This window comes from Nonomuraea sp. NPDC005501 (assembly GCF_040605905.1).
Lineage (GTDB): Bacteria > Actinomycetota > Actinomycetes > Streptosporangiales > Streptosporangiaceae > Nonomuraea.
Map to the genome: position 1 here is coordinate 10,253 of NZ_JBEXDT010000045.1, position 55,716 is coordinate 65,968.

Here is a 55,716-nt window from a genome sequence, read left to right on the forward strand (position 1 = left end):
ACGCCGGACCGCCCGTCACTTGCGGCTGGGAACACGGGGCCGCTCCCAGGGCCGGACCGCCCGTCACTTGCGGCTGGGAACACGGGGCCGCTCCCAGGGCCGGACCGCCCGTCACTTGCGGCTGGGAACACGGGGCCGCTCCCAGGCCCGGACCGCCCGTCACTTGCGGCTCCGAACATGGGGCCGTTGTCGGGGCCGGGCAGCCGGTCGCTCTCGGCGAGCAGGAAGCGGTGGCGGCCGCCGAGCGCCGCGAGAACCCGTTGCGTGGGTACGGCCGCGCTCGCGCCGTCCGGGCCCGGATGGTCGGCGATCACGACGGTCACCTCCACGCCGAGCTCCCGTCCCACCGCGTCCGCCGCCGCCAGCAGCGCCGTCGCGCCCAGGCTCCCGTCGTGTAGGACGGCCACCGTCCGGTGCGCCCCGACGGCCTGCCGCACGGCGTCCCGCAGTCGTTCCCCCAGCTCCCGCGGATCGGCCGCGCCCCGTTCCGACACGCCGAGCCGTTTCCCCACGTCCCGCGCGTCCGCCGGGCGTCCCCCGGTCGCGTCGTACGGGCCGCCCGGGGCGTCGGAGGCGGCGGTGTCCGCCCAGGGAGACGCCGGATACAGTCCCAGCGCCAGCGACGGGCGCGACAGGTACAAGGCGAGCGCGTCCGCGTCGATCCGTCGCGGGGCCTCGTCGTGGCGGCCGCCGTCCGAGTCCAGCGGGCCGTACCCGGGCGAGCCGGGGACCGGCCGGCTCATGCCGTACCCCCGGCCGAACCGCGGGCCCCGCGGTCCTCCGCGCCCCGCAGCCACAGCTCCACCGCGCTGGCCGTCGCGATCTCGAACGTGTCCCTGCACCGCGTCCGCCAGTCCGGCCGCAGCAGCCCACGCTCCACGGCCAGCGACGGCTCCACCCGCGCCAGCCGCCAGTAGCGGGCGTACGACTGCGAGCCGCGCTGCCGGTAGGGCGGCAGCACCGCCCCGATCCCGTCCGGGAGCAGGTCGGCGACCAGCCGTTTCCTGCGCAGGTACTCGTTCTCGTACGCCCCCGAGTAGCGGGCCGCCTGCGGCAGGTGGAAGGCGTACTCGGCGAAGGCGGGGTCGTAGTACGGCGCGGCCTCGGGCAGCTCGGTGGCGGGCACCATGACGTCGTACGGGAACGTCCGGTGGATCATCAGCGCCTCCGCCCACGACGCGCCCGCCTCGGCGGCGACCCTCGCCGACTCCCGCCGGTAGTCGTCCTCCCACGCGCACGCCTGCGCGTGGACGTCCTCCGACAGCAGCGCGGAGCCGTGCTCCTGCAGCCGGCGCGGCCAGGCGGTCGGCCAGTAGAGCGCGGAGGAGACCCTGCGGTTGAGCCGCCCGGCCAGCAGCGCCGTCAGCTCCCGCACGGGCGGCCCGCCACCCGCGGAGGCGTCCCGCAGGTAGGCGGTCAGGTCACCGAACGAGCCGGGGCGGAGCAGCCGCGCCGCCATGTAGCCGGGCGCCTCCAGCAGCTGGTCGGCGCCGCTGCCGTGGAGGAGTACCTGCGCTCCGGCCTCCGCGGCCAGCTCGGCCATGCCGCGGTGCAGCCGGGGGAAGCCGTCGAAGCGCGGGCCGTGCGCGCACCAGTCCGGCTCCGGCCAGCGCCGGGGGGCCGGGTCCACCCGCAGGTGCGGGCAGCGCAGCCCCAGGAACTCCAGCAGCCGGTCCACCACGACCTTGGGGCGGCGGCCACGGTCGTCGGGGATGTCCATGGTGACGGTCAGCAGGCGCCGGTCGGTACGGCGGCAGACCCGGGCGGTGACGGCGAGGAGGGCGGCGGAGTCGAGCCCGCCCGAGGTGGCGACGGCGACGTGCTCCCGGTCGCCGATGGCCCGTTCGACCGCGGCTTCGAGCCGGTCGCGCAGCTCGTCCGGGCGGGCGTGGCCGCGCGGCCGGGGCGGAGCGTGCCTGACCCGTTCCAGCCCCGCCCACGGCGAGGCCGGGAACAGGTCGGTGCTCAGCCCCGGCCAGGTGAACCAGGTGGCCAGCGCGGCCAGGGAGTAGGCGCCCCCGGAGGCGGGTGGGCCACCGGCACGCCCGGAGCCGGTCTCGCCGCCGGGGGCCGACGGGGCCGCGGTGCCTTCGGAGCCGGCCTCCCGGTAGACAGGGTGGGTGACGAAGGGGGCGAGCCGGTCGGAGGTGGCGGCGTAACGGAAGGAGGGGGCGGGAGCGGGTTCCGGGGCGGCGGTCTGCTGCGGAGGGGAGGTCTGCTCCGGGGCGGTGGTGGAGGCGCGCTCCGGGATGGAGGAGCGTTGCTGGGCGGGGATGTGCCCGGGGATGGCGTCAGGGTGCGGGGGGCTGGTCACGTGCGCCTCTTTCGAAGGTGGAAGGCGAGCTGGCGCCCCACCACCCGGGCGAGCCGGATCCGGTTGGCGGGGCGGGTGATGCCGTGGCCCTCGCCGGAGAGCACCAGGCAGTGGTGGGGGTGGCCGTGCCCGGCGAGCGCGGCGGCCATGGCGGTGGCGTGCGTCGAGGGGACCAGCGGGTCGTCCCCGCCGTGCACGAGCAGCACCGGCGTGTGGCAGGCGGCGGCGTGGGTGAGGGGCGAGCGGGCGCGCAGCAGCTCGGCGTCCTCGTCGGGGTCGCCGATACGGTGCAGGAAGTGCGCGCGCTCGTGGTGTGACGACTCCCGCACATGCCGGACGAACGCCACCAGGTCGGTGGGCGCGCACACGGCCACGGCCAGGGCGAACGCCTTCGGCCGGGCGGTCGCGGCCATGAGCGCCGCGTACCCGCCGTACGACTGCCCCATGACGGCCACCCGGTCCGGGTCGGTGTGCCCCTCGGCGACCGCCCACCGCAGCGCGTCCTCCAGGTCGTCCTGCATCGCGCCGCCCCACTCCCCGCGGCCCAGGTCCAGGAAGCGGGTGCCGTACCCCTCGGAGCCGCGGAAGTTGACGCGCAGGGACGCGTAGCCGCGCTCGGCCAGCCACTGCGCCTCGGGGGACAGGCCCCACGAGTCGCGCGACCACGGGCCGCCGTGCACGAGCAGCACGGTCGGGTACGGCGGTGCGGCTCCGCCGGTCGGGGTGACCAGGTAGCCGTCGAGCGTCAGGCCGTCGCGCGCCGGGATGGCGACCGTGAGCGTGGGCGCGACCCTGACACCGGACGTCACCCGCCTGGCCGCGCCGGGACCGAGCCGGGCCGCCGCGGAGAGGAGGTGGGTCGCCGCGCGGCGTGCCGGGCCGGGAGCACCCCGCTCCACGGGGACCGGGAGGGCGGTGTTCGCGGCGCGGTCCCAGAGGAGGTGGCGGGGCGGGGTCTCGCCGTCGTCGATCCGTACCAGCCAGGTGGTGTTGTCCCGGGTCAGGCCGGCGAGCTGGAGCTCGCCCGGGTGACGCGCGCCGAGACCGTCCAGGTCGGCGGCCAGGCCCGGGGCGAGCGCCCGGTGCTCCTGGCGGGCCCCGGACACCAGCGCGAGCTGGGGGAGCCGCGTCACCGGGTGCAGGACGACGTCCAGGTCGTGCTCGCCGTCGTCCAGCACGGTGCGCACCTTCCCGGTACGGAGGTCCAGCAGCCGCACGCCGAGGAAGCCGCCGCGGCAGGGTCCGGACAGGTAGAGACCGTGGCCGTCCGCCGTGACGTCGACCGGGTGGGTGACCAGCGAGCCGGGCGGCCCGGACCGCCACACCTCCCGCCGGCCGTCCGCCCCCGCCGCCATCAGGCTCTCCTCCGTCCGGGCCGGCGCGTGCACGACGAGGGAGCCGTCGGTGGCGCGGGTGGTGGCGGCGCACAGCCGGTCGCCGGGGTCGCTGAACAGGCGGCCCGTTCCGGCGTCCACCGGCACGCGACGGGCCGGGACGGAGGGCGCCGCCAGGAGGTGCCACGCCCGCCGCCCCTCCACGTCGGCGCCCCCCAGCAGCAGGCTCCGCAGCCGCGGCTGGTCGCGGTCCACGACGTGGATCTGCGCGAGACCCTCCGGCGTGACGTCCGTGGTGCGGCCCGTGGCCTCGTCGTACACGATGGCCCGTTGAGGATCGCCGCCCACGACCGCCAGGACCGCGCCGCCCTCGGGCCACCAGGCGTGGTCCACGATCGGGGCGCGGCCGAGCGGGAGCCTGCGCACGCCCTCCTCGGGCCGCCAGACGAACAGCCCCGGCTCTCGCTCGCTCTGCCAGCTCACCGCCCGGCCGTCGGGCGACAGGGCGAGGTGGACCGCCGGCTCCGCGCCGAACCACCTGCGTTCCGCGCCGCGCATGCTAGCGGGCGGCCACCGGCTCGGCGCCGGCCTCCAGCGCACCCGCCACCCACCGCTCCACGTTGCGCACCACGATGGGCAGCCGCGGATGGAGCCGCTCCAGGTCGAGCCGGTCCATGGGCCGGATCAGTCCCAGCTCCTCGACCAGCAGCGGCCCCTCGGGCAGCACGTCGAGCACGTAGCGCCGGAAGGCGTCCGAGTAGCTCTGCTTGTACTCCGGCAGCAGCGGCCGCAGCGCGGCGGGCAGCAGCCGCAGGTGCAGCGCCTTGTACCACTGGTACGGGTACGGCCCCTCGGCCCGGAACCGGGAGGCGGGAGGCAGCCCGAAGGCGTACCTGACGAACCCCTCGTCGACGAACGGGGAGCGCTGCCGGATGGGCGCGCCGAGCGGATGCGCGTCGTACGCCCACGGGAAGATCGAGTCGTACAGGCTGGCCGTCGCCCAGTCGCCGCCCGCCGCCCGGAACGACTCGAACCTGTCGGCCAGCCAGCTCGCGGTCCAGTTCCCGACCGACTCCTCATAGGCGGCGGTCAGCACCGAGGGGCGCCCGCTCTCGACCACCTCGTGCAGCGCGGTCGCCACGTACAACTGGAAGGACGTCTGCGGGGGCAGCCGCCGCGCCACCAGCGCCGCCGCCTCGCCCGCCACCTCCACCAGGGAGTCGCCCCGGCCGAACGCCGCCAGGTAACGGCGCAGGTCACGCCACCGGCGTCCGCGCGCCAGAGGGGCGGACAGGTGGTTCCAGGCGCCGAGCACCTCGTCGCCGCCCTGGCCGCTGAGCAGGACGGTCGCCCCGACGGCGGCGGCGTGGTCCACGGTGGCCTGGTGCAGCCGTGTGTAGTAGTCGTGCCGCGGGCCCAGCGGCGACCACGCCGGCTCGGGCAGCTCCCGCCACTCGGCGGGCAGGACGTGCAGGTCGCAGGAGATGCCGAGGGCCTGGAGCTGCCGATGGACCATGCCGGCGGTGGCCCTGCCGAACTGGTCGCGCAGGTTCCACACGACCGCGCTGAGCCGGCGTCCCTCCCGCTCGGCCTGCCGCAGGGCGTGCACGAAGACCGCCCACGAGTCCATGCCGCCCGACAGCAGCACCACGGCGGACTCCGCGTCGCCCAGGCATCGCGCGACGGCCGCCCCGAACTCGTCCTCCAGCGCCGACTCGTCGGACGAGCCGAGCGGAGGCAGGGCGAGGGGCGGGCGGTGCCGTACCACGCCCTCCCACGGGCACTCGGGCGGGAACTCCGCCTCGAACGGCAGACCGTGCAGCAGCAGCGCCAGCCGCTCCAGCGAGAACCTCTTCCCGGGCCCGGCCAGGCGCAGCGGGTCACGGTCGAGCGCAACGTCCCCGGTACGTGAGCCGTCCCCGGTGCGTGAGCCGTCCCCGGTACGTGAGAAGAGGGGCTCGGACAGGATGTCCGAAACCCCTCCAGAGGTGCTGAGTTCTGATCGCAAGGAGTGGTTACCGCTTCTTGTTCAGCATCTTCCGGGACGCCCGGAACGTGGCCCAGAACTCGGAGACGGCCCGGACGTTACGGCGGACGGCCGTCTCGCTCGGCTGTACGGCGTTGGCGACGAGGAGATTGCCCCCACACCGGCGAACGCCACCACAGCTGTCACGAGGTAAGTCGCTGTGCCCCATCTCGTACCTCCAATCGGGTGCGAATTCCGGCACGATTCTTGGAAATTGCGGTAACGGCGTCAACGATGAACACGTGTCCGCATTGAGCGGACTGATCATGTGGGCCGGCGGTGCGTATGGTGGCGAAGATGCTTTGTGCGCCTTCGCCGGGGAGGAATCGCCGTTGCCCGTGTCATCGCCGTCGCCCGTGTTGCTGCACGACATCCTCGCCCGGCGAGCGGCCGTCCATCCGGCGGCGCCGGCCTTCACCGTCGACGGGGTGGGCACGCTCGATTATCTGAGCTGGCACTCGGGCGCACGGCGCGTCGCGGCGGGGCTGGCCGCCGGCGGCGTGCGGCCGGGGGAGCGGGTGGTGCTCGCCTTCGAGGACCGCGACTGGCTCTCCTTCGCCTGCTGCTTCATGGGCGTGCTGGCGGCCGGCGGGGTGGCCGTCCCGGTACGCGCTCCCGTCCCCGAGGCGCAGCTGCCGGCGATCGCCGCCCGGGTGGACGCGGCCGCCCTCGTCACCGGGGACGGGCCGGGCGGACACCAGTCGAAGGAGGTGCTCGGGGGCCGCCGGCTGCGAGCCGGTGAGCTGCCGGCCAGTGAGCTGCTGGCCGGTGAGCTGGCGGCCGGTGGGTTGCCGGCCGCGGGACCGGCCGCGCCGCGTCCGGCCGCGCCGGGTCCGCCGGCGAACGCCGGTGAGGCGGTCCGCACGGGCGAGGACCCCGCCGCGGTGATCCTCACCTCGGGCACCACCGGCGCGGCCAAGGCCGTGCTCAGCGTCCACGCCTCACTCACCGACGACTGGCCGCCGGACGAGGACGTCGCGCCCCCGCAGGTCAACGCCCTGTTCACCGCCGTCGCGATCGGCACGAACGCGGCGCAGTCCGTGCTGAAGAGCTGCCTGCTGAACGGCGTGCACGTCGTCCTCGGCCAGCCGTTCGCGCCCGAGCGGCTGGCCGCGCTGATCGAGCAGCACCGGGTGACCGCGCTCAGCCTGGTGCCGACCACGGCGCGGCTCGCGGTGGCCGCGCTGCGGGGGCAGGGCTGCGCGCCGTCCCGGGTCCGTTCGGTGGTGTCGTCGTCGGCCCCGCTCGACCAGCCCACCGTCGCGGGCCTCGCCGAGGTGTTCCCGGCGGCGGAGATCTTCAATGTGTACACGGTGGCCGAGGGCGGCGCCGGGCTGCAGCACCGTTGCCTGCCGGACCGGCCGCCCGCGCTCGGCGAGCTGGGCCCGGACGCGCGCCTGGTGGACCGCGCGGGCCGGGACGTCGCTCCGGGGGAGGTGGGAGAGCTGTGGCTGCGCCACACCGGCCCGGCACTGGGCTACCTCGACCAGGAACGAGAACCCGGCCGGCAACGAGAACCCGGCCAGGGGAGGGAACCCGACCGGGAAGGGGAGGCGGACGGGCAGGTCGAGCCGGTGGGGGGCGGCTCCGGCGCGGGTACGCGGTATCTGGCGGACGGCTGGATCGCGACCGGTGACCTGTGCCGGCGGGACGAGCGGGGGACGGTGTACTTCGTGGAGCGCGCCGACGACGTGATCGTCTCCGGCGGCCTCAACGTCGCCTCGGCCACGGTCGAGGCGGCGCTGCGGACCCACGCGGCCGTCGCCGAGGTGGCCGTGTTCGGGGTGCCGCATGCGGCGCTCGGCCGGGCCGTCGCCGCCGCGGTCGTGCTGTCGGGCCCGGCCACCCCGGCGGATCTGCGCGACCACTGCGCCCGGCGGCTGCCGCGCGAGCACGTGCCGGCCGACATCGTCGTCGTCGCCGAGCTGCCCGTCACCCCGAACGGCAAGGTGCGCAAACGACTGCTCGCCGAGCAGTACACCGCCACCTACCTGACGGAGCAGCACCCCGGCACACCCCTGCCCCGCGGGCGCGCGGGCGCGGAGCGAGGTGCGGCCGGGGGTGCGGACCCGGACCAGGGGGCGGGTGCGGACGTGACGGCCTCCGCGCCTCCCGCGGCGGCCGACGAGCTGGAGGAAGCCGTCCTCGCCGCCTACCGTGACGCCCTCGGCGTGGATCGGATCCGGCGCGACAGCCACTTCCTCCGGCTGGGCGGCCATTCCCTCCTGGCGGCCCGGCTCGCCGCCGACCTGGAGCGCCGTACCGGGCGGCAGGTCCCGCCCGCGCTGATCCTGCGCTTCCCGCGCGCCGGCGACCTGTCCGACGCTCTCAGACTGGCCGACCCTCTCGGGCAGGCGGGCGACGCCCCGGCAGCGGAGGCCGGCGCGTCACGCGGGAGTGGCGCCGTACGCGGCGTCGTCGGAGATGTCGATCCTTGAGCGGTCCGGCAGCGCCAGGGTGGCCGCGAGCCCGATCACCGCCCCGACCACCATGAAGATGGAGATCGCCTGCCAGCCGTGGTCGTGCAGCAGCCACGTGGCGATCAGCGGGGCGGGGCCGCCCGCGACGACCGAGGCCAGCTGGTAGCCGAGCCCGGCGCCGCCGTACCTGAGGCCGGTCGGGAAGTTCTCGGCGATGAGTGACGCCTGCGGGCCGTACTCCATCGCGTGCTGCAACTGCGCGACGATGATCGTGAGCAGGATGACGATCGGGATGGCGGTGTTCAGCAGCGCGTAGTACGGGAACGCGATGATCGCGAGCAGGATCGCGCCGAGCGCGTAGAGCCGCCGGCGCCCGACCCGGTCGCTGAGATGGCCGAAGTACGGGATCGCGGCCAGCTCGACGACCGCCGCGCACGTGACGGCGGCGAACGCGAACGTCTCGGACATCCCGATGTGGGGCGCGGTGATGTAGGTGATGACGAACGTCGTGAAGAGGTAGAACGGCATCTGCTCCGAGACGCGCAGCAGCGCGCTGAGCACGACCTCCTTCGGGTGCCGCTTGAGCACCTCGACGACGGGCAGCTTGGCCACCCGCCGCGTCTGCAGGAGCCGGCTGAACAGCGGGGTCTCCATCACGCGCAGCCGCACCCACAGCCCGATGGCCACCAGTACCAGGCTCGCCAGGAACGGCACGCGCCAGCCCCAGTCCTTGAACGCGTCGCCCGCGACGGCGGCCAGCAGCGACATCGCGCCGGTGCCGAGGATGAGGCCGATCGGCACGCCGATCTGCGGCCAGCTCGCCATCAGGCCGCGCCTGCGCTGGTCGCCCCACTCCATGGACAGCAGCACCGACCCGCTCCACTCGCCGCCCACCGCGATGCCCTGCAGGATGCGCAGGACGACGAGCAGGATGGGCGCGGCCACGCCGATGCTGGCGGTGCTCGGCAGCACGCCGATGAGCGCGCTCGACACGCCCATCATCACGAGTGTCACGATCAGCGTGGCCTTGCGGCCGATCCGGTCGCCCCAGTGCCCGAAGATGGCGGCGCCGACCGGGCGGGCCGCGAAGCCCACCGCGTACGTGGCGAACGCCGACAGGGTGCCCGCGTAGGGGGTGGACTTGGGGAAGAAGACCCCGGCGAAGACCGTGGCGGCCGCCGTGCCGTACAGGAAGAAGTCGTACCACTCGATGGCGGTGCCGACGACGCTGGCCGTGGCGGCCTTCCTGATCTGGGATCGCTGCTCTTCCGCTGACAGTCTGCTCTCGGCCATCACCGCGCCTCCTCAGGCCGGTCCGTCCGATCCCGTACCCCGACTGGAGAAGATCATTATGGCTTTTGTCAGATCGTTACGATATGTCGGTTTCAGCTCACCCGTCGCCGAGCAGCCGGGTCACCCGGATCTCCACGACCGCCCGGAGGGGGTTGGGCCGGGGCGGTCGTCACTTCTGGGCGTTCAGCAGCTCGTTCAGGTGCTTGCGGATGACGGGCGCGCCGGACTGCGCCACCTCCTTGGCCGTCGTCGACGAGCCTTCCTGGAGCTCCTTCTTGCCCAGCCGCAGGGCCGCGCGGTGGCCTGCGATCATCGCGGTGACCCAGGCGCGGTCGAAGGCGGGTCCGGACAGGGCGGACACGCGCTCCAGCATGGCCCTGTCCCGCTGGGTCGCGCGGGTGGGCAGCGTCACGTCCAGCCGTCGCGCGGCCTCCCGCACTGCCGCGTCCAGCTCGGTGTGGTCGGCGACGAGTGTGGCCCCGATCGAGCGGACCGCGTCGGACACTCCCTTGGCCTGGGCGACCTTCCCGGCGGCGATCTCGGCGAGGTTGCCCTGGTGGGCCGCCCGCAGATACGCCGTGTCCTGCTGGGAGACCGCCGTCCCCCGTGCGGTGGCGGCCGGCACCGGCGACCCGCCCAGCACCACCACCGCGGCGACCGTGGCGACTCCGGCGAACGTGACACGTAGCGACATCACTACCCCCGTACATGAGCGTGGACGGCTGTCCGTCCTCCACCTCGTTTCCCGGCAGATGCGGTCGCATGTTGGCGAAAACGCAGAAAGTAGCAGAAAGCGAACAATCGATTACTTTGTGCTACATAGTGGTGTACGTTTGAAGCGGGGAGAGCCCGGCCATGCTGAGCGTAGAGGCGGCGCGGGGGCCGCCGAAGGGGAGATCATGGCGCTGACGACACTGACGCAGGACACGCTGGCGAGCCTGCCCGGGGAGGTCGCGGTCCCCTCCTACGACCGTTCGGGGCTCACCGCCGGCATCGTGCACTTCGGGGTGGGCGGGTTCCACCGCGCGCACCAGGCGATGTACCTCGACCGGCTGATGAACGACGGCAAGGCGCGCGACTGGGCCGTCTGCGGCGTCGGGGTCCTGCCCGGCGACGCGCGGATGCGCGACGCGCTCGCCGCCCAGGACGGCCTCTACACCCTCGTGCTGAAGCACCCGGACGGGACGCGCGAGGCCCGCGTCATCGGCTCGATCGTCGACTACCTCTTCGCCCCCGACGACCCGCGGGCGGTCATCGAGAGGATGGCCGATCCGGCCGTGCGCATCGTGTCGCTCACCGTCACCGAGGGCGGCTACAACATCGACCCCGTCACCGGCGAGTTCGACCCGCGGACACCCGCGATCCGGGCGGACGCGGCGCCCGGCGCGGTCCCGGCCACCGTGTTCGGGCTCGTCACCGAGGCGCTGCGGCTCAGGCGCGAGCGCGGGATCCCGCCGTTCACGATCATGTCGTGCGACAACATCCAGGGCAACGGTGACGTGGCGCACCGCACGTTCACGGCGTTCGCCCGCCTCGCCGACCCCGCCCTCGCGGCCTGGATCGAGACCGAGGTCGCCTTCCCCAACTCCATGGTGGACCGCATCACGCCCGTCACCACGGACGAGGAGCGCGAGTCCGTGGCGCGGCTGTCCGGCGTCCGCGACGCCTGGCCGGTGGTCTGCGAGCCGTTCACCCAGTGGGTGCTGGAGGACCGCTTCACCGCGGGCCGGCCGCCCTTCGAGGAGGCGGGGGTGCAGGTCGTCGCCGACGTGGAGCCGTACGAGCTGATGAAGCTGCGCCTGCTCAACGCCGGGCACCAGGCGCTGTGCTACTTCGGCCACCTCAGCGGGCACCGCTACGTCCACGAGGCCGCCCGCGACCCCGCGATCGCCGCGTTCGTCCGCGGCTACATGGACGCCGAGGCAACGCCGACGCTGCGCCCCGTGCCCGGCGTCGATCTGGACGCCTACAAGAGCACCCTCATCGAGCGCTTCTCCAACCCCGAGGTGCGCGACACGATCGCGCGCCTGTGCGCCGAGTCGTCGGACCGGATACCGAAGTGGCTGCTGCCCGTCGTGCGCGAGCAGCTCGCGCGGGGCGGCGAGGTCACCCGCTCGGCCGCCGTGGTGGCCGCCTGGGCGCGCTACGCCGAGGGCGTGGACGAGCGGGGCGAGCCGATCACCGTCGTCGACCGGCTGAGCGACGAGCTGACGGCCATCGCGAGGTCGCAGCGCGAACGGCCCGCGGCCTTCATCGAGAACCGCGCGCTCTTCGGCGACCTGGCCGACGACAAGCGGTTCGCGGAGCCGTACCTGCGCGCTCTGGAATCGCTGCACACCCGGGGGGCCCACGTGACGGTGGAGGAGCTCGCCCGCCACGGCGAGCGCCGGTGACGCGCCGCCCCCGGCGAGATCACAACGGCTGACGCGATCAGAACGGCTGACGCGATCACAACGGCTGAGCGGTCGGCGGCGGCGCGTGCCGGGCGTACTGCTCGCGGATGAGCGGGCGATGGTCGGGCGGCGGCTCGGCCGTGACGGAGCGCGGCCAGTGCGGGCGCTCCCCCATGAGCGCCCAGGCGGCCTGGGCCGCGGCCCCGTCGGCGACGTACTCGCCCGGCCGCGGCACGACCACGGGCGGCTCGAACGTCTGGGCGGCGATCCGCTGCACGGCGGTGTTCTGCGCGGCCCCGCCGATCAGCAGCACCCGGTCCGCCTTCACCCCCTGCGCGCGGATGGCGTCGAGGCCGTCGGCCAGGCCGCACAGCATGCCCTCGAAGGCCGCGCGGGCGAGGGCCGGCCGGGTCGCCGACGCGAGCGTCAGGCCGAAGAGCGTGGCCGTGGCGTCGGGCAGGTTCGGCGTGCGCTCCCCCTCGAAGTACGGCTGGAGCACCAGGCCGCCGGCGCCGGGAGGGGCGTCGAGGGCCAGCAGCCCCAGCTCGTCGTGGCCGACGTCGAGCAGGCGCGCCACGGCGTCCAGCACGCGGGCCGCGTTCAGGGTCGCGATCAGCGGCAGGAACTGGCCGGTGGCGTCCGCGAACCCGGCGACGGTCCCCGTCTCGTCGCACGCCGGGCGGTCCGTCACCGCGAAGACGGTGCCGCTCGTCCCGATCGAGACGACGACGTCGCCGCGGGCCGCGTCGAGGCCGAGCGCCGCCGCGGCGTTGTCGCCCGCGCCGGGGCCGATGACGATCGGGGTCCCCGCGGCCGTCCCCGCCCGCTCGCCGGGCCCGAGGACCCGGGGCACGATCACCGCCCGGCCCAGCGCCCGTTCGAGGAGCTCCTGGTCGTACTCGCCGGTGAAGGGGTTCCAGTACGCCGTGCCGCTCGCCTCGGAGCGGTCGGTGACCAGCTCGCCGAGCTCCGGCCCGAGCGGGCTGGACGCGGCCGGGCCGAACCCGCGCAACCGCCAGGTCAGCCAGTCGTGCGGCAGCGCGACGGCGGCGACCTCGGCGGCGTTGCCCGGCTCGTGGTCGCGCAGCCAGCGCAGCTTGGCGGCGGTGAAGGAGGCCACGGGCACGCTTCCCGCCCTCCTGGCGTAGGGTCCGGCGCCCACCTCCCCGACGAGGTCGCGGGCGGCGGCGGCCGAGCGCGTGTCGTTCCAGAGCAGCGCCGGCCGGATGACGCGGCCGGCGGAGTCGAGCGGGATGAGGCCGTGCTGCTGGCCCGCGACCGAGATGGCCGCGACCTCGTCGAGCCCGCCCGCGCGGGAGAACGCCGCCCGCATCGCCTCCCACCAGCGCACGGGGTCCACCTCCGTGCCGGGCGGATGACCCGCCCTGCCGGAGCGGACCAGAGCCCCGGAGCCGGCGTCCCGGAGTACGACCTTGCAGTTCTGGGTCGACGAGTCGACGCCCGCGACGAGTGTCATGGCAGCCCCACTCGCTGAGCCTACGAGCCGGTAACCAGCCAGAACCCACCAGAAAAGCAAAGATCTCATATGAAATGCGAGAAAATCTCACATATGCGTTTACATCAGCATTTATTACGGATAAACCGGCCTCATTGCCCTTACCTGTCGCATGACCGTGGGGGAGGGGACAGTGGACCGGAACCCGCTCGAACCGAGCAGGCGTGACATCCTGCGGGGCGCGCTGGCCGCGGGCGCCGCGGTCACCCTGGGCGGGAGCCTCAGCTCCTGCGGATCCCACGCCGACGCGCCGCACGTCGCGACCGCCGCCGGGGACGAGTGGCGCCAGTTCAAGGGCGCCACCCTGAACTTCATCTCGGAGAACACCGCTCCCACCGCCGCCATCGCGGCCGACACGCGGCCCTTCACCGACCTGACGGGCATCACCGTCAACATCGTCACGCTGGAGCTGACCGCGCTCGTCCAGCGGGTCGCCCTGGACCTGGCCTCCGGGCACGCCCAGTACCAGGTCATCTACGCCGACCCGTACCAGGTGCTGGCGCCGTACCAGCGCGGGCTGGTGGACCTGCGCACCATGCAGGCGGACCCGAACCTGCCCGACCTGCCCGGCGGCGTGGCGGACTTCATCCCCGCCCAGCTCGACGCCGCCGGCCGGTTCGTCGACCCGCAGGCGATCTACACGCTGCCCTACGACGCGCCGACGATGATCTGGCAGTACCGCCGCGACGTGTTCGACAAGTACCACGACCGCATGGCCAACGACCTCGGCTTCGACCCGACGCCGGGCGGCGATCGGACCTGGGAGGAGTACTACAGGATGGCGCGGTGGTTCAACAAGAACGCCACCGCGGACGTCAAGTACGGCACCGGCCACCAGGCCCGCCAGCACGACTCCCTGATGAACGACTTCAGCAACGTCCTGTGGTCCTACGGCGGCGCCTACTTCGACAACGGCAAGCAGGTGGGGCGACTCGGCTCGCGCGACCCCGGTCCCTGCCGGCTCGACTCCGAGGCCGCCATCGCCGGCGCCCGGTTCTACCAGCGGCTGCTCGCCATCGCCGACCCCGCGTCCACGACCTGGGACTGGGACGGCGTCGGCGCAGCGTTCCGCGCCGGGCGGCTGGCGATGTGCCCCAACTGGCACGAGTTCGCGGCCAGCAACGAGCAGGTGCTGCCCGGCAAGGTCGGCTACGCGCCGCTGCCCAAGGGGCCGGCCGGCACCGCCAACATGTACGGGGGCACGGGGGTGGCCATCAGCGGCAACACGCTGCCCAACGAGCGCGGGGCCGCCTGGTTGTTCATCGCCTGGGCCACCTCGCCCCGGACACAGCTCGCCAACCTCAAGAGCAAGGCGGGCGGCGGCACCCCCACCCGGACCTCGGTGTACGAGCTGCCGGAGGTGCGCGCGGCCGAGCACCGGCCCTCGCCGATGCCGAACATGCTCACCGCCGCCGCCGTCCGGCAGGCCTGGGAGCCCGACAAGATCGGCCTGCGCCCGAAGATCCCGATGTGGAACGAGTGCAACACCGCGATCTTCACCCAGCTGTCCCGGATGCTCACCGGCGGGTCGTCGCCGGAGGAGGCGATGCGCTCCATCAAGGCGCGGGTGGACCAGATCGTGGCCCGAGGGTGGGTGGCGTAGATGACGCACGCAGCGGATCACTCGCCGGTGCTGGAGCGCTCCCGGCCGGACACCGCCGCGCCCCGGGAGCCGCGTATCGGCTTCGAGGGCAGGATGATGGCGCCCGGCCTGCTCCTGCTGGCCGCCCTGTCGATCGTGCCGTTCATCGCGCTGATCGCCATGAGCTTCGCCCACGTCCGGCTGCTCGGCGGGGTGCGGCTCGACCTGATCGGGCTGCGCAACTGGGCGCGCTTCTTCACCGACGCCGACATGTGGATGTCGTGGCTGCGGACGATCGTCTACTTCGTCCTGACCGTCGGGCTGGAGATGGTCCTCGGCGTGGCCGTCGCGCTGTGCCTGTTCCGGGTGCTGCGCGGCCGCAACGTCCTGCTCGGCCTGCTGCTGCTGCCGATGTTCGTCGCCCCGTCGATCGTCGGCCTGCTGGGCCGCTACCTCACCGACTCGACCTTCGGCCTCTACGCGTGGGTGCTGCGCTCGGTCGGCTACACCGGCGACATCCTCGGCAGCCCCATCAGCGCCTTCGCCGCCGTCGTGCTGATGGACGTGTGGGAGTGGACGCCGCTGATCGCCCTGATCACCCTGGCCGGCCTGTCCAGCGTGCCGCAGTCGGTGCGGGAGGCCGCCGCCGTGGACGGCGCGCCGGGCTGGATGACGCTGCGGTACATCGTCTTCCCGGCGATCGCGAACGTGCTGCTCGTCGCGCTGCTCATCCGCTCCATGGACGCGATCCGGTACTTCGACATCATCTGGGTCACCACCAACGGCGGCCCCGCCGACGCCACCAAGATCGTCCCTGTCCGGCTGTACGAGACCGCGTTCCGCTTCTTCGACCTCGGCTACGCCGCCGCCATCGGGCTGGCGATGCTGGCCTTCTCGATCTTCATCGCCCGTACCTTCGTCCGGCTGCTGGACGTCAGGGGGTTGACCCGATGAGCGCCACACATGTCGAGCGGCGCACCGCGCCGGTGACGGCCGCCCCGCGGGGGACGCCGCAGTCGCCGCTGGAAGAGACCGGCAGGCGCACCCGCTGGGTGGTCGGGCTGGTCGTCGTCGTGGCCATGCTCTGGACGCTGGTGCCGCTGGTGTGGATGCTGATGTCCTCGTTCAAGAACCGCACGGACGTCACCTCGGGCACGCCGCAGGTGCTGTTCCAGCCGACCCTGGACAACTACCGGGGCCTGTTCTCCGGGCCGAACAACCTCGTGCCCTACATCTGGCACAGCGTGCTCGCCGCCGGCATCTCCGCGGTGCTCGCCGTCTGCCTGGGGGCGCTGGCCGGGTACGGCCTGGCCAGGACCCAGATGCGCGGGAAGAAGCACCTGGCGTTCTGGATCATCTCGACCCGCATGGCGCCCATCGCGGCGGTCGTGGTGCCGCTGTTCCTCATCTTCCGCGGCCTCGGCCTCATCGACACGATCCCGGGGCTGGTGCTGGCGTACCTGACGTTCAACCTGCCGTTCGCCATCTGGCTGATGAGCGCGTTCTTCGCCGAGGTGCCGCCGTCGCTGGAGGAGTCGGCGCTGGTCGCGGGCTGCACCCGCTGGCAGGCCTTCTGGACGGTCATCCTCCCGCTGACGAAGGCCGGGCTCGTCACCACCTTCATCCTGTGCCTGGTCTTCGCCTGGAACGACTACGCCTTCGCCGTGGTCTTCTCCGGGCCGAGCTCGCAGACCCTGCCGATCGCCGCCTCGCAGCTCGTCACCCAGACGGGCGTCGACTGGGGGCAGCTCACCGCGATCGGCACGATCGTGGTCGTGCCCATGATGCTCGCCGGCCTCGCCGTCCGGCGCTGGCTGGTCACCGGGCTGACCCTCGGCGCCGTCACGGGGGAGTAGGAGGGGTCATGCGCGCAGCCGTGCTGCACGGGGTCGGCAAGATCGTCATGGAGGAGCGGCCCCGGCCCGAGCCGGGCCCCCGCCAGGTGCTCGTCCAGGTCACCTCGGTCGGCACCTGCGGCTCCGACGTGCACTACTACGAGCACGGGCGGATCGGCGACTTCGTCGTGCAGTCCCCGCTGGTGCTCGGCCACGAGCCGGCCGGGATCGTCGTGCAGAGCGGGCCGAGGGCAGGCCGCCACCACCCGGGGCAGCGCGTCTCGCTGGAGCCGGGGGTGCCCGACTTCACCTGCGCCCAGTGCCGGGCGGGCCGCTACAACCTCTGCCCGCGGATGCGCTTCTTCGGCACCCCGCCGATCGACGGCGCCTTCTGCGAGTACGTCGTCACGCACGAGGAGTTCGCCCACCCCGTCCCCGACACCGTCTCCGACGACGCGGCCGCGCTGATCGAGCCGCTGTCGGTGGGCGTGTGGGCCTGCCTCAAGGCACGGGTCGGGCCGGGCACCCGCGTGCTCGTCACCGGCGCCGGCCCCATCGGGCTGCTCTGCCTCCAGGCCGCGTGCGCCTTCGGCGCCACGCAGATCATGGTCACCGACGTCAACCCCGCCCGGCTCGGGCGCGCCCGCGAGCTGGGCGCCACCGCGATCCTCGACGTGCGCACCGAGAGCCTGACCGACGCCCTCTTCGAGCCGGACGCGCTGCTCGAATGCTCCGGCCGGCCGGCCGCGACCGCGCAGGCCGTCCGCACGATGGCGCGGGCCGGGCGCGTCGTGCTCATCGGCATGGGCGGCGACGAGATCCCGCTCCCGCTGACGTACGTGCAGACGCGCGAGCTGGAGGTGACCGGCACCTTCCGGTACGCCAACACCTGGCCGCGGGCCGTCGCGCTGGCCGCCGCGGGCCGTGTCGAGCTGGACGCCCTGGTCTCCGGCCACTACGGCCTGGACCGGGTCGAGGAGGCGCTCACGGCCGGCACGCGCGACCCCGAGCTGGTCAAGGCAGTGGTACGGCCGCAGGAGTGAGGACATGGCCAGGGCTCGGGCCACGACCGCCGGTCTCGAGGAGCGGAGGCGGGCGGTGCTCGCCCGCGTCGCGGAAAGGGGCGAGATGGGCATCGCCGAGCTGGCCGGCGAGTTCGGGGTCAGCGTGATGACCATGCACCGTGACCTGGACGCCCTGGCCGGCGGCGCGCTGCTGCGCAAGTCCCGCGGCCGCGCGGCGGCCGTCGCGGCCGTCACGATGGAGGTCGCGCCCGAGCTGCGCAGGCGGACGCGGCCGGCGGAGAAGGAGGCGCTGGCCGAGGTCGCCCTGTGGGAGCTGCCGCCCCGCGGCGTGCTCCTCATGGACGACTCGACCACCCTGTTCCCGCTGGCCCGGCGCCTCGACGAGCGCGGCGGCTACACGGTGGTGACCAACTCCGTCAGCGTCGCCCGCATCGTCGCGGCCACCGAGCACAGCCAGGCGATCCTGCTCGGCGGTGACTACGACGGCGCCTTCGACTCGACGACCGGGCCCGAGGTGTCCCGCGCCCTGCAGCGCATCCACGCCGACGTCGCCCTCATGTCGGCGGTGGCGATCACGCACGGCCGCCTCTACCACCCGGTCCAGAAGTACGCCGCCGTCAAGGAGGCCATGCTCGACGCGGCCCGGCGGCACCTGCTGCTCGTCGACTCCTCCAAGTTCGGGCGGCACGCCGCCTTCAGCCACCGCGACGCGAGCGCGTACGACACGGTGATCACCGACAGCGGCGTGCCGCGCGAGGAGGAGAGGATCCTGCGCGAGCTGTCCGCCCGCCTCCTCCTCGTCGACGTCGAGCTCCGCCGCCCCGCCACCCTGACCGAACCCCTACCTGTGAGTCACTGAGGAGATACCGATGGCCAAAGTTCTCTACGACGAGGCGACCCGCGTGTACCCGGGCACCGAGCGGCCCGCGGTGGACGCCCTGGACCTCGACATCATGGACGGCGAGTTCCTGGTCCTCGTCGGCCCGTCCGGTTGCGGGAAGTCCACGTCGCTGCGCATGCTCGCCGGGCTCGAACGGGTCGACGGCGGCCACATCAGCATCGGCGAGCGGGACGTCACGCACCTGCCGCCACGCGACCGGGACATCGCGATGGTGTTCCAGAACTACGCGCTCTATCCGCACATGTCGGTGGCCGACAACATGGGCTTCGCCCTGAGGGTGATGAAGACCCCGAAGGAGGAGCGCGACCGGCGGGTCCACGAGGCGGCCCGGCTGCTGGACCTGGAGGAGTTCCTCGACCGCAAGCCCAAGGCGCTGTCCGGCGGTCAGCGGCAGCGCGTGGCCATGGGCCGGGCGATCGTGCGCGAGCCGAAGGTGTTCCTCATGGACGAGCCGCTGTCGAACCTGGACGCCAAGCTGCGCGTGCAGACCCGTACCCAGATCGCGGCCCTGCAGCGCCGGCTCGGGGTGACGACGGTGTACGTGACCCACGACCAGGTCGAGGCCATGACGATGGGCGACCGGGTGGCCGTGCTCAAGGACGGCATCCTGCAGCAGGTGGACACGCCGCTGCGGCTCTACCAGCACCCGGCCAACGTCTTCGTCGCCGGCTTCATCGGCTCGCCGTCGATGAACCTGGCCGAGTTCCGCGTGGAGGGCGAGGAGGCGGTGCTGGGCGCGCAGCGGATCCGGCTGAGCCGCGAGACGCTCCAGGCGCTGCGCAAGGAGGGCGGCGACCGCGTCATCCTGGGCTTCCGGCCGGAGGCGGTCGAGGTGGCCGGCGACGGCGGGACGGACCCGTCGACCTTCCCGATCACCGTCACCGTGGTCGAGGAGCTCGGCTCGGACGCCTTCCTCTACGGCGAGTACGCCGACGCCCGCGAACCGGCGCTGGCCGGCCAGACGGTCATCGCCCGGGTCGACCCGAACGCGCCGCCGGCCAAGGGGGACCGCGTCAACCTCCGAATCGTGCCGGGCAAGGAGCGGCTGTTCTCGGTGGTCTCGGGCCGCTGCCTGCCCTCCTGAGCGGGCATCGGCCGGGGGCTCACCGACAGCGTCTTCCTCGACGACTCCACGGACCGGGCGGCCGCTCGCCCTATCCGATTCTAGATCGCGATACTAGAATCGAATTCTGGGCGACGAGCCGGTCGAAGGAGTGTCGTATGGGCGGGATCGCGGAAGGCCGCGTGGTGATCGTCACGGGGGCCGCGCGGGGGATCGGGCGCGGCCACGCGCTGGAGTTCGCGCGCCAGGGGGCCAAGGTCGTCGTCAACGACCTCGGCGCCGAGGTGGACGGCACGGGCTCGTCCCCGGGCCCGGCCGGAGAGGTCGTGGAGGAGATCAGGGCGATGGGCGGCGAGGCCGTCGCCGACGGCGCGGACGTCTCCGACTTCGAGGGCGCGCGGCGGCTGGTCACGTCGGCGGTCGAGCGGTTCGGCGACCTGCACGTCCTGGTCAACAACGCCGGCATCCTGCGGGACCGCATGCTGGTCAACATGACGGCCGAGGAGTGGGACGCGGTGATCCGGGTGCACCTGCGCGGGACGTTCGCGCCGCTGCGGCACGCCTCCGCGTACTGGCGGGCCCGGAGCAAGGCCGGCGCGCGGGTGGAGGCCGCCGTGATCAACACGACGTCGTCCTCCGGCATCTACGGCAACCCGGGACAGGGCAACTACGGCGCGGCCAAGGCGGGCATCGCGGCGCTGACGATCATCGCGTCGCAGGAGCTCGCCCGCTACGGCGTGACCGTCAACGCGGTGGCCCCGGCGGCGCTGACGCGGATGACCGAAGGGCTCGGCGGCCCCCGGCGGGCCGTCGAGGGTCCGTTCGACCCGGCGGACCCGGACAATGTCGCGCCGCTGGTGGTCTGGCTGGGCAGCGCGCGTGCGCGGGAGGTCACCGGGCGGGTGTTCAACGTGCTCGGCGGGCGGATCAGCGTGGCCGAGGGCTGGCACGCGGGGCCGGGCGTGGACAAGGGTGCCCGGTGGGACCCGGCCGAGCTGGACGACGTCATTCCCGCCCTGGTCGCCAAGGCCGCGCCCAACGCGCGGACCGACGGCCGCGTCCCGGCCGGCCCGCGGGGCGGTGAGGGCTGACATGCCGATCGACCACAGCCTGGTCGGCGTCGAGAGCGGGCCGTACGAGCGCTCGTGGACGTCCCGCGACACCCTCCTGTACGCCCTGGGCGTCGGCGCGGGCACCGGCGAGCTGCCCTTCACCACCGAGAACTCGGCCGGGATCCCGCAGCGGGTGCTGCCGACGTTCGCGGTGCTGGCCGCCCAGGCGCCGGTCGCGCGCAGGCTGGGCGACTTCCACCCGGCCATGCTGGTCCACGCCGAGCAGGCGTTCGAGCTGCACCGCGAGCTGCCGGCCGAGGGGACGGTGGCCGTCACCTCGAAGGTGACCGGCGTCTACGACAAGGGCTCGGGCGCGCTGGTCACCAGCGAGGCCCGCGCCGTCGATCCCGGCGGCGAGCCGCTGGTCACCAGCCGCAGCGCGGTGTTCATCCGGGGCGAGGGCGGGTTCGGCGGCGACCGGGGGCCACGCGAGGAGTGGACGGCTCCCGGCCGGGCGCCGGACCACCGGGTGACCTGCGCGACGCGGCCCGACCAGGCCCTGCTCTACCGCCTGTCGGGAGACCGCAACCCGCTGCACTCCGATCCCGCGTTCGCGGCCAGGGCCGGCTTCCCCCGGCCGATCCTGCACGGCCTGTGCACGTACGGGATCACCGGGCGCGCCCTGCTGCACGCGGTCGCCGGCTCCGACCCCGCCAGGTTCGCCGGCATGTCGGGACGGTTCAGCAGCCCGGTCTTCCCGGGCGAGTCGCTGACCGTGTCGATCTGGCAGGACGGTGACGAGGTGCTGTTCCGGACGGCCAAGGACGACGGGACCGTGGTGCTCGACCGGGGCAGGATGGCGCTGCAGCCGGGCTGACCCCGCCTCAGGCCTCCGGACCGGGAGCGGGGGCGGGGGCGGTGAGCGGGTCGAAGCGGCGGATCAGCGCGACGGCGGCCTCGACCACGTCCCTGGCCTCGTCCTCGCTGTCGCAGGTGGCCACCTCTCGGGCGGCCTCGCCGATCACGCTGGTCAGCACCGAGACCGTGAGGCGGCCCATCGGGGTGTCGCCCGCGCCGAGCAGGACGGCGTTCTGCCGGACCCACTCCCGGCCGCGGGTGCGGCGGATCAGCTCGAAGCCGGGCGGCCCGTCGCCGTCCATGAACAGCATGGCGAGGTCGCGCCGCGCCCACGACCCTTCGAGGAACGCGCGGGCGCCGGTGATGAACAGCTCGACGGGGTCGCGGACGCCCGCCTTCTTCGCCGCGGCCACGCTGGAGGCGGCGGCCTCCTCGTGGGCGGCCTGGTGCTCCTCGAACAGCGCGAGGAAGAGCTCGGTCTTGCCGCCGAAGTGGTGGTAGAGGCTGCCCACGCTGGAGCCGGCGCGAGCGACCACGTCGGAGACGTTGGCGTCGGCGAAGCCGTGCTCGGAGAAGACCTCGCGGGCCGCCTGGAGCATGCTCCTGCGGGTCTGGGCGGTGCGGCTCCACTCCCACGACCCGCCCTTGCCCGTGGACCTGCGCGCCATGGTGGCTCCTTCGCGTGCGGGGACTCCCATGGTACTCCACACAGTTCTAGAATTACATTCTAAAAGCGGGGTTGACACCACCGATGCGCGGGACCAGTCTGGAATCGATTCCTAGAGGATGATTCTAGAAAAGGTTGGGGCATGGACTTCTCGCTCAGCACCGAGGAACGGCAGATCCGCGACACCATCCGCTCCTTCATCGAGAGGGAGGTCATGCCGCTGGAGCCGGAGGTCCTGCGCAACGAGCGCGCCGGCCGGCCGGGTCTCGACCCCTCCGTCCTGCGCGAGCTGCGGCTGAAGGCCAAGCGGATGGGCTTCTGGGGCATCAACACCCCCGAGGAGTACGGCGGAGCCGCCCTGGGCCCGGTCATGTCCGCGATCATCGCGATGGAGACCGGCCGCACCTTCGTGCCGTTCAGCTTCGGCGGCTCGGCCGACAACATCCTCTACGCCGGGAACGAGGAGCAGAGGCGGCGCTACCTGATCCCGACGATCGAGGGCGAGCGCCGTTCCTGCTTCGCCATCACCGAGCCCGGCGCCGGGTCCGACGCCCGCAACATCCGCACCCGCGCGGTCCGGGACGGCGGCGACTGGGTGATCAACGGCGAGAAGACGTTCATCACCGGCGGCAGCGAGGCCGACTTCGTGATGGTGTTCGCCGTGACCGACCCGGACAAGGGGGCGGACGGCGGCGTCACCTGCTTCCTCGTCGACCGCGACATGGGATGGAAGTCCGAGCCCATCCCCACCATGGGGCAGTGGGGGCCGGCCGCCCTGGTCTTCGAGAACGTCCGGGTGCCGGAGGCGAACGTCCTCGGCGAGGTCGGCAAGGGCTTCGAGCTGGCCATGCAGTGGATCGGCCAGGGGCGCTACCTCATCCCCGCCGGCGCCATCGGCGCGGCCGAGCGGATGCTCCAGATGGCGATCGACTACGCCAGGATCCGCACGTCCATGGGCCACCCCATCGCCGACTACCAGGCGATCCAGTGGATGATCGCCGACTCGCAGGTGGAGATCGAGGCCGCCAAGTGGCTCACCCTCTATGCCGCCTGGCGGGTGCGGGAGGGCCTGGACGCCCGGCACGCCTCGTCCATCGCCAAGCTGAACGGGGCCGTCATGGCCAACCAGGTCGTCGATCGCGTCCTGCAGATCCACGGCGGGATGGGGTACACCAAGGAGCTGCCCGTGGAGCGGTGGTACCGGGAGCTGCGCCTGCTGCGCATCTTCGAGGGCACCGACGAGATCCAGCGCCGCACCATCGCCCGTAACCTGATCAAGGGTCACGCGCGGCTCGCCACGATCGGGGAGTGAGATGGCGGTCGCACAACTGTTCAACCCGCGTTCGATCGCCCTGGTGGGGGCGACCGACAAGTCGGGCTGGTCGATCAGCACGCTGCTGAACCTGCGCACGCACGGGTTCACCGGCGAGGTGTACCTGGTCAACCCGCGAGGCGGCGTCGTCCACGGCGAGCCGGCCCACCGGAGCCTGTCCGAGGTGCCCGGCCCGGTCGACCTCGCCTACGTGATGGTGCCGACCACGGCCGTCCTGCCCGTGCTGCGCGAGGGGGCCGCGGCGGGCGTCACCAGCTACGTCGTCCTGACCGCGGGCTTCGGGGAGGCGGGGGAGGAGGGCGCCCGGATGGAGGCGGAGATCGCCGCCTTCGCCCGGGACAACGGCCTGACCGTCCTCGGCCCGAACGGCAACGGCTTCATCAACGCCGCCGCCGGCATCACCCCGTACGGGCTGCCCATCCCGTCGCCGCTGCTGCGCGGCTCCGTGGGCGTGGTGCTGCAGAGCGGCGCGCTGGCCAGCTCCGTCCTCGGCTTCGCCCAGGCCCGCAACGTCGGCGTCAGCCTGCTCACCTCGATGGGCAACGAGTCGGCGCTGACCGTCACGGACGTCGTCGACTACCTCGTGGACGACCCGGCCACCAGGGCCATCGCGCTGTTCCTGGAGTCGGTGCGCGACCCCGGCGAGTTCTCGCGGGTGGCCCGGCGGGCGCTGCTGGCGGGCAAGCCGATCGTCGCGCTGAAGATCGGCCGCAGCGGGCTGGCCTCGCGCACCGCCCAGGCCCACACCGGCGCGCTGGTCGGCGACGACAACGTGATCGACGCCGCCTTCCGCGGGCTCGGCGTCATCCGGGTGCGCTCGCTGGAGGACCTCATCATCACCGCGGGGCTGCTCGCCGAGGTGGGCCCGCTGCCGGGGCCGAGGCTCGGCGTCGTCACGCCGTCGGGCGGCGCGTCGGAGATCATCGCGGACCGGGCGGAGGACGAGGGGCTGGAGCTGCCGCCGTTCGCGCCCGAGACGGCCGCCCGGCTGGAGCGGATCGTCCCGGCCTTCGGCACCGTGCAGAACCCGCTCGACGTCACCGGGTACGTGCTCGTCGACCGGACCCTGCTCGCCCGCGCCCTGGAGGCGGTGACCGCCGACCCGGGCATCGACGCCGTCGTGCTGCTGTCCGAGCCGCCCCGCCTCGCCCCGGCCCACCCCGCGCCCGTCCTCGCCGCGTACGCGGCCAGCGCCAAGCAGATCGCGGGCTCTCCGCTGCCCGTCGTGGTGATGGGCAACGCCCTGGTCGACGTCACCGAGTTCGGCCGGGCCGTCCAGGAGGAGACCGGCTTCCCGCACGTCGTGGGCGGGATCGAGCACGGCATGCAGGCCATCGGCGCGGCCGTGCGATGGTCGGAGGCGCGCCGCGCCGCGCTGGCCGCCCCGGTCGCGGAGCGGCCCGTGTCCGGTGACGGCGTGTCCGGGGACACCGTGGCCGAGGCCGCCGTCTTCGGGGGCGCCGTGCCCGCGGAGGCGGCGAGCGCGAGCGGCGTGTGGGCCGAGCACCGCGCCGCGGCCCTGCTCTCCGCCGCGGGCATCCCCGTGGTGCCCTCCGAGCAGGCGTACGAGGAGGAGGCCGCGGTCGCGGCGGCCGGCCGGTTCGGCTACCCGGTGGTGCTGAAGGCGTCGGCGGAGGGGCTCGGGCACAAGAGCGACATCGGCGGGGTCCGGCTCGGCCTGACCGGCCCGGAGGAGGTCCGCTCCGCCTACCGGGAGATCGTCGCCGCGGTGCGGACCGCCCCTGGCGCGGGGCACGCCGGTGGTGCCGTGGGCGTGCTCGTGCAGCCGCAGCGGCGCGGGGGCGTGGAGCTGCTCGTCGGCGTGGTGCGGGACCCCGGCTGGGGCCTCACGCTGGCCGTCGGGCTGGGCGGCGTGTGGGTGGAGGTGCTGCGCGACACCGCGCTGCGGCTGCTGCCGGTGGACGCCCGTGAGGTGCGCCGGGCCCTGGGGGAGCTGCGGGGGGTCCGGCTGCTGGAGGGCGCCCGCGGCGCGGAGCCGGCCGACCTCGACGCGGTCGCGGCCGTGGTGGCCCGCGTGGCCGCGTACGCGCAGGCCCTCGGACCCCGCCTCGAAGCCCTGGAGATCAACCCGCTGCTGGTCGCCGGCTCGCGGGTGGAGGCCCTGGACGCCCTGGTGACCTGGCGCGAGTGAAACGCGGCGGCTCCGCGCCGACCGGCCGGGAACGGCGGCCCCGCCGCCGTCCCCGGCCGGCTCGCGTGAGGGTCCGGCTGTCGCCGCGGCCGGACCCTCGCGCGGACGCCGCCGTCACGGCAGCCGGTTGGCCAGCACCAGGGTCGCGGCCGAGGCGAACATGCCGCCGTTGCCGAGCACCACGCTCACCTCGGCGCCGGGCACCTGCGCCGCGGCCTCTCCGCGCAGCTGACGCACCGACTCCTGGATGGCGAACATGCCGTACATCCCGGTATGGGTGTAGGACAGCCCGCCGCCGTTGGTGTTGAGCGGCAGCCGCCCGCCCGGCGACGTGTGGCCCTCGGCGATGAACGCGCCCGCCTCGCCGCGCTTGAGGAAGCCGAGGTCCTCCAGGCCGTAGATGGGGACGTGGGCGAACGCGTCGTAGATCATGAGGTGGTCGACGTCGCCGTGGGAGACGCCCGCCTCGGCGAACGCCGCCTCCCCCGACAGGCGGAAGCCCTTGGAGGTGGTGAGGTCCTCCATCTGGGAGACGATCGGCGAATCGGCCGACTCTCCGGAGCCGAGCAGGTGGACCGGCCGCCTGCGGGCGCGCTCCTCGGAGGTGACGACCAGCGCGCCGCCCCCGTCGGTGACCAGGCAGCACTCCAGCAGGTGGAACGGGTAGGCGACCAGCCGCGAGGCGAGCACGTCCTCGACCGTGACCAGGTCGCGGTACATGGCGCGCGGGTTGAGGTGCGCCCACCGCCGCTGCGCGACGGCGACCTCGGCGAGCTGCTCGTGCGTGAGCCCGGTCTCCTTCATGTACCGCAGCGCGGTCAGCGTGAACGCCGTGGACGGGCCGGACACGCCGTACGGCAGCTCGAACTGGCCCATCAGCGAGTCCCGGCCCAGCGCCGGGTATCCGGCGCCCACCCGGGAGCGGCCCGACTCGCCGTGCGTGATCAGCACCGTGTGGCACTGGCCGGCCCGGATGGCCGCGGCGGCGTGCCGTACGTGGAAGAGGAACGACGACCCGCCCACGCCCGTGCCGTCGAGCCAGGCCGGGGTGATGCCGAGGGCGTGGGCGATCTGCACGGGGCCCGGCACGCCGACGGTGGCGACGCCGTCGATGTCGTCCTTGGTCATGCCGGCGTCGGCGAGGGCGTTGCGCGCGGCCTCCAGGTGGAGCGCCAGGGTGGAGTGGGCGGGCAGCCTGCCGACCTCGTCGGTCTCGGCCGCCCCCGCGATCACGATGTTCATCGGGCGGCTCCGGCCGGCTGGAACAGCGGGACCGCCATGTCGCCGCGCTGCTCGAACACCACGCGCAGCTCCATGTCGAGGGGCAGGTTCTCCGGAGTGATCTCCACGCCGACGATGTTGGTCATCATCCTGACGCCCTCCTCCAGCTCGACGAGGGCGATGGCGTACGGCCCGTCGTCCTCGAAGCCGGGCGCCGGCCGGTGGTTGATCACGTAGGACACCAGCGTGGCCCGGCCGCCGGTGGTCACCCATGCGACGTCACCGGAGCCGCAGTGCGGGCAGGCCGGCCGTGGATAGAAGTAGTGCCGCGAGCAGCCGCGGCAGCGCTGGACCCGCAGCTCGCCCCTGGCCGTTCCGTCCCAGAACGGCTGGGTCTCCGGCGTCGGCTTGGGGACGGGTTTGCGTGAGGCGGTCATCGTGCTCCTGCTCGTGAGAGAAATGCCAGAAGCAGATTCTAGAACGTACATCTAAAATTGGCGAGGGCTCACAGCCCCTTGACGGGAGGCGTGCGGCGACGGACCATTCGTGGAAATGAATTCTAGAGCTTGCTTCTAGAACTCATGGGCGAGGGGACATCCCACCAGAAAGGCGTGTTCATGGGCCTGTTCTCCGTACGCGAGCTCGACGAGTACCCCACCGGCGCCCGCCGCATGAAGATCCTCACCATGGCGGTCCTGGCCGTCCTCATCGGTTCCTACGAGGCGCAGATCGCTCCGGTGGTCCCGCTGCTGCTGAAGGACCTCGACATGTCGCTCGCCACGTACGGGGCCGTGTCCGGCGCCGCGGCCGTCTCCGGGGCCGTCGCGTCCGCCCTGGGCGGCAGACTGACCGACCGGGTCGGCCGCGTGCGGCTGCTGGTGCCGCTCATGTTGGTGACCGCCCTCTGCTGCTTCGCGATGACGCTGGTGCACAGCCCGCGCGACCTGCTGATCGCCAGGATCGCGCTGGCCTTCGTCGACGGCGTCGCCATGGCGAGCACGGCGCCGCTGGTCCGCGACTTCTCCCCCCGCCTGGGCCGGGCGCAGGCGTTCGGCTTCTGGTCCTGGGGTCCCGTCGGGGCGAACCTGCTCGCCTCGGCCGTGGCGGGCTGGACGCTGCCCGTCTTCGGCGACTCCTGGCGCTCGCAGTTCGTCATCATGGGCTGCTTCTCGCTGGTGATCTCGCTGGTGATCGCCTTGAACATCGCCGACCTCTCGCCCGAGCTGCGCGCCCGCATCCAGCACTCCGAGCACGACGCCGCCCACGTCGTCGACCTCAGCCGGCCGTCCCGGGTGCGGTCGCTGTTCGCGGACCGCGCCATCTGGGCCCACGTCGTCGGCATCTCGCTGTGGCTGGTGCTGTTCCTCACGCTCACCCTGTTCGGCCAGGTCATGCTGGTCGACTCCCTGGGCATGAGCGCCGCCCAGGCGTCCACGGTCATGGCCGCCTTCTGGAGCCTCAACCTCCTCACGCTGATCGTCTTCGGGCGCGTCTCCGACCGCACCCGGACGCGCAAGCCGTTCGCGCTCGGCGGGACGGTCGCGGCGGTCCTCGTCACCGCCTACCTGGCCCACGTCCTCGGCGGCGGCGACGTGCCGACCGGCACGCTGATGATCGCCGGGGCGCTGCTCGGCGGCTCGCTCGGCGTGGCCTACGCGCCCTGGATGGCCAACTACTCCGAGGACGCGGAGGACGTGGACCCCAGGCTCCAGGGGACCGCGTGGGGGCTGTTCGGCTTCCTCACCAAGGCCATCGCGGTCGTCGGCCTGCTGGTCATCCCGCGCGTGGTCGAGGCGACGAGCTGGCAGACGTGGCTGCTGGTCTGCCTTGGCTGTCTCGTCCTGTTCATCCCGGCCGTCTTCTTCTTCAACGGCCCCTGGCGCCGCCCCGCCACCGGCGTGGCCGGCGTGACCTCCGTACCCGTCGAGGCCGACTGACCGGCGCCGCACCGGCCGGCCCCGCGCCGGCCGGTGCCGGCCAGTGCGGCCCAAGCCCGGACCAAGTGGGCTCCAAGCCTGCCTTCCTACCGTGAGAGGAGCGAGACGCCCGGAAGGGACGGTGACCCCCGATACCCCCCGGACGTCGACCGTGCTCCCTCCGCGCCACCGGATCCCCGGGGCGCGACCGTTACGGAGGAAGGAATCGGAATGATGTCGAACCACGCACGCATGGGGGTGGCCGCCGTGCTGACGGCCGCGGGGCTCCTGGGGCTCTCCGCTCCGGCGCACGCCGCGAACGGCCTCGCCGCGGACACCGGAGAGGTGACGGGTACGGTGTCGAACCTCTCCTCGGCGCGTGCCCAGGGCAAGGGGTACGTGCTGGCCAAATGCCCCTCGACCATGCCGTACATCAAGGGCACCAGCGCCACCACCAAGACCGGGAACCAGGAGGACCTGTCGTACGGCCACTACGACGAGTTCTGGCAGTCCGTCCCGGACGGCAGCGCGCAGGCGGCGAAGGTCAACTTCCACAACTCGCAGACGTACGCCGAGGAGAGCAAGTTCGGGCCCGTGGTGGTCACGGTCACGCTGACGCTGACGTGCTCGAACGTGAAGCCCGCCGGGCTGCCGAGGCCGCAGTTCAAGCAGAGCGTCCACGTCAACGGCCACTCGTACGGCAACCTGCAGATCACCTGCCCGGCCAACTACCCGACGGCCCTGGAGGCCGTCGAGAATCACTCGTACTGGTTCACCTCCTACGGGACCACCGTGTCGGGCGGCATGGGCGCGGCGACCTGGTACAACACCGACGAGCTGGTGTTCGGGACGGCCGACCTGACGGTGGCCTGCGGCCCCTGACCCGGACGGCTTCGCGCCCCGCCCGGATGTGCCCGGGACGTTCCAGAGGCATGTCGGGTCTACGTAAGCGCTTGCAAATACTTGCATGATCCGCCGTATAGTTTGCGCATGACGCGACGACTGGCAGACGTGGCCAAGAAGGTCGGGGTGAGCGAGGCGACCGTGAGCCGCGTGCTCAACGGCAAGCCCGGGGTGTCCGGCGCCACCCGGGAGGCCGTGCTGACCGCGCTCGACGTGCTCGGCTACGAGCGGCCCACCCAGTTGCGCGGCGACCGGGCTCGCCTGGTGGGGCTGGTGCTGCCGGAGCTGCAGAACCCGATCTTCCCGGCCTTCGCCGAGGTCGTGGGCGGGGCGCTGGCCCAGCAGGGGTTCACCTCCGTGCTCTGCACCAGGACGGTCGGCGGCGTCTCCGAGGCCGACTACGTCGACCTGCTGCTCCAGCAGCAGGTCAGCGGCGTGGTCTTCGCCGGCGGCCTGTACGCCCAGGCCGACGCCTCGCACGGGCACTACGAGCTGCTGCACGAGCGCAAGCTGCCCACGGTCCTGGTGAACGCGGCCGTGGAGCGGCTGGACTTCCCGCAGGTGTCCTGCGACGACGTGGTGGCCGCCGAGATCGCCCTGGCCCACCTGCGGGCGCTCGGCCACGAGCGCGTCGGCCTGCTCCTGGGCCCGAAGGACCACGTCCCGTCGCGACGCAAGCTGGACACCTTCCAGGCGGGCGGCGGCGACCCGGCGCTGGTGGAGCACACGATGTTCTCGCTGGAGGGCGGCCACGCGGCGGCCGCCCGGCTGGTGGCGCGCGGCGTGACCGGCGTGATCTGCGCCAGCGACCTGCTGGCGCTGGGCGCGGTCCGGGCGGTGCGGCGCGCCGGGATGTCCGTGCCCGCCGACGTCTCGGTGATCGGCTTCGACGACTCGGCGCTGATGAACTGCACCGACCCGCCGCTCACCACCGTGCGCCAGCCGATCGACGCCATGGGACGGGCGGCCGTGGACCTGCTGGTCGCGCAGATCGACAAGGCCGTGGTGCCCGCCGACGAGCTGCTGTACGAGCCGGAGCTGGTGGTCCGGGCGTCCACGGCCCGCGTACGTGCGTGATGGAGTCGTTATCTTGCAATAGTCCGTCGAGATATTGCAGTGCACGGTCGGCGATCCTATGGTGTGGGCACCTCGCACCAGAAGGGTCGAACCCATGCAGACATTCACCGGGCAGAAATCGGCAGCACTCTTACTGGCCACCGCGCTCACCCTCTCGGTCGCGGCGTGCGGCGGCGGAGAGCCCGCCGAGCCCGGCCCCGGCGGCGCCGCGCCGGTGACGATCACGGTCGCCTGCCAGCCCGCGAAGTCCGCGCCCAAGGAGCGCGCCGCCTGGGACGACGACATCGCCGCGTTCATGAAGGCGCACCCGGGCGTGACGGTCAGGAGCACCGACCAGCAGCCGTGCTTCGACCCCAAGACGTTCGGGCCGAAGCTGGCGGGCGGCCAGATGGAGACCGCCTTCGTGGTGCCGGTGACCAACTACGCCGACGTCATCGGCAAGGGCCAGGCGCTGGACGTCTCCCCGTACACGGGCCTGATCAGGAACTGGAACGACCTGCGCGCCGACGTCCGCGAGCTGGTGACCAAGGACGGCAAGGTGTACGGCGTCCCCAACGTCCACTACAGCGTCGGCCTCGTCTACAACCGCAAGCTGTTCACCCAGGCCGGGCTGGACCCGGACAAGCCGCCCGCCACCTGGGCCGAGATCCGCGAGGCCGCCAAGAAGATCGCCGGCCTGGGCCCCGGCTACGTCGGCTACGGCGAGTACTCCGGCGGCAACACCGGCGGCTGGCACTTCACCCAGGCCCTCTACGGCCGCGGCGGCGCCGTCCTCACCGACGACGGGAAGAAGGCCGCGTTCAACTCGCCCGAGGGCCGCGCCGTCCTGCAGACCCTGCACGACATGCGCTGGACCGACGACAGCATGGGCAGCCGGCTGCTGGTCGGCTGGGAGTCGCTGATGATGGCGATGGGCAGCGGCAAGGTCGGCATGATGCTCGGCGCCCCCGACGTGGTCACCGACGTCGTCAACAAGTTCAAGGGCAACGTCGCCGACTACGGCATCACCGGCTTCCCCGAGGCCAAGGCGTCGCTCAGCGGCGGCGAGGCGTTCATGATCAACCCCAAGGCCACCCCCGAGCAGGCCAAGGCCGCCCTGCAGTGGCTCGACTTCCGCTACAACACCGTCGGCAAGGGACGCTTCGACTTCGCCCGCGGCAAGGCCCTCGGCAACCCCGTCGGCGTGCCCGACAACGACGTCTACGGCGGCTCGCCCACCGGCAAGGCCATCCAGGCCGACCGGGAGAAGAACGCCACCCTGCCGGTCGCCAACTACGCGCCGTACGTGGCCGCCGCCTCCTCCGTGCCGCCCAAGGCCGAGCCCGCCCACGCCCAGGAGCTGTACGCGATCCTCGACGTGGTCATGTCCGGAGTGCTCAGCCGCCGCGAGGCCGACTCCGGCAAGCTGCTCGCCGACGCGGAGGCCAAGGCCAACGCGCTGCTGGCCGCCAAGGGCTGACCCGCGTGGGAGTCCTGAGACGCAACCTCACGGCCTACGGGTTCCTGTGCGCGGCGCTGGCCTGCTTCGCGGTGTTCGCCTGGTACCCCATGGTCAGGGAGTTCGTGCTGAGCTTCCAGCGGACCAACCTGGTCGATCCGCCCACCTGGGTGGGCCTGGACAACTTCCGGGCGGTCTTCCAGGACCCGGCGTTCGGCACGGCCTGGCTCAACACCGTGCAGTTCACGGTGCTCGCGCTGGTCTGCGGCTACGCCGTGCCGTTCGTCACCGCGCTGGTGCTCAACGAGCTCCGTCACGCCCGGGGCTACCTGCGGTTCGTCGTCTACCTGCCGGTCATGCTGCCGCCGATCGTGGCGGTGCTGCTGTTCAGGTGGTTCTACGACCCGGGCCCCGGGCTGTTCAACCAGCTCCTCGACCTCGTCCACCTGCCCCCGCTGGCCTGGCTGGACTCCTCCTCCACCGCCCTGATCTCCCTCGTGCTCGTCTCGACGTGGATGAACATGGGCAGCGCCACGCTCATCTACCTGGCGGCCCTGCAGAACATCCCGCCCGAGCTGTACGAGGCGGCCGAGCTGGACGGGGCCGGCATCCTCGCCCGGATCAGGCATGTCACGATCCCGCAGACCCGGCTCATCCTGCTGCTCATGCTGATGCTGCAGATCGTGGCCACCATGCAGGTCTTCATCGAGCCGTACATGCTGACCGGCGGCGGCCCGGAGAACTCCACGGTCACCGTCGCCTACCTGATGTACCAGTTCGCGTTCACCTACGGCGACGGCTACGGCCAGGCCGGCGCGCTGGGCATGATGCTCATGCTGGCGCTGCTCATCTTCGCGGCCTTCCAGCTCCGGCTCACCCGTGACGACCGGGGGGAGAGCGCATGATCTCCATCGGCGCCCGCACCTCCGCGGGCCGGGCGCGCGGGCGGAGCCGGCCCAGGCCGATCGAGGTGCGCTTCCGGACCATCGTCTCGCCGCAGCAGCTCAACAGCCGGTGGGGGCGGCGCGTCTACTGGGCCGTCCTGCTCACGGTGCTGGCCGGCTCCACGCTCGCATTCGTCTTCCCGCTGTACTGGATGGTCACGGGCGCGATGAAGACCGGCGAGGAGCTCGCCCGGATGCCGCCCACCGCGGTGCCGGAGGCGCCCACGCTGGACGCCTTCGCCGAGGCTTGGGAGCTGTTCGACATCGGGCTGCTGCTGCGCAACACCGCGTTCTACGCGCTGGGCGGATGGCTGTTCTCGATGGCGGTGGACGTCTGCGCGGCCTACGCGCTGTCGAAGCTGCGCCCCGCGTTCGGCAACGTGGTGCTGGGCGCCATGCTGGCGACGCTCATGGTCCCGCCCATGGTGGTGCTGATCCCGCTGTACGTCACGGTCGCCGACCTCGGGCTGCTCAACGACCCGTGGGGTCTGTGGCTGCCCGCGGCGGCCAACGGGTTCAACATCTTCCTGCTCAAGCGCTTCTTCGACTCCATACCGAGGGAGCTGATCGAGGCGGCGCGCATCGACGGCGCCGGGCCGCTGCGGGTGCTGTGGTCCGTGGTGCTGCCGGTGTCGCGGCCGATTCTCGGCGTGGTCTCCATCTTCACGATCGTCGCCTCGTTCAAGGATTTCGTCTGGCCGCTGCTGGTCATGACCGAGAGCGCCAGGATGACCGTCAGCGTCGGCCTGTCGCAGACGGCCGGAGCGGTGTCACAGAACGCGATCATGGCCGGGCTCGTCATCGCGAGTGTCCCGACGATCATCGTGTTCTTCTTCTTCCAACGGCACATCATGGCGGGCCTGACCGCCGGAAGCATCAAAGGATGAGCATGTCGCGAACGTGGTGGCGGGGGGCCGCGATCTACCAGGTGTACCTGCGCAGCTTCGCCGACGGCAACGGTGACGGCTGCGGGGACCTGGCCGGGCTGCGCTCCCGCCTCGGATACCTCAAGGACCTCGGTGTCGACGCCCTCTGGCTGAACCCGTGGTACCCGTCGCCGATGGCCGACGGCGGCTACGACGTGGCCGACTACCGGGACATCGAGCCGGTCTTCGGCACCCTGGCCGAGGCGGAGGCGTTCGTCGCCGAGGCCCACGAGCACGGGATCAGGGTCATCATCGACGTCGTGCCGAACCACGGCTCCACCGCCAGCGCCTGGTTCCAGGAGGCGCTGGCCGACCCCCGGACCAGGGACCGGTTCTGGTTCCGGGACGAACCGAACGGCTGGTCGTCGATCTTCGGCGGGCCGGCGTGGACGCGGGTGGCCGACGGGCAGTGGTACCTGCACCTGTTCGCCCCGGAGCAGCCCGACTTCAACTGGGACAACCCGGAGGTGCACCAGGAGTTCGAGGACGTGCTGCGCTTCTGGTTCGACCGGGGCGTGGACGGCGTCCGCGTCGACTCGGCCGCGCTGCTGTACAAGTCGGACGACGCGTACGAGGACCTGGACGGCGTGCACGAGGTGTACCGGCGCTGGCGCCGGATCGCCGACGAGTACGGCGAGCGGGTGCTGATCGGCGAGGTGTGGCTGCCCGACCAGGAGCGCTTCGCCCGTTACCTGCGGCCCGACGAGCTGCACACGGCCTTCAACTTCGACTTCCTGTCCTGCCCCTGGGACCCGGCGGAGCTGCGCCGGGTGATCGACCTGACGCTGGCCACGCACGTGCCGATCGGCGCCCCGCCGACGTGGGTCCTGTCCAACCACGACGTCACCCGCCCCGTGACCCGGTACGGCCGGGCCGAGACGGGCTTCCAGCACGGCGGCCGGCTGCACGGCAGCCCCACGGACCTGGAGCTGGGGCGGCGCCGGGCCAGGGCGGCGGCGCTGCTGGCGATGGCGCTGCCCGGAGGCGTCTACGTCTACCAGGGCGAGGAGCTCGGCCTTCCTGAGGTGGAGGACCTGCCCGACGAGGCGCGGCAGGACCCCATGTTCGCCAGGTCGGGCGGCGCCAACCCGGGCCGGGACGGCTGCCGCGTGCCGCTGCCCTGGTCGGGGGAGGAGCCGCCGTTCGGCTTCGGCGGGCCTGACCCGTCCGCCCCGCCCTGGCTGCCGCAGCCGGAGGGCTGGCGCAAGCTCACGGCGCAGGCGCAGCTCGCCGACCTGGACTCGATGCTCACCCTCTACCGCACGGCGCTGCGCCTGCGCCGCGACCTGCTCGGCGACGGCACGCTGACCTGGCTGCCGCTGAGCGAGGACGTGCTGGCCTTCCGGCGCGACTCGGGCCTGGTGTGCGTGTCGAACCTGGGCCCGGTCCCGGTGCCGCTCCCGCCGGGCGAGGTCCTGCTGGCCAGCGGCTCCGTGGCGGGAGGAGCGCTGCCGCCCGACACGACCGCCTGGCTGGCCCCGCCCGTGTGACGACCCGCTCGTGTGACGACCCGGCCGGGTGAGGTGTCAGCGGACGTCGAAGGCCGTGTCCATGCCCAGGGCCCGGTGGTCGTCCACCGGGCACCACACCTCGTAGCGCCCCGGCCGGAGAGTGACGGTGAGGAACGTCCGCTGCCCGGGTGTGATCGTCCCCGACCGCCTCGCGCCGCTGATGCCGGGGCCGGCGATCGCCATGGCGTGCGGCGACTCACCCTCGTTGCTCAGCCGGAACGTGTAGGAGCCGGACGTCAGGTCGTGCCGGGGCAGGGTGAAGGAGAAGTCGTCCATGGTCACGTCCACCGTGGTGACCTCGGCGGCGGCCGTGGCGGGCACCGGGGACCGGGGCGGGGCGGCGGACCACTCGTGGCTCCCGCCGCATCCCGCCGGCCCCAGCAGCACCGCGGCCGCGGCCGCGGCGAGCGTCGCCGGCCCCCGCCGGCGGCTGCTCCCGCCCATCGAGAACCTCCCCCGTGTAGGCGGCCCTCTCCTCCTGCACGGATCGGCTCGCGTCCCGGTTCACCGTAAGCGGGGCGCATGACGCCCCCACCCGGGGCAGGGGAGTCGCCTGCCTAACAGGAACGGCTCGGCGACAATTTCTTGGTGGCGGAATAGAGACCCGCCGCGCCGGGATTCCCGTCCGCGTAGGTCCAGGTCGCCCAGGCATACGTTATGTACTTGTAGCAGATCCTCTCCGGGACGGGATGTATCCATTTCTGAACGTAACCGGACCGCGAGACGGCCACGGTCCCCCAGGAGACGGACTTCTTGTCCGCCACGTACCACCCCGATTTGAACTGATACAGCTTCACGCCGACACGAACGTTACGCACCCGGCCCTTACAGCTCGCGGAGTTGGTGGCCACGACGCTGTAGTGGCTCTTCACGCTGGGGGTGAACGGCACGACCGAGCAGCCCGACTTCGCCGCCATGGCGGGCGCCGGCGAAAGAACGGACGTGGCGGTGGCCGCCGCCACGGCCACCGTGACAAGCCCCCGCGACAGACGCGATCTCCTGGTCATGACCAGCCTCCTTTTCGGTATTGCAGACCTGTTTCTGCACCTGGATGTGTTCGTTCGCATTCGCCTGTGGACCGATGAAAGGCAGCCTGCCGGAAACAGCGGGCGAGTAAAAGCCTTTGCATCTGAATGCAAATAGCCAGGAACAGTCGCTGACATCCGCACCGTGCCCCGCACCAAGGCCGCACCCGTGAGCCGCCGGCAGTGCGGCATCGCGACCGCGGGGCGTGGCCGCTACCAGGGAATTTGCATCCAGATGCAAACAATTGCCCCCTCATTGGCTCATGCCGAAAATGGTCGCGTATCGAGATCATCGGCACTCTCGGGGACGTGACGTGCGTGCATGAGGGCGGAAGGCGCCCTCGCAAACGCGGCGGGAACCGACGAGTACTCCACGAACACGCGATCACGCAGACGCCCTGGAGGCTTGATGCCCCGTTCCCCCCGCGGGTTGTCCCTTGCCGCGGTCATGTCGTTACTGGCCGGTTCACTCGTGGTCGGGGGTGTCCTCACCAGCGGGGACGCCGCGGCTGCGGCGGTCATCGGCGATCCACCGGCGCAGACGGAGCAGGAGGCGCTGCAGCAGGCCCGCCGCGGTAGGCAGCGGGTGGAGGCGCTGTCCCTGCGCACGGAGAACCGCCAGGTGTTCGCCAACCCCGACGGCTCGCTCACCTCGGAGACCTCGGCCCTGCCCGAGCGGGTGCGCAGGCAAGGCGGCTGGGCCGACGTCGACACCACCCTGGCCCTCGCGCCGGACGGAAGTGTGAAGACCGTGGCCACCCCGCTGGAGCTGACGTTCTCCGGCGGCGGGACGGCCCCCCTGGCCCGGCTTGGGGAGGCCGGACGCTCTGTCGAGATGAGCTGGCCGGGAAACCTGCCGAAACCGGCGCTCAACGGGAGCACCGCGACGTACGACGAGGTGCTTCCGGGTGTCGATCTGAGGGTCACCGCGTCGGTGCTCGGCTTCTCCGAGGTGCTGGTGGTCAAGAACAAGGAGGCGGCGGCCGGCCCCGCCCTGGCCAAGATCGTCTTCGGCATGCGGGCGAACGGTCTCGCGGTGCGCAGGACGGCGACCGGCGGTCTGAGCGCGGTCAACGACCAGGGAATCGAGATGTTCCATTCGCCGGCGCCGCGCATGTGGGACTCCTCCGGATCCGCCGCCCGCTCGTCCCTGGCCACAGGTCCGGAACGCGAGGCGCGGCAGGCCGTCATGGGCGTCGAGGTGGCCCGGAACCAGCTCGCGCTCACGCCGGACCGGAGCCTGCTGAGTGCTCCCGACACCACCTACCCGGTCTACATCGATCCTCAGTGGTCAGGATCGAAGCTGCACTGGACCTACGTCGACAAGTCCTATCCGTCCGAGTCGTACTGGGATTCCAGCCACGCCCCCGAGATCGGGTACTACGGCGGCGGGGTGAAGCGGTCGTTCTTCCGGATGGACTCCGACAACGTCAACGGCAAGCACATCCTGAAGGCCACGTTCCGGATGACCCAGAACAAGTCATGGGGGTGTACCGACGACCCGCAGGCGGCGCAGCTCTGGCTGACCGGCGGGATCTCGACGTCCACGACCTGGAGCCACCAGCCGTCCTGGGCCGATCACCTGGACAGCGTCGCCTCCGACGCCGGCTACAGCTCCTCCTGCCCCGACAAGGGCATCGAGTTCGACGTCACCAGCGCGATCGTCAAAGCCGCCAGGAACGGCTGGTCGAACACGACCTTCGGGCTGCGGGACTACAACGACGACGCGGGCAGCGTGTGGGGCTGGAAGGGCTTCAGCGGCTCGCCGAAGCTTGTGATCGACTACAACACCCCGCCCGCGGCGCCGTCCGGAGTCGGCACCTACCCGGGCACGCCGTGCGTCACGGGTGCCGGCCGCCCGTCCGTGAACGCCGGTGACGCCCAGAACCCGATCAGGCTCAAGGCGAAGATCTACGACCCGGACAAGGCGAACGACGGCGTGCGCGCCGAGTTCATGATGAACCGCTACAACGCCTCCACCGGCGCGTGGGAGAGCGTCACCTCCTCACTGCCCGGGGGCGGCAAGACGGCCTACAAGTACACGACCACGGCCACCGACCACGAGATCACGCTGTCCGCTCTGGTCACGAGCGAGACCTACTCGTACAGAGTGCGGGCCTTCGACGGCACCGACGCCAGCGCGTGGAGCGCGTGGTGCGAGTTCACGGTCGACACGGTCGACCCGGCGAAGCTCCCCAAGGTCACCTCGCCTGACTATCCGGCGGGCACGCCGGACGACTGGAAGGGCGGCGTCGGCTCGGCCGGCGCGTTCACCCTCGCCCCTGGTGACGGCGAGAGCGATGTGACGCGCTTCAGGTACGCGCTCGACGATCCCGGCCTCGCCACGGCCGCGACCCAGGTGAGCGTCCCCGCCGGGCAGACCTCGGTGACCGTGCGGGTCGCGCCGCGTCATGACTGGCTGAACACGCTGTACGTCTACCCCGTCGACACGGCGGGCAACGTGGGCAAGACCCCCGCCGTCTACACCTTCTACGTCAAGGCCGGTAAGGACGCGATCGGCCAATGGCACCTGGACGAGACGTCCGGCGCCACCGCCGCCGACTCGGCCGAGAGCCCGCACCCGGTGACGCTGGCCGGTACCACCGGCTGGACGGGCGGGCGGGTGAAGGGCGCGCTGCACCTCGACGGCGCCACCGGCTACGGCACCACCAGCGACCCCGTGGTGCACACCGACAGGGGCATGTCGGTCTCCGCGTGGGTACGCCTGAACGACAACTCCAAGAACTCCACGGTGGTGAGCCAGGCCGGCAACAGGGGAGCCGGCTTCCAGCTGTACTACTCCTGGGGCTACAAGCGCTGGATCTTCAACAAGTACGACGCGGACAAGGACAACCCCGCGATCGCCCGGGCCTTCAGCGACGCCGAACCGCAGGTCGGCGTGTGGACCCACCTGGTCGGCGTCTACGACGCCCCGGCCAGGCAGCTCCGCCTCTACGTGAACGGCATCCGCCAGTCCACCCCCGCCGCCTACACCTACACGCCCTGGGACGCCACCGGCCCGCTGCAGGTCGGACGGGTCAAGGCCAACGGGACCTTCCAGGAGAACTTCGCCGGCGACATCGACGAGGTGAAGGTCTGGGACCGGATCCTGTCCGACGACCCCCGCACCGTGAACGACTCGGCACTCGGCAACGAGATCGCCGCCATGGCCAAGCAGCCGCCCGCCCAGCTCGGCCGCTGGATGTTCGACGAGGGGACGGGCACCACCGCGGCCGACTCCTCCGGCTACGCCAGGACCGCGACGCTCAAGGGGAACGCGGGCTGGTCGGGCGACGGCTTCGACGGCTCGAACGTTCTGAGCCTCAACGGCACCACGGCGTACGCGGCCACCACGTCCGCTCCGCTGCGGACCGACCACGGTTACACCGTGACGGCCCGGGTGCGCCTGACCGGCGACGACAGCTGCGCCGTGCCGGGCCAGAACATGACCATGGTCAGCCAGGACGGCGACAAGTTCAGCGGCTTCTACCTCGGCTACCGCTGGTTCCTCGACAACGGGCAGAAGGTCTACCACTGGTCGTTCGCCACGACGAGCGAGGACGCCGGCACCGAGGTGATGACGCAGACCAAGTCGGTCGACGTGGTCGACTGCATGTCGCTGAACACCTGGACACACCTGGCCGGCGTGTACGACGAGGTCGCCAAGGAGCTCCGGCTGTACGTCAACGGCCAGCTCGCCGACGTGCGGCCCTTCGCGACGGCCTGGAACGCCGGCGGCCCGCTGCAGATCGGCCGCGCGAAGTACAAGGGCGACGTCGTCGACTACTTCACCGGCGACGTGGACGACGTCCAGACCTACGCCGGGACTCTCACCGACCGGCAGATCGTCAACCTCGCCATGGGTCAGCCGCTGGACGGCTGAACAAGCCGCGTTTCCGCCCCCCTTTGCACCGACGTTCATCCGGAGGTAAGTCGTGCTCGCTTCCTGGCGAGGCTGGGTTCGGATCGCCGGACTGCTGGCGGTCGTGGTGCCCGCCACGCTGGCCGTCCCGTTGCCGGAGGCCCAGGCATCCGGCGACCCGGCGTGGCACCAGGCACAGGACCAGCATCCTGTACCCGGTCATCAGAGCAAGGCCCGTCCCGCCCCGCCGGATCCGGGGGCGGCGTTCGACCTCAAGGGCGCCCCCGCCGTCACCTGGCCACACCCGGGTACGGCGGTGGCGCGGCCGGCGCAGGCGAGCGCCGCCGCGGACAAGTCCCTGGCGGGGCGGCCGCCGAAGGTCCGGGCGGGGAGCCTCCCCGTCTGGGTCGGCCCGCCGTCCTCCACCTCCGGCAAGGCCGCCACCTCCGGGACCGCGACGGTGAAACCGTCCGGTACCCCGTCGGCGTCCTCGCCCGGGAAACCGTCCTCCGCGACCGTGGTGCCGGACGTCCAGGTGCGGGTGCTGGACGCGCGGACGGCCGAGCGGTCGCGCATCACCGGGCTCGGCATCCAGCTGACTCCCCAGGGGACGTCGGGCGACGCGTCGCACCGCGCCGCGGTCGAGGTGGACTATTCGGGCTTCCGGTACGCCTACGGCGGCGACTGGGCGTCCCGTCTGCGCCTGGTCCGGCTCCCCGCGTGCGCGGCCACCACGCCCGACCTGCCGCAATGCCAGGCCCGGACGCCGTTGCCCACCAGCAACGACGTGAAGACCGGGCGCCTGGTCGCCGACGTCGACCTGGCCGCCGCCGGCGCGACCACCCTGGCGGCCGAGGCGGGGCCGTCCGGCTCGGCGGGCACGTACGAGGCGACGTCGCTGTCGCCGTCGGCGACGTGGAACGTGAGCAACCAGAGCGGCGCCTTCTCCTGGTCCTATCCCCTGCGCCTGCCCCCGACCCCGGGCGGCCCCACCCCCAACGTCGCCTTCGTCTACTCCTCCGGCAGCATCGACGGCCGTACGGTCGCCACCAACAACCAGGCCTCCTGGATCGGCGAGGGCTTCGACTACTGGCCCGGCTTCATCGAGCGCCGCTACAAGCAGTGCGCCGACGACGACGTCACACCCAAGCGCAACGACCAGTGCTGGCGCTACAGCAACGCCACCATGTCCCTCAACGGCCAGGCCACCGAGCTGGTCCTGGACGACGCCACCGGCACCTGGCAGCCCAAGGACGACGACGGCACCAAGGTCGAGAAGCTGTCCGGCGCCGACAACGGCGACAACGACGGCGAGTACTGGCGCGTCACCACCCCCGACGGCACGCAGTACTTCTTCGGCCAGAACCACCTGCCCGGCTGGGCGAGCGGCAAGGCGGAGACCAACTCCACGTGGACCGTCCCGGTCTTCGGCGACGACTCCGGCGAGCCCTGCCACCAGGACACCTTCTCCGACTCCTGGTGCAAGCAGGCGTGGCGGTGGAACCTCGACTACGTCGTCGACCCGCACGGCACCGTCAGCACCTTCTGGTACGGCAAGGAGACCAACTACTACCGCCGCGACGTCACCACCATCACCGACGGCGTGCCGAACGGCACCCCGACGGTCTACGACCGGGGCGGCTACCTCAAGCGCATCGACTACGGGCAGCGCTCGGAGGCGATCTTCTCCTCCTCCGCGCCCGCGCGGGTCGTGTTCGACACCAAGGAGCGCTGCGACCCGACCTCGACCTTCGACTGCGCGGAGACCAAGTTCACCAAGGACAACGCCAAGTACTGGCCCGACGTCCCCTACGACCAGAACTGCGACTCCGGCGAGAAGTGCATCGACAAGTACGCGCCGACCTTCTGGACGCGCAAGCGGCTCGCCTCCGTGACCACCCAGGTCCTGGCGTCGGGCAGCACGTACAAGGACGTCGACACCTGGACGCTCCAGCAGAAGATGCGCGATCCCGGCGACGGCACCGCCGCCACGGTCTGGCTCGAGGGCATCCAGCACGCCGGCAAGGTCGGCGCCACGGCGGAGCTGCCGTCTGTGCGCTTCGCGGGCATCCAGAAGCCCAACCGTGTCGACGCCCTCGAAGGACGCCCGCCGCTCACCAAGTGGCGCATCTCCGCCATCGACAACGAGACCGGCGGCTCCCTGTCCGTCGCCTACTCCGACCCGGACTGCAAGGCCGGCGACACGCCCGAACCCGACTCCAACACCCGCCGCTGCTACCCCCAGTACTGGTCACCGGAGGGGGCGACCAGCCCGAAGCTGGACTGGTTCCACAAGTACGTCGTCACGCAGGTGCGCGCCATCGACCGTACGGGCGGCGCGCCCGACGAGGTGACCGGCTACGAGTACCTCGGCGGCGGCGCCTGGCACCACGACGACGACGACGGACTGACCAAGGAGAAGTACAAGACCTGGTCGCAGTGGCGCGGCTACGGCAAGGTGCGGGTCGTCCACGGCGAGGCCCCCGAGCAGCGCTCGCAGTCGGAGTACACCTACTTCCGCGGCATGGACGGGGACGAGAAGTCCGGCGGCGGTACGAAGGATGTCCAGGTCACCGACTCCGAGGGTGCGGCGGTGCCCGACGCCGAGCCCCTGCAGGGACGCGTCCGCGAGGAGATCCACTACGACGGGCCCGGTGGACCCGCCATGAGCGGCACCATCACCGGCTACTGGACCAGGCAGACCGCCAAGCGCGTGCGCTCGTGGGCCACGACCACCGCGCACCTGGTCGAGGTCGACAAGGTGCGCACCCGCACCGCGCTGGCGTCCGGCGGCTGGCGGTACACCGCCACCGACACCGACTACAACGCCGACGGCCTGCCCACCCAGGTCGACGACCTCGGCGACGAGTCGACCGCGAGCGACGACCAGTGCACCCGCACCGAGTACGCCCGCAACGCCGCCAAGTGGATGATCTCGTACGTCTCGCGCGTCGAGACGGTCACCAAGGCCTGCGCCGTCACGCCTGACCGGCCGGACGACGTGGCCTCCGACGTGCGCAAGTACTACGACAACCAGGCCTACGGCGCCGCGCCCACCAGGGGCGACGTCAGCAGGACCGAAAAGCTCGGATCGTGGAACGGCGGGCCGCAGTACGTCACCGTCGGCACCACCACCTTCGACGTGTACGGCAGGCCGCAGATCGTCACCGACGCCTCGGGCGGCAGGACCACCACCAAGTACACCCCGGCGACCGGCCCCGTCACCGGCACCGAGGTCACCAACGCGGCTGGTCACGTCACCAGGACCGAGGTGGAGCCCGCGTGGGGCGTCCCGACGGCCACCATCGACGTCAACCAGAAGCGCACCGACCTGACCTACGACCCTCTCGGCCGGCTCACCGGAGTCTGGCTGCCGGGACACGCCAGGTCGACGTACCCGTCCGCCCCGAACATGAAGTTCGGCTACCAGATCCGCACCGGCGGCTCGACCACGGTGTCCACCTCGACGCTTCGCAACGACGGCGTCCACTACACCACCGGCTACGCCCTCTACGACGGCATGCTGCGTCCCCGCCAGACCCAGCAGCCCGCGCCGGGCGGCGGCCGGGTCGTGGACGACACCCTCTACGACACGCGTGGCCTGGTCCACAAGACCAACGACGACTACTACACCGAAGGCGACCCGGGCAGCACGCTCTGGACTCCGGCCAGTGACGACGACGTCCCCGGACAGAACGTCACGGTCTTCAACGGCATGGAGTGGCCGACCGCGCAGATCTTCCGCAAGCGCGGCAGCGAGCAGTGGCGCACCACCACGACCTACGGCGGCGACCGCGTCAGCGTCGACCCGCCCGCCGGATCCACGCCCATCACGAAGATCACCGATGCCGACGGCCGGCTGGTCGAGCTCCGCCAGTACAAGGGCGACGGCCCGACCGGCGACTACGACGCCGTCACCTACACCTACACGCCGACCGGGCAGCCTGCGACGATCAAGGACGCGGCGGGCACCACCTGGACGTACCACTACGACCTGCGCGGCCGGCTCTCCCAGCTCGACGACCCCGACAAGGGCACCGCGAAGCTCACCTACGACGACAAGACCGACCGCCTGGTGACGACCACCGACGCGCGCGGCAAGAGCATCTTCTTCAGCTACGACGCGCTCGGCCGCAAGAGCGCCGAGTACGAGGGCACCTCGGCCAGCGGCACCAAGCTCGCGGAGTGGACCTACGACAAGCTGGCCGACGGCACGGTCGTGAACGGCCAGCCGACCGCCTCGACCCGGTATGTCAAGAACGCCACCACCGGGGCGATGGACGCCTACACCACGGCGGTCACCGGCTTCGACGACGCCTACCGGACCCTCGGCACCAAGACCACCATCCCGGCCGCCGAGGGAGGGCTGACCGGCACCTACGAGACCAGCACCGACTACAACCTCGACGGCACCGTCCACCGCACCGTGCTGCCCGCGGCCGGCGGCCTGCTGAAGGAGACGCTCCTCTACGACTACGACGAGCTCGGCAATCCCACCACCATGCGGGGACTGACCAGCTACGTCACCTCCACCTCGTACTCCAAGGTCGGCCAGCTGCTCGACATGATGATGTCGACCGGCGGCAAGCGGGTGAAGGAGACCAACTTCTACGACGAGGGCACCGGCCGGCTCACCCGCTCCCTGTACGAGCGGGAGACGTCGCCGATCTCGGTCGCGGACACCACCTACACCTACGACCAGTCCGGGAACATCACCAAGATCGCGGACAAGCCGGCCGGCCAGACGCCTGACGTGCAGTGTTTCCGCCAGGACTACCTGCAGCGCCTGGCCGAAGCATGGACGGCCACCGACGACTGCGCCTCGGACCCCTCACAGAGCGTCGTCGGCGGACCGGCACCGTACTGGCAGTCCTTCTCGTACGACATCGCCGGCAACCGTACCAAGGAGGTCGACCACCAGGCGTCCGGTGACGTCACGAAGACCTACACCTACGCCGGGGCCGGCAAGCCGCAGCCGCACACCCTGACCTCGGTCGAGTACAAGGGCGGCACCCGCGACGGGCAGATCGACAGCTATGGCTACGACCCCGCCGGCAACACCACCGAGCGCGGCTCCGGCCGTACCCTGGAGTGGGACGTCGAGGGCCACCCCGCCAAGTCCACCGACCCGTCCGGCGTCAGCACCTTCCTCTACGACGCCAACGGCGAGCGGCTGATCCGCCGCGATCCCACGTCCTCGACGCTGTACGTCGCCGGGATGGAGATCCGGCTCGACACCAGGACCGGCGCCAGGACGGCGACCCGCTACTACTCCCACGGCGGGCAGATCGTCGCCGCCCGCACCAGCAAGGGCGTCACCTGGCTCGCCTCCGACAATCACGGCACCACCGACGCCTCGGTCAGCGACGACGACACCCAGACCCCGTTACGCCGGTACTTCACCCCGTTCGGCCAGCTCCGCGGCTCACCGCCGTCGTCCTGGCCCGGCCAGAAGGGCTTCGTCGGCGGCACCATCGACGAGGCGACGTCCCTCACTCACCTCGGCGCCCGTGACTACGACGCCGAAACCGGCCGCTTCATCTCCGTCGACCCCGTCTTCGACGCCGCCGACCCGCAGAGCTGGAACGGCTACGCCTACGCCGACAACGACCCGGTCACCAAGTCCGACCCCACGGGCCTGCAACCGGACGGCCCCTGGACCGGTACCGACGGCCGTCACCACAAGGGCGCGATGGACCCTGGCGCCGGCAGCGACGGCAGCTGGCCTCATCCCAACCACCCCGGCCACTCCGGGTCCTCCGGATCGGGCGGTGGCGGCGGCTCACGGCACTGCGGCACCTGGGACTTCGGCTGCAAGGCCGGGCACTTCTGGAACCAGCACAAGGCCACCATCGTCAACGTCACCGTCACGATCGTCGTCACGATCGGCTGCGAGGCGGCGACGGCGGGGGCGGGAAGCATCGGCTGTGCGGCAGCCGGCGGAGCCGCCGGCAACCTCGCCGGCTACCTGGTCTCCACCCCACGTGACCAGTGGAGCCTGGGCGGCGCCTTCAACGCGGCGGCGGTAGGAGCCGTCACAGGTGCAGCGGGCGGATTCCTCGGCAAGGCCGCATCGGCGGTACTCGGCAAGGTCGCGAGCACGGCAGCAGGCAAGGCCGTCACGGGCGCCGTGGCCAAGGCGGCAGGCAAGGCGAGATCCGCGCTGGGCAAGATGGGCGGCGCCGCAGAAGACGCGGCCGGAGCGGAAGGCGCGGCCGCCAGAGCCGGTGGAAGCAAGGCCGGACGCCCGCATGCGTCGTCCGGATCTCGTGGGGGCTGTACCGGCAACAGCTTCGTCGCCGGTACGAAGGTCCAGTTGGCCGACGGCACGTTCAAGGCCATCGAGAAGATCAAGCCCGGAGAGAAGGTCCTGGCGACAGATTCTCACACGGGTAGGACCGCGCCGAAGCTCGTCGTCGCCGCCTTCTCGGGCGTCGGCTACCTCAACCTCGTCCAGATCACCGTCGACACCGACGGCAAGAAGGGCGACGAGACCGGCGTCATCCTCGCCACCGAACACCACCTGTTCTGGGACGCCGAGGACCACCAGTGGGTCCGCGCCGACCACCTGACGAGCGCCGATCACCTCCGCACCCCGGCCGGCGCCACCGTCCAGGTCGTCAGCACCACGAAGCAGCGGAACCATCCCACGGTCTACGACCTCACCGTCGCCGATGCACACACGTACTATGTCCTCGCGGGGCAGAAGCCGATTCTGGTCCACAACTGTAAGACCATCAATCCCAAGGCGGTGAAGTTCTCGCAGCGTGGCGTGTCCGCACGCTTCAAAAATGGCAATTCCATCCAGGATACGGTGGATGGAATCAAGGCAGGGGAAATTGATCCGAACGGCTTTCCACCAATTCGACTGGTTGAACGAGACGGGGATCTCTATACGTTGGACAACCGTAGATTGGTAACCTTCCAGAAGGCTGATTTGGACGAGATCCCGTATGTCATGGCAACTCCTGAGGAGGCCGCGAGAGAGGCGTGGAAGTTCGATGGGAACGGGACATCAATCCGGATTCGAGGCACAGGGGAGACCTGGGAACCGAATGGCTAGTCCGATCGAGGCCGCGATGGCGGTGACAACACGTGAAGAGCTGGTCGCCTATCTGGCTAATCTCGCGGAAAAAAGCCGCGAAGGAGAAATTCCAGTCGAGAATGTTCAGACCTGCGACTTCATCGAGGCGTCATCGGCCTGGCTGGAAGGACTGGACACATTTCTTCTTCGCCACACCGGACAGTCTGCTCCAAGCTCTCCGAGCTGGGCCACGATCGCGATGATTTTCTCGGCTGGGCTGGTGTACGAGTGAAGTTGATGCTCCATGACCGTGCCTGGAGGAGGAAGTCCTAAGTCGGGTCAATGGTCGTAGGCGATCAGGGAGCGGGTGTGTGATTGCGGTTGCGATAGGACGGGCGCAGCAATCGCACCCCGCGCTCGGCCAGGAAGGCGTCGAGTTCGGCGAGACATAGCTCTTGTAGGCGACGATGATCGGGGCGCGACGCTCGATCAGGAGGTTCGAGTCATGTTCGGTGATGGCCATCAGGACTTGACGTTCGTCTTTGCTCGAGGTGGCCAGGCCCATGTGATGGGCAGGGTGCAGATCAGGTCAGTCGACGCGGCGCACATGCACCTCCCCGCTCGCGGCGTGGGGCTCAAGGTGGGCGTCCAGGACACGATGAACCTCGGCTGGCGGCTGGCCTCAGTCGTCCAGAGCGCGCCGCGGAGTGCGTGCTCGACGGCTACCGCGCGAGCGCCATCCCATGGGCGTGGCCTTGCTGGAGAGCAGCAGCGCACAGACGGGGCTGATCACTGCGTTTGCTCCGGGAGCAAACGCCGCGGGCGCTGCTCGGCAAGCTGGTCGAGGCGCACCTGGGGCTCTTTGGCCCTCGCCGCCAAGCTGGGCACGCAGGATGTCACCTACTGCACCACACCCAGCCGAACTACCCATGATCGTGAAGTTCGAGCACGTTGGCGCGTATCCGGCTCTCGGCGATCCTCGCCAGCGCCGTGCGGGCCTGCGGCCGGCTGGCCGTGGGTGCGGTGGGCCGTACGGGGGCGAAGAGCGTGACCTCCACGGTCAGGTCCCGGGTGGCGGCCACCCGGACGATGGAGGCGAGCAGCGAGTCGTCCCCGACGTAGCAGGCACGGGTCGAGGTCGCCGGCCCTTCGCGGTAGCGGAGCACGGCCGGGCGGACCGGGGCGCCCGCGTCCACGGCCGCCTGGAAGACGGCCGGGCGGAACCGGCCCATCCCTCGTCCGCACCACGTGGTGCCCTCGGGGAAGGCGACCACGGTGTCGCCCGCCCTGAGGGCGTCGGCGACCGCGGCGACGGCCGATGGCAGCGCGGACAGGCGCTCTCTGTCGATGAACAGTGCGCCCGCGCCGGCGGCCAGTGTGCGGATGAAAGGCCATTCGCCGATCTCGCGCTTGGCGAGCGGCCGCGAGGGCACCGTGGCCGCGAGGACGAGTGGGTCGAGCCAGGACACGTGGTTCGCCACGACCAGAGCCCCTGTCCCCGATGCCGCACCTCCGCCCGGCCTCGCCCGGCTATCCGAAGCCGCGCTCCTCTCCGAGGACGTACCGGCGTCCGGCGCCGTGCCACTTGCCGACGCCGCCACCTCGAGGCGGATGCCGAGTGCGCGCATGAGCAGTCGCGCCCAGGCCATCGTGAGCTCCGTCCGCCACGTCGCCCGTATCCGCCCCAACAGGGACATCGGCACCCCGGCGAGCAGCACCAGGAACGCCGCGACCAGCCGGACCGTGAGCTGGACGGGCCCGGCGGCGGCGAGTGCGGCGTCCACGCACGCGGCCGTGGTGCAAGGGCCGAGCGGGCGCCACGGGTCCGGCGCCTTAAGAGAGAGTGACGCCTCGGGCGCGACGGCGCTCACAGCGTCTCCCCGAGGAAGTACCGCAGGTAGCGCATGTTCACGTTCGCCATCGACAGCAGCACGAAGAAGTCCGCGGTGCCGAAGTCCCGGTCGTGCGCGGGCGCCCCGCACACCTACGACCCCAGCCGCAGATAGCCGCGCAGGAGGGCGGGCGGTACGAAGCGGTCGGAAGGGGCCGCATCATGGGACAGCCACGGCGTGTGCGGCGTGACCCGGTACTCCTTCGGCCCGAGCGGGACCCGCTCCATCACGGCGGCGGCCAGTGTGCCCCCATCGTCCAAAGGCACCGAGCAGCAGCCCGCCAGCCATTGGTGGCCGCCGGAGAGCATGTACCGGGCGATGCCCGCCCACATCAGGGCGACCACCGCGCCGCCCCGGTCGGGGTGGACGCAGGTGCGGCCCGCCTCCACCAGGCCCTTCCTGAGCGGGGCGAGGTTGGTCAGGTCGAACTCGCCGTCGGAGTAGAGCCGGTCGGTACGCCACGGGGGAAGGAGCCGGTAGGTGCCGACGACTTGACTGCCGTCGCGTACGAGGAGGTGGTCGCAGTAGGCGTCGAACCGGTCCACGTCGAGGCCGGAGAGCGGGCTGTCGAGCCGCGCCCCCATCTCCCCGGCGAAGACCTCGTGGCGGAGCCGCTGAGCGGCCTGCACGTCGGCGGCGCTGGTGGCCATGCCGACCGTGTACCGCCCGGTGTCCAGAGTGATCGTCATGGGCGCGTCCTTCCATCAGGTCCAGCGAGGGGACTGCTGGGTTTACCGGCAGGGGAATCGCTTCCCTGATATGGTTCGTGTGTTCGAAACGGGCAGGGCTTGTCCGTCGCCTACCTCAATCGAGGGAAGCGAGAAGCCGCTCCCCTCGGGGAACGGAGGAGTCACGAAAGCGTCTCGCGCCTATGTCGACATGCCGAAACGACGGGTGTGTCTCTCATCGGGGGCAGTCAGGCGACCGCGTGGTGAACCTCGCACACGGCCGCAACAAATCGCTTTCTTCGCTCTCTCGCCCTTCGCTACACTCGCCACTGATCATCGACGAGGGGAAGGAGAACGGCCGTGCGCCACAGCACCGCTGCCGTCGTCCCCCCGTCGCGCCACGAGGTGATCCTGGTGTCTCCGTCGCCCCGGTGCCGGCTGCGCGGCCGCCACTGGACGACGCCCTGACGAGTACCTGACCCGCCACCCGAGGCCGGCTCGTCCGGGAAATCGCGCTGTCCCCTTTTTTCTGGACCGAAAGGTCATGGGCTGTGCGTGCTCACCTCTCGAAACAAGAACAGGCCACCCTGCCGGCCGTCGTACGCAATCTCGGCATCCTCGCCCACGTCGACGCCGGTAAGACCACCGTCACCGAGCGGATGCTGTACCTGGCCGGCGCCACGTACAAGCGCGGCGAGGTGCACGACGGCACGACCGTCACCGACTTCGACTCCCAGGAACGCGACCGCGGCATCACGATCTTCGCCGCCGCGGTGAGCTGCGTCTGGGACGGGCACCGCGTCAACCTGATCGACACCCCCGGCCACGTCGACTTCTCCGACGAGGTGGAGCGCTCGCTGCGGGTGCTCGACGGCGCGATCGCGGTGTTCGACGCCGTCGCGGGCGTCGAGCCGCAGAGTGAGTCGGTGTGGCGGCGGGCCGACCGGTACGGCGTGCCGCGCGTCGCGTTCGTCAACAAGCTGGACCGGGCCGGCGCCGACCTGGACGCCGCCGTCGAGTCGATCCGCCGCCGGCTGCACAAAGCCCCCCTGGTGGTCCAGCTGCCGATCGGGCAGGAGGACCGCTTCGCCGGCGTCGTCGACCTGGTCAGGATGCGCGCGCTCGTCTGGGAGACCGACACCTGCCAGGAAGGACCGGTGCCGGAGGACCTGCTGGACGAGGCTCGGCGGCGGCGCAGGCTGCTCGAGGAGTCGGTGGCGGAGCTGCACGCGGACGCGCTGGAGGAGTTCTGCGCGCTGCCGTCGATCTCCGACCGGACGCTGGCCGCCGCGCTGCGCGACCTGACCGCGAGCGGTGCGGGCCTGGTGGTGCTGTGCGGGTCGGCGTACCGCAACCGCGGGATCGAGCCGCTGCTCGACGCCGTGGTGGCGTACCTGCCGTCGCCGCTGGACGTGCCTCCGGTGCGAGGCGTGGACGGCGCGGAACGGGCCGCCGACCCGGAGGCGCCGCTGGCCGCGCTGGCGTTCAAGGTGAGCTCGACCGCCACCGGGCGGCTGACGTACCTGCGGGTCTACTCGGGAACGATGCGGAAGGGGGACCTGGTGCTGGACACCGGCACGGGCCGCACCGAGCGCGTCAGCCGCATCCTGCGGGTGCAGGCCGACCGGCACACCGAGGTGGACCGGGCGGTGGCCGGGGACATCGTCGCGGTGGTCGGGCTGAAGTCGGCCCGCACCGGGAGCACCCTGTGCGCGCCCGAGGCTCCGCTGGTGCTCGAACCGCCGAGCGCGGCGGACCCGGTGGTGTCCGTGGCGATCGAGGCCCGCCGGAGCGTGGACGCCGACCGGCTGGCCTCGGCGCTGGCGCGGCTGGCCGAGGAGGATCCGTCGCTGGCGGTCCGTACGGACGCCGAGACCGGGCAGACGCTGCTGTCCGGGATGGGCGAGCTGCACCTGGAGGTCGCGGCGGAGAAGCTCCGGCGCGACCACGGGCTGGACGTCGCCGTGGGCCGTCCGCAGGTGGCGCTGCGGGAGACGGTGACGCTCGGCGTGGCCGGGCTGCTGTACCGGCACGTCAAGCAGGACGGCGGCGCGGGGCAGTTCGCCCACGTCGTGCTGGACGTGGAGCCGCTGGACGGGGAGCCGCCGGACGGCGAGCCGGGCAGTGAGGGCTTCGAGTTCCGCTCGACCGTGGTCGGCGGCCGTGTGCCGCGCGAGTACGTGCGGGCGGTGGAGGCCGGCTGCCGGGACGCCCTGGCTGACGGACCGCTCGGGGGCCACCCGGTGACCGGCCTGCGGGTCACGCTGACCGACGGGGCCACCCATCCGAAGGACTCGTCGGACCTGGCGTTCCGCACAGCCGGGCGGCTCGCGCTGCGCGAGGCGCTACGGGCCTGCGCGGTGGAGTTGCTCGAGCCGGTGGTGGAGGTCACGGTCACCGTGCCCGACGATACGGCAGGCGGCGTGCTGGGCGACCTGGCAGCCCGGCGCGGCCGGATCTCGGGATCGTCGGCGCGGGCCGGCACGGTGGTGATCACCGCCGTGGTCCCGCTGGCCGAGGTGTTCGGGTACGCGACCCGGCTGCGTAGCCGTACGCAGGGCCGCGGCACGTTCACCACCAGGCCGGCCGGTTACGCCCCGGCACGATAGAGGACGGCCCCGCCCGCGCGGGCGGGGCCGTCCCCTCAGGAGAACGACCGGCCGTTGAGCAACGCCCTGCCGAGAGCGGTGATGTGATGGAAGACGGTGTTGCCGTCACGCCTGGAATCGACGAGGCCGGCATTGCGCAACACCGCCGCGTGGCGGCTCGCCATGGCCAGCGAGATGCCCAGGCGCTGGGCCAGCTCCGTCGTGGTCATGGGCCGGGCGACCTGCTCCAGGACGTACGCGCGGGTCCGGCCGAGCAGAGCCACGACCGGTTCGTGTTCCGGCGCGTCGTCCGCTCGCACGCGCGGGAGCCAGCCGACGGGCGGCTGTACGGGAAAGCACAGCAGAGGCGGCAGATCGGTGTCCCGCAACGTGATCGGGTGGCGGCGGCAGAACGCCGACGGCAGGAGAACGATCCCGCGCCCCTCAAGGTGCACGTCGTGCTCCACATAGTCGAGCACGCAGAGGACCGGTGGCTCCCACACCACGTCCGGATGAAGTTCGTTCAGCAGGCGATCGACGCCGCCGTCGGCGAGCGCCTGCAGCCGCCGGGCGTGGTCAGCCTGCAGGTGCGGGCGCAGCATGCGTTTGTACGGGGCTATTCCGGCATGGTGGTACTCGGTGATGGCATTGCCCAACCGGCGGAGCATCGGAGCTCCTCCGTCCAGCAGCGCCCTGATCGACGCGGAATTCGGTTGCTTGTCATTGAAATAGCTCAGCTCTTCGCGGAACCGTGGTGTGGGGGTGGAAAGCAGCCAATCCAGTTGCTCCTCCAGCGGGTCGCCCCCGCGCCCCGGGGTCAGGAAGTCCGGTGAATATCCTTGAGGCGGCGTCAACGACAGCAGCAGGCGCATATCGGTGACTTTCACCTGCCGCGTCCGCCGCCACCACTCGCCATAAGTCAGCTCCCTGCCTTCCTGCAGCACATGGAGGCTCAGCAACACGTCCCACAACGGGTCCGTGTCCTCGGCCAAGGTAATACGCCGCAGGTCCTCGCTGGTGAAGTGGATGCGCAACACTTCCTGCCCCCTGTCCCGTCTGTGCAGACCTCATCGTCCTTCGACTACCGACGGGACAGAATGGTTGGGCGTTGCCGGGGCCGGCCCATCCGCAGGCGTGCCTGAGCCGCCCGCCCGTCGTCCGGCGGGAGGGCGGGCGGGCGCGGTCGTGGTCAGCGCTTCGGTCCCTTGCTGAACGGGGTGACCGGGCGGTCCTGCTTGACGCCGTCGACGGCGATGTCCACGGCCTCGTTGTAGAAGGCCACGTACCCCCGGATCGGCGAGGCCGCGGGCACGGGGTCGGGGTAGGACCAGGCGATGTCGGGCGGCGCGCCCCCGCCCTTGAGCGACCAGTAGGAGGCCAGCCCCTTGTACGGGCACCGCGTCCGCGTCGCCGTCGCCTCCAGCAGATCGAACCGCACGTCGCCGGGCGGGATGTAGTAGCGGGTCACCAGTCCGGTCTCGAACAGCAGCACCGGGCTGCGCGTCTCCGCGACCACCCGCCCGCCGATCTCGACCACGACGTGCCGGGAGCTGGGAATGGGGTCCACCCGCTTGTACGGGTCCCGCGGGTGCACGAAGATCTCCTCGTCCTCCTCGTACCAGTGGTCGAGCACCACCTCCGGATGCCCGAACCACGCGAAGGCGATGTGGCCGGGCAGCTCGGGATAACGCCAGGCGGCGTTGCGCACGAGGGCGTCCCCGACCGCGAGGTCATAGAAGGTGCGAGCGTCACCCGGCGGTTCGCCCGCGGCGCGCAGCAGGTCGGTGCGCACGTCACCGGCCGGGAAGGCGTAGCGGGGCGTCGGCCGGTCCGGCTCCCAGACGAGCACGGGAACGCGGCTGTCGACGACCACGACGTCGCCGCGGACGCCGCGCACCCAGCGCTCGCTCGGCTCCCAGGTGAAGGCTCCGGACGCGGGCATGGTCAGACCTCCGTCGGCTCGGCGACGCACCAGGGAGCTTCCCACATTCAGGTAGGGACAGTCGGATGTCAACTGCACGCCCGTACACCCGTACCGGCGCGGCGAAACGGGGCAGGGTCCCGGTGTCGGCCACACCGTCATGCATTGCCCTCGCGGGCCGGACCGTGGGAGCGACGGAGGCGGGCCATCGCCGCTACCGTGCCGCCTTCCTGCTCGCCCTCATCGGCGGGCGCGCGCGGCGGGAAGGGTGGCCACGGCCAGCACGGCCGCCAGGGGCAGCACCGTCACCAGGTACGCCGCCCGCAGGTCGAGCGCGGCCCCCAGCGCGGCGAGCACCGCGGGCGCGGCCAGGATCGCCGTGCCGGAGGCGAGTGCTCCGTACGCCGACGACCGCGCCACCGTGAGCCCCGGCACCTGGACCAGCCGCGCCAGCGTCACCGGGTAGAACGGCGCGATGCCCAGGCCGGCCACCACGAGCCCCGCCGCGACCGGCAGGGGCGCGTCGGTGAGGGAGACCGCGAGCGTCCCGGCCGCCGTGAGGCCGCACCCCAGGGGGACGACCGGCAGGTCGCGGGCGAGCAGCCGCGGCGCCACCAGCCGACCGGCGGCCATCCCCACCAGGAACGCGGTGGCCGCCGCGGCGGCGGTCCCCGGGGCCAGCCCGGTGACCTGCAGCCGGGCCGTGCCCCAGATCGTGAAACAGAACTCCATGGACACGGCCACCACGATCACGGCCCACGCCTTCACCACCCGCCCCCGCCCCGGCGCGACAGACTCCGCGCCACCCGCTCCACCGCCCGGCCTGCCGGCCGGCTCGCCGCCTGACCCGCGGGTCGAAGGCCCGCCGCCGGCCGTGGTGTCACGTCGCGGGCCGGGCGCGTCACGGGGCGGCCGTCCACGTCTCCAGGCGTCGGCCGCGATACCGCACGACGCTCAGCATGGACCCGCGCTTCGTGGCCGGCGACCCCGCCGCCTGGTGCAGCGACTTCGGCTACGCCCTGAACCGGGCCGCCGT

The 55,716-nt window shown here is 72.0% G+C and carries 39 protein-coding genes and 2 pseudogenes; 24 read left to right on the forward strand and 17 right to left on the reverse strand.

The window, feature by feature from the left end; translation table 11 throughout:
• The 4 genes and pseudogenes from ABZS51_RS22035 to ABZS51_RS22050 form a co-directional block, all read right to left on the reverse strand.
• Positions 1–743, reverse strand: a pseudogene (locus ABZS51_RS22035) (hypothetical protein); the annotation flags it as partial.
• Positions 740–2,314, reverse strand: a complete 1,575-nt coding sequence (locus tag ABZS51_RS22040) for an asparagine synthase-related protein (protein ID WP_355443937.1) — start codon at positions 2,312–2,314, stop codon at positions 740–742. The gene ABZS51_RS22040 and the pseudogene ABZS51_RS22035, both read right to left, overlap by 4 nt.
• The gene (locus tag ABZS51_RS22045) at positions 2,311–4,206 is read right to left on the reverse strand and encodes an alpha/beta fold hydrolase (RefSeq protein WP_355443940.1); all 1,896 of its coding nucleotides are present in this window, start codon (positions 4,204–4,206) and stop codon (positions 2,311–2,313) included. The genes ABZS51_RS22040 and ABZS51_RS22045 overlap by 4 nt, the downstream gene beginning before the upstream one ends.
• Before the next feature lies 1 nt (position 4,207).
• Positions 4,208–5,656, reverse strand: coding sequence for an asparagine synthase-related protein (locus ABZS51_RS22050; protein ID WP_355443943.1), 1,449 nt, complete (start codon positions 5,654–5,656; stop codon positions 4,208–4,210).
• 356 nt (positions 5,657–6,012) lie between these two features.
• Here ABZS51_RS22050 and ABZS51_RS22055 point away from each other — a divergent pair, with 356 nt between their 5' ends.
• Positions 6,013–8,112: a class I adenylate-forming enzyme family protein gene (locus ABZS51_RS22055; RefSeq protein ID WP_355444038.1), complete on the forward strand. Its 2,100-nt coding sequence runs from the start codon at positions 6,013–6,015 to the stop codon at positions 8,110–8,112.
• On the opposite strand, the gene ABZS51_RS22060 is transcribed toward ABZS51_RS22055, so the two are convergent.
• Positions 8,062–9,387, reverse strand: a complete 1,326-nt coding sequence (locus ABZS51_RS22060) for an MFS transporter (RefSeq protein WP_355443946.1) — start codon at positions 9,385–9,387, stop codon at positions 8,062–8,064. The genes ABZS51_RS22055 and ABZS51_RS22060 overlap by 51 nt on opposite strands.
• Positions 9,388–9,556: 169 nt before the next feature.
• Entirely contained in the window at positions 9,557–10,081 is a 525-nt protein-coding gene (locus ABZS51_RS22065) for a DUF4142 domain-containing protein (protein ID WP_355443949.1), read from the reverse strand.
• A gap of 205 nt (positions 10,082–10,286) precedes the next feature.
• Here ABZS51_RS22065 and ABZS51_RS22070 point away from each other — a divergent pair, with 205 nt between their 5' ends.
• Complete coding sequence (locus ABZS51_RS22070) at positions 10,287–11,780, forward strand: mannitol dehydrogenase family protein (RefSeq protein ID WP_355443951.1); 1,494 nt, start codon at positions 10,287–10,289, stop codon at positions 11,778–11,780.
• A gap of 55 nt (positions 11,781–11,835) precedes the next feature.
• On the opposite strand, the gene ABZS51_RS22075 is transcribed toward ABZS51_RS22070, so the two are convergent.
• Positions 11,836–13,257: an FGGY family carbohydrate kinase gene (locus ABZS51_RS22075; RefSeq protein WP_355443954.1), complete on the reverse strand. Its 1,422-nt coding sequence runs from the start codon at positions 13,255–13,257 to the stop codon at positions 11,836–11,838.
• Positions 13,258–13,429: 172 nt separating this feature from the next.
• Here ABZS51_RS22075 and ABZS51_RS22080 point away from each other — a divergent pair, with 172 nt between their 5' ends.
• The 8 genes from ABZS51_RS22080 to ABZS51_RS22115 all read left to right on the forward strand — a co-directional run bounded on the left by ABZS51_RS22080 (position 13,430) and on the right by ABZS51_RS22115 (position 21,631).
• Positions 13,430–14,899 carry an extracellular solute-binding protein gene (locus ABZS51_RS22080; protein WP_355443957.1) on the forward strand — a complete coding sequence of 490 codons (1,470 nt, stop codon included), beginning with the start codon at positions 13,430–13,432 and terminating at the stop codon, positions 14,897–14,899.
• A complete protein-coding gene (locus ABZS51_RS22085) occupies positions 14,900–15,832 on the forward strand; it encodes a sugar ABC transporter permease (protein ID WP_310713701.1) in 933 nt (310 codons plus the stop codon).
• Positions 15,829–16,734: a carbohydrate ABC transporter permease gene (locus ABZS51_RS22090; RefSeq protein WP_355443961.1), complete on the forward strand. Its 906-nt coding sequence runs from the start codon at positions 15,829–15,831 to the stop codon at positions 16,732–16,734. Before ABZS51_RS22085 ends, ABZS51_RS22090 begins: the two co-directional genes overlap by 4 nt.
• A gap of 8 nt (positions 16,735–16,742) precedes the next feature.
• On the forward strand, positions 16,743–17,756 hold the full coding sequence (locus ABZS51_RS22095) for an NAD(P)-dependent alcohol dehydrogenase (RefSeq protein ID WP_355443964.1): 1,014 nt from the start codon (positions 16,743–16,745) through the stop codon (positions 17,754–17,756).
• A gap of 4 nt (positions 17,757–17,760) precedes the next feature.
• Positions 17,761–18,597, forward strand: coding sequence for a DeoR/GlpR family DNA-binding transcription regulator (locus ABZS51_RS22100; protein ID WP_355443967.1), 837 nt, complete (start codon positions 17,761–17,763; stop codon positions 18,595–18,597).
• Between the two features lie 10 nt (positions 18,598–18,607).
• A complete protein-coding gene (gene ugpC, locus ABZS51_RS22105) occupies positions 18,608–19,723 on the forward strand; it encodes a sn-glycerol-3-phosphate ABC transporter ATP-binding protein UgpC (RefSeq protein WP_355443970.1) in 1,116 nt (371 codons plus the stop codon).
• A gap of 137 nt (positions 19,724–19,860) precedes the next feature.
• A complete protein-coding gene (locus ABZS51_RS22110; RefSeq protein WP_355443973.1) occupies positions 19,861–20,793 on the forward strand; it encodes an SDR family oxidoreductase in 933 nt (310 codons plus the stop codon).
• A 1-nt stretch (position 20,794) separates the two neighbouring features.
• On the forward strand, positions 20,795–21,631 hold the full coding sequence (locus ABZS51_RS22115) for a MaoC/PaaZ C-terminal domain-containing protein (protein ID WP_355443976.1): 837 nt from the start codon (positions 20,795–20,797) through the stop codon (positions 21,629–21,631).
• A gap of 7 nt (positions 21,632–21,638) precedes the next feature.
• Here the strand turns inward: ABZS51_RS22115 and ABZS51_RS22120 are convergent, their stop codons facing one another.
• Entirely contained in the window at positions 21,639–22,280 is a 642-nt protein-coding gene (locus ABZS51_RS22120) for a TetR/AcrR family transcriptional regulator (RefSeq protein WP_355443978.1), read from the reverse strand.
• Between the two features lie 141 nt (positions 22,281–22,421).
• Here ABZS51_RS22120 and ABZS51_RS22125 point away from each other — a divergent pair, with 141 nt between their 5' ends.
• Both ABZS51_RS22125 and ABZS51_RS22130 read left to right on the forward strand, forming a co-directional pair.
• Complete coding sequence (locus ABZS51_RS22125; RefSeq protein WP_355443981.1) at positions 22,422–23,591, forward strand: acyl-CoA dehydrogenase family protein; 1,170 nt, start codon at positions 22,422–22,424, stop codon at positions 23,589–23,591.
• A 1-nt stretch (position 23,592) separates the two neighbouring features.
• Positions 23,593–25,764, forward strand: coding sequence for an acetate--CoA ligase family protein (locus ABZS51_RS22130; RefSeq protein ID WP_355443984.1), 2,172 nt, complete (start codon positions 23,593–23,595; stop codon positions 25,762–25,764).
• 114 nt (positions 25,765–25,878) lie between these two features.
• Here the strand turns inward: ABZS51_RS22130 and ABZS51_RS22135 are convergent, their stop codons facing one another.
• Positions 25,879–27,006 (reverse strand): thiolase, encoded by a 1,128-nt coding sequence (locus ABZS51_RS22135; RefSeq protein WP_310713714.1) that lies wholly within the window; start codon positions 27,004–27,006, stop codon positions 25,879–25,881.
• Positions 27,003–27,422, reverse strand: coding sequence for a Zn-ribbon domain-containing OB-fold protein (locus ABZS51_RS22140; RefSeq protein ID WP_355443987.1), 420 nt, complete (start codon positions 27,420–27,422; stop codon positions 27,003–27,005). Before ABZS51_RS22140 ends, ABZS51_RS22135 begins: the two co-directional genes overlap by 4 nt.
• Positions 27,423–27,551: 129 nt before the next feature.
• Between ABZS51_RS22140 and ABZS51_RS22145 the strand changes: the two genes are divergently transcribed.
• The 7 genes from ABZS51_RS22145 (at position 27,552) to ABZS51_RS22175 (ending at position 35,679) form a co-directional block, all read left to right on the forward strand.
• Positions 27,552–28,922, forward strand: coding sequence for an MFS transporter (locus ABZS51_RS22145; protein ID WP_355443990.1), 1,371 nt, complete (start codon positions 27,552–27,554; stop codon positions 28,920–28,922).
• Positions 28,923–29,132: 210 nt separating this feature from the next.
• A complete protein-coding gene (locus ABZS51_RS22150; RefSeq protein WP_355443993.1) occupies positions 29,133–29,783 on the forward strand; it encodes a hypothetical protein in 651 nt (216 codons plus the stop codon).
• 108 nt (positions 29,784–29,891) lie between these two features.
• Positions 29,892–30,881, forward strand: a complete 990-nt coding sequence (locus tag ABZS51_RS22155) for a LacI family DNA-binding transcriptional regulator (RefSeq protein WP_310713721.1) — start codon at positions 29,892–29,894, stop codon at positions 30,879–30,881.
• Between the two features lie 94 nt (positions 30,882–30,975).
• Positions 30,976–32,340 (forward strand): extracellular solute-binding protein, encoded by a 1,365-nt coding sequence (locus tag ABZS51_RS22160; protein ID WP_355443996.1) that lies wholly within the window; start codon positions 30,976–30,978, stop codon positions 32,338–32,340.
• Positions 32,341–32,345: 5 nt separating this feature from the next.
• Positions 32,346–33,224, forward strand: coding sequence for a sugar ABC transporter permease (locus ABZS51_RS22165; RefSeq protein ID WP_355443999.1), 879 nt, complete (start codon positions 32,346–32,348; stop codon positions 33,222–33,224).
• Positions 33,221–34,150 carry a carbohydrate ABC transporter permease gene (locus ABZS51_RS22170; protein WP_355444003.1) on the forward strand — a complete coding sequence of 310 codons (930 nt, stop codon included), beginning with the start codon at positions 33,221–33,223 and terminating at the stop codon, positions 34,148–34,150. The genes ABZS51_RS22165 and ABZS51_RS22170 overlap by 4 nt, the downstream gene beginning before the upstream one ends.
• Before the next feature lie 2 nt (positions 34,151–34,152).
• Complete coding sequence (locus ABZS51_RS22175) at positions 34,153–35,679, forward strand: glycoside hydrolase family 13 protein (protein WP_355444006.1); 1,527 nt, start codon at positions 34,153–34,155, stop codon at positions 35,677–35,679.
• 36 nt (positions 35,680–35,715) lie between these two features.
• Here the strand turns inward: ABZS51_RS22175 and ABZS51_RS22180 are convergent, their stop codons facing one another.
• Together ABZS51_RS22180 and ABZS51_RS22185 are read right to left on the reverse strand one after the other, a co-directional pair.
• Complete coding sequence (locus tag ABZS51_RS22180; protein ID WP_355444009.1) at positions 35,716–36,144, reverse strand: cupredoxin domain-containing protein; 429 nt, start codon at positions 36,142–36,144, stop codon at positions 35,716–35,718.
• 113 nt (positions 36,145–36,257) lie between these two features.
• Complete coding sequence (locus ABZS51_RS22185) at positions 36,258–36,707, reverse strand: hypothetical protein (RefSeq protein ID WP_355444012.1); 450 nt, start codon at positions 36,705–36,707, stop codon at positions 36,258–36,260.
• A gap of 427 nt (positions 36,708–37,134) precedes the next feature.
• Between ABZS51_RS22185 and ABZS51_RS22190 the strand changes: the two genes are divergently transcribed.
• From ABZS51_RS22190 to ABZS51_RS22205, 4 genes and pseudogenes are all read left to right on the forward strand, one after another.
• On the forward strand, positions 37,135–40,608 hold the full coding sequence (locus tag ABZS51_RS22190) for a LamG-like jellyroll fold domain-containing protein (RefSeq protein WP_355444014.1): 3,474 nt from the start codon (positions 37,135–37,137) through the stop codon (positions 40,606–40,608).
• A gap of 52 nt (positions 40,609–40,660) precedes the next feature.
• Complete coding sequence (locus ABZS51_RS22195; protein ID WP_355444017.1) at positions 40,661–47,650, forward strand: polymorphic toxin-type HINT domain-containing protein; 6,990 nt, start codon at positions 40,661–40,663, stop codon at positions 47,648–47,650.
• Positions 47,643–47,903: a hypothetical protein gene (locus ABZS51_RS22200; RefSeq protein ID WP_355444020.1), complete on the forward strand. Its 261-nt coding sequence runs from the start codon at positions 47,643–47,645 to the stop codon at positions 47,901–47,903. Before ABZS51_RS22195 ends, ABZS51_RS22200 begins: the two co-directional genes overlap by 8 nt.
• A 315-nt stretch (positions 47,904–48,218) precedes the next feature.
• Positions 48,219–48,341, forward strand: a pseudogene (locus tag ABZS51_RS22205) (FAD-dependent monooxygenase); the annotation flags it as partial.
• 193 nt (positions 48,342–48,534) lie between these two features.
• On the opposite strand, the gene ABZS51_RS22210 reads toward ABZS51_RS22205, so the two are convergent.
• Both ABZS51_RS22210 and ABZS51_RS22215 read right to left on the reverse strand, forming a co-directional pair.
• Positions 48,535–49,395, reverse strand: coding sequence for a 1-acyl-sn-glycerol-3-phosphate acyltransferase (locus tag ABZS51_RS22210; protein WP_355444042.1), 861 nt, complete (start codon positions 49,393–49,395; stop codon positions 48,535–48,537).
• 200 nt (positions 49,396–49,595) lie between these two features.
• Positions 49,596–50,192 (reverse strand): GNAT family N-acyltransferase, encoded by a 597-nt coding sequence (locus ABZS51_RS22215; RefSeq protein WP_355444023.1) that lies wholly within the window; start codon positions 50,190–50,192, stop codon positions 49,596–49,598.
• Positions 50,193–50,722: 530 nt separating this feature from the next.
• On the opposite strand from ABZS51_RS22215, the gene fusA reads away from it, so the two are divergent.
• Positions 50,723–52,780 carry an elongation factor G gene (gene fusA, locus ABZS51_RS22220; RefSeq protein WP_355444026.1) on the forward strand — a complete coding sequence of 686 codons (2,058 nt, stop codon included), beginning with the start codon at positions 50,723–50,725 and terminating at the stop codon, positions 52,778–52,780.
• Between the two features lie 35 nt (positions 52,781–52,815).
• On the opposite strand, the gene ABZS51_RS22225 is transcribed toward fusA, so the two are convergent.
• The 3 genes from ABZS51_RS22225 to ABZS51_RS22235 all read right to left on the reverse strand — a co-directional run bounded on the left by ABZS51_RS22225 (position 52,816) and on the right by ABZS51_RS22235 (position 55,448).
• Positions 52,816–53,796, reverse strand: a complete 981-nt coding sequence (locus ABZS51_RS22225) for a helix-turn-helix domain-containing protein (protein ID WP_355444029.1) — start codon at positions 53,794–53,796, stop codon at positions 52,816–52,818.
• Between the two features lie 152 nt (positions 53,797–53,948).
• Positions 53,949–54,701, reverse strand: coding sequence for a DUF427 domain-containing protein (locus ABZS51_RS22230; protein WP_355444032.1), 753 nt, complete (start codon positions 54,699–54,701; stop codon positions 53,949–53,951).
• A 219-nt stretch (positions 54,702–54,920) separates the two neighbouring features.
• Positions 54,921–55,448 carry a hypothetical protein gene (locus tag ABZS51_RS22235; RefSeq protein ID WP_355444035.1) on the reverse strand — a complete coding sequence of 176 codons (528 nt, stop codon included), beginning with the start codon at positions 55,446–55,448 and terminating at the stop codon, positions 54,921–54,923.
• Positions 55,449–55,716 lie beyond the last annotated feature (268 nt).

Coding starts and splice junctions, on each gene's coding strand:
- ABZS51_RS22045 (WP_355443940.1), bottom strand. CDS start 4,206: ATGCGCGGCGCGGAACGCAGGTGGTTCGGCGCGGAGCCGGCGGTCCAC.
- ABZS51_RS22060 (WP_355443946.1), bottom strand. CDS start 9,387: ATGGCCGAGAGCAGACTGTCAGCGGAAGAGCAGCGATCCCAGATCAGG.
- ABZS51_RS22065 (WP_355443949.1), bottom strand. CDS start 10,081: ATGTCGCTACGTGTCACGTTCGCCGGAGTCGCCACGGTCGCCGCGGTG.
- ABZS51_RS22070 (WP_355443951.1), top strand. CDS start 10,287: ATGGCGCTGACGACACTGACGCAGGACACGCTGGCGAGCCTGCCCGGG.
- ABZS51_RS22075 (WP_355443954.1), bottom strand. CDS start 13,257: ATGACACTCGTCGCGGGCGTCGACTCGTCGACCCAGAACTGCAAGGTC.
- ABZS51_RS22085 (WP_310713701.1), top strand. CDS start 14,900: ATGACGCACGCAGCGGATCACTCGCCGGTGCTGGAGCGCTCCCGGCCG.
- ABZS51_RS22090 (WP_355443961.1), top strand. CDS start 15,829: ATGAGCGCCACACATGTCGAGCGGCGCACCGCGCCGGTGACGGCCGCC.
- ABZS51_RS22095 (WP_355443964.1), top strand. CDS start 16,743: ATGCGCGCAGCCGTGCTGCACGGGGTCGGCAAGATCGTCATGGAGGAG.
- ABZS51_RS22100 (WP_355443967.1), top strand. CDS start 17,761: ATGGCCAGGGCTCGGGCCACGACCGCCGGTCTCGAGGAGCGGAGGCGG.
- ugpC (WP_355443970.1), top strand. CDS start 18,608: ATGGCCAAAGTTCTCTACGACGAGGCGACCCGCGTGTACCCGGGCACC.
- ABZS51_RS22110 (WP_355443973.1), top strand. CDS start 19,861: ATGGGCGGGATCGCGGAAGGCCGCGTGGTGATCGTCACGGGGGCCGCG.
- ABZS51_RS22115 (WP_355443976.1), top strand. CDS start 20,795: ATGCCGATCGACCACAGCCTGGTCGGCGTCGAGAGCGGGCCGTACGAG.
- ABZS51_RS22120 (WP_355443978.1), bottom strand. CDS start 22,280: ATGGCGCGCAGGTCCACGGGCAAGGGCGGGTCGTGGGAGTGGAGCCGC.
- ABZS51_RS22125 (WP_355443981.1), top strand. CDS start 22,422: ATGGACTTCTCGCTCAGCACCGAGGAACGGCAGATCCGCGACACCATC.
- ABZS51_RS22130 (WP_355443984.1), top strand. CDS start 23,593: ATGGCGGTCGCACAACTGTTCAACCCGCGTTCGATCGCCCTGGTGGGG.
- ABZS51_RS22135 (WP_310713714.1), bottom strand. CDS start 27,006: ATGAACATCGTGATCGCGGGGGCGGCCGAGACCGACGAGGTCGGCAGG.
- ABZS51_RS22140 (WP_355443987.1), bottom strand. CDS start 27,422: ATGACCGCCTCACGCAAACCCGTCCCCAAGCCGACGCCGGAGACCCAG.
- ABZS51_RS22150 (WP_355443993.1), top strand. CDS start 29,133: ATGATGTCGAACCACGCACGCATGGGGGTGGCCGCCGTGCTGACGGCC.
- ABZS51_RS22155 (WP_310713721.1), top strand. CDS start 29,892: ATGACGCGACGACTGGCAGACGTGGCCAAGAAGGTCGGGGTGAGCGAG.
- ABZS51_RS22160 (WP_355443996.1), top strand. CDS start 30,976: ATGCAGACATTCACCGGGCAGAAATCGGCAGCACTCTTACTGGCCACC.
- ABZS51_RS22170 (WP_355444003.1), top strand. CDS start 33,221: ATGATCTCCATCGGCGCCCGCACCTCCGCGGGCCGGGCGCGCGGGCGG.
- ABZS51_RS22175 (WP_355444006.1), top strand. CDS start 34,153: ATGTCGCGAACGTGGTGGCGGGGGGCCGCGATCTACCAGGTGTACCTG.
- ABZS51_RS22180 (WP_355444009.1), bottom strand. CDS start 36,144: ATGGGCGGGAGCAGCCGCCGGCGGGGGCCGGCGACGCTCGCCGCGGCC.
- ABZS51_RS22185 (WP_355444012.1), bottom strand. CDS start 36,707: ATGACCAGGAGATCGCGTCTGTCGCGGGGGCTTGTCACGGTGGCCGTG.
- ABZS51_RS22190 (WP_355444014.1), top strand. CDS start 37,135: ATGCCCCGTTCCCCCCGCGGGTTGTCCCTTGCCGCGGTCATGTCGTTA.
- ABZS51_RS22200 (WP_355444020.1), top strand. CDS start 47,643: ATGGCTAGTCCGATCGAGGCCGCGATGGCGGTGACAACACGTGAAGAG.
- ABZS51_RS22215 (WP_355444023.1), bottom strand. CDS start 50,192: ATGACGATCACTCTGGACACCGGGCGGTACACGGTCGGCATGGCCACC.
- ABZS51_RS22230 (WP_355444032.1), bottom strand. CDS start 54,701: ATGCCCGCGTCCGGAGCCTTCACCTGGGAGCCGAGCGAGCGCTGGGTG.